General features: G+C 72.3%; 53 protein-coding genes (1 of these 53 cut by a window edge). 21 read left to right on the top strand and 32 right to left on the bottom strand.

The window, feature by feature from the left end; all coding sequences use genetic code 11:
- The 7 genes in view from ACLBX8_RS22595 to ACLBX8_RS22565 are tightly spaced (at most 13 nt apart) and all read right to left on the bottom strand, a layout consistent with a single transcriptional unit that may run on beyond the window.
- Window positions 1-865: the 5' portion of a glycosyltransferase family A protein gene (locus ACLBX8_RS22595; protein ID WP_132368486.1), read on the bottom strand. 104 nt of this gene lie to the left of the window's left edge; 865 of the gene's 969 nt are visible here — the first part of the coding sequence; it begins with the start codon at window positions 863-865; its stop codon lies off the left edge, out of view.
- Window positions 862-1,662 (bottom strand): polysaccharide deacetylase family protein, encoded by an 801-nt coding sequence (locus tag ACLBX8_RS22590; RefSeq protein WP_447682609.1) that lies wholly within the window; start codon window positions 1,660-1,662, stop codon window positions 862-864. The genes ACLBX8_RS22595 and ACLBX8_RS22590 overlap by 4 nt, the downstream gene beginning before the upstream one ends.
- A complete protein-coding gene (locus ACLBX8_RS22585; RefSeq protein ID WP_447699956.1) occupies window positions 1,659-2,795 on the bottom strand; it encodes a DegT/DnrJ/EryC1/StrS family aminotransferase in 1,137 nt (378 codons plus the stop codon). Before ACLBX8_RS22585 ends, ACLBX8_RS22590 begins: the two co-directional genes overlap by 4 nt.
- A complete protein-coding gene (locus ACLBX8_RS22580) occupies window positions 2,792-3,823 on the bottom strand; it encodes an NAD-dependent epimerase/dehydratase family protein (protein WP_056524962.1) in 1,032 nt (343 codons plus the stop codon). The genes ACLBX8_RS22585 and ACLBX8_RS22580 overlap by 4 nt, the downstream gene beginning before the upstream one ends.
- Window positions 3,807-4,922, bottom strand: a complete 1,116-nt coding sequence (locus ACLBX8_RS22575) for a DegT/DnrJ/EryC1/StrS family aminotransferase (RefSeq protein ID WP_020091187.1) — start codon at window positions 4,920-4,922, stop codon at window positions 3,807-3,809. The genes ACLBX8_RS22580 and ACLBX8_RS22575 overlap by 17 nt, the downstream gene beginning before the upstream one ends.
- Window positions 4,919-5,947 (bottom strand): Gfo/Idh/MocA family protein, encoded by a 1,029-nt coding sequence (locus tag ACLBX8_RS22570; protein ID WP_020091188.1) that lies wholly within the window; start codon window positions 5,945-5,947, stop codon window positions 4,919-4,921. The genes ACLBX8_RS22575 and ACLBX8_RS22570 overlap by 4 nt, the downstream gene beginning before the upstream one ends.
- Before the next feature lie 13 nt (window positions 5,948-5,960).
- On the bottom strand, window positions 5,961-6,509 hold the full coding sequence (locus tag ACLBX8_RS22565; RefSeq protein ID WP_026604627.1) for an acyltransferase: 549 nt from the start codon (window positions 6,507-6,509) through the stop codon (window positions 5,961-5,963).
- A 354-nt stretch (window positions 6,510-6,863) separates the two neighbouring features.
- On the opposite strand from ACLBX8_RS22565, the gene ACLBX8_RS22560 reads away from it, so the two are divergent.
- The 4 genes from ACLBX8_RS22560 to ACLBX8_RS22545 all read left to right on the top strand — a co-directional run bounded on the left by ACLBX8_RS22560 (window position 6,864) and on the right by ACLBX8_RS22545 (window position 13,496).
- Window positions 6,864-8,153 carry a polysaccharide biosynthesis/export family protein gene (locus ACLBX8_RS22560; protein WP_020091190.1) on the top strand — a complete coding sequence of 430 codons (1,290 nt, stop codon included), beginning with the start codon at window positions 6,864-6,866 and terminating at the stop codon, window positions 8,151-8,153.
- A gap of 98 nt (window positions 8,154-8,251) precedes the next feature.
- Window positions 8,252-10,624: a GumC family protein gene (locus tag ACLBX8_RS22555; protein WP_447682606.1), complete on the top strand. Its 2,373-nt coding sequence runs from the start codon at window positions 8,252-8,254 to the stop codon at window positions 10,622-10,624.
- Entirely contained in the window at window positions 10,621-11,883 is a 1,263-nt protein-coding gene (locus ACLBX8_RS22550; protein WP_447715766.1) for a glycosyltransferase, read from the top strand. Before ACLBX8_RS22555 ends, ACLBX8_RS22550 begins: the two co-directional genes overlap by 4 nt.
- Before the next feature lie 785 nt (window positions 11,884-12,668).
- On the top strand, window positions 12,669-13,496 hold the full coding sequence (locus ACLBX8_RS22545) for a LuxR C-terminal-related transcriptional regulator (protein ID WP_020091193.1): 828 nt from the start codon (window positions 12,669-12,671) through the stop codon (window positions 13,494-13,496).
- 369 nt (window positions 13,497-13,865) lie between these two features.
- Here the strand turns inward: ACLBX8_RS22545 and ACLBX8_RS22540 are convergent, their stop codons facing one another.
- Window positions 13,866-15,251: a UDP-glucose dehydrogenase family protein gene (locus ACLBX8_RS22540; protein ID WP_447715765.1), complete on the bottom strand. Its 1,386-nt coding sequence runs from the start codon at window positions 15,249-15,251 to the stop codon at window positions 13,866-13,868.
- A gap of 406 nt (window positions 15,252-15,657) precedes the next feature.
- On the opposite strand from ACLBX8_RS22540, the gene ACLBX8_RS22535 reads away from it, so the two are divergent.
- The 4 genes from ACLBX8_RS22535 to ACLBX8_RS22520 all read left to right on the top strand — a co-directional run bounded on the left by ACLBX8_RS22535 (window position 15,658) and on the right by ACLBX8_RS22520 (window position 17,311).
- A complete protein-coding gene (locus ACLBX8_RS22535) occupies window positions 15,658-15,879 on the top strand; it encodes a DUF6894 family protein (RefSeq protein ID WP_020091195.1) in 222 nt (73 codons plus the stop codon).
- Between the two features lie 100 nt (window positions 15,880-15,979).
- Window positions 15,980-16,207, top strand: coding sequence for a hypothetical protein (locus tag ACLBX8_RS22530; RefSeq protein WP_020091196.1), 228 nt, complete (start codon window positions 15,980-15,982; stop codon window positions 16,205-16,207).
- A 317-nt stretch (window positions 16,208-16,524) separates the two neighbouring features.
- Window positions 16,525-16,830, top strand: coding sequence for a hypothetical protein (locus tag ACLBX8_RS22525; RefSeq protein ID WP_020091197.1), 306 nt, complete (start codon window positions 16,525-16,527; stop codon window positions 16,828-16,830).
- Between the two features lie 271 nt (window positions 16,831-17,101).
- Window positions 17,102-17,311, top strand: a complete 210-nt coding sequence (locus tag ACLBX8_RS22520; protein ID WP_447715764.1) for a hypothetical protein — start codon at window positions 17,102-17,104, stop codon at window positions 17,309-17,311.
- A gap of 31 nt (window positions 17,312-17,342) precedes the next feature.
- Here the strand turns inward: ACLBX8_RS22520 and ACLBX8_RS22515 are convergent, their stop codons facing one another.
- On the bottom strand, window positions 17,343-18,368 hold the full coding sequence (locus tag ACLBX8_RS22515; protein ID WP_447699952.1) for a glycosyltransferase family 2 protein: 1,026 nt from the start codon (window positions 18,366-18,368) through the stop codon (window positions 17,343-17,345).
- A gap of 206 nt (window positions 18,369-18,574) precedes the next feature.
- Between ACLBX8_RS22515 and ACLBX8_RS22510 the strand changes: the two genes are divergently transcribed.
- On the top strand, window positions 18,575-19,432 hold the full coding sequence (locus tag ACLBX8_RS22510; RefSeq protein ID WP_447699951.1) for a glycoside hydrolase family 16 protein: 858 nt from the start codon (window positions 18,575-18,577) through the stop codon (window positions 19,430-19,432).
- A gap of 323 nt (window positions 19,433-19,755) precedes the next feature.
- Here ACLBX8_RS22510 and ACLBX8_RS22505 read toward each other — a convergent pair whose 3' ends face one another.
- Together ACLBX8_RS22505 and ACLBX8_RS22500 are read right to left on the bottom strand one after the other, a co-directional pair.
- Complete coding sequence (locus tag ACLBX8_RS22505) at window positions 19,756-19,986, bottom strand: hypothetical protein (protein WP_447699950.1); 231 nt, start codon at window positions 19,984-19,986, stop codon at window positions 19,756-19,758.
- A 54-nt stretch (window positions 19,987-20,040) separates the two neighbouring features.
- Window positions 20,041-20,778, bottom strand: a complete 738-nt coding sequence (locus ACLBX8_RS22500; RefSeq protein WP_427508512.1) for a sugar transferase — start codon at window positions 20,776-20,778, stop codon at window positions 20,041-20,043.
- A 211-nt stretch (window positions 20,779-20,989) separates the two neighbouring features.
- Between ACLBX8_RS22500 and ACLBX8_RS22495 the strand changes: the two genes are divergently transcribed.
- Both ACLBX8_RS22495 and ACLBX8_RS22490 read left to right on the top strand, forming a co-directional pair.
- Window positions 20,990-21,142, top strand: coding sequence for a hypothetical protein (locus tag ACLBX8_RS22495; protein ID WP_020091203.1), 153 nt, complete (start codon window positions 20,990-20,992; stop codon window positions 21,140-21,142).
- A gap of 174 nt (window positions 21,143-21,316) precedes the next feature.
- Entirely contained in the window at window positions 21,317-22,393 is a 1,077-nt protein-coding gene (locus tag ACLBX8_RS22490; RefSeq protein WP_447699949.1) for an acyltransferase family protein, read from the top strand.
- Window positions 22,394-22,413: 20 nt separating this feature from the next.
- On the opposite strand, the gene ACLBX8_RS22485 is transcribed toward ACLBX8_RS22490, so the two are convergent.
- Window positions 22,414-22,635: a DUF6894 family protein gene (locus ACLBX8_RS22485; RefSeq protein ID WP_447681938.1), complete on the bottom strand. Its 222-nt coding sequence runs from the start codon at window positions 22,633-22,635 to the stop codon at window positions 22,414-22,416.
- A 555-nt stretch (window positions 22,636-23,190) separates the two neighbouring features.
- Here ACLBX8_RS22485 and ACLBX8_RS22480 point away from each other — a divergent pair.
- The gene (locus ACLBX8_RS22480; RefSeq protein ID WP_447699948.1) at window positions 23,191-24,210 is read left to right on the top strand and encodes a glycosyltransferase family 2 protein; all 1,020 of its coding nucleotides are present in this window, start codon (window positions 23,191-23,193) and stop codon (window positions 24,208-24,210) included.
- A 4-nt stretch (window positions 24,211-24,214) separates the two neighbouring features.
- Window positions 24,215-25,147 carry a glycosyltransferase family 2 protein gene (locus ACLBX8_RS22475; protein WP_091979562.1) on the top strand — a complete coding sequence of 311 codons (933 nt, stop codon included), beginning with the start codon at window positions 24,215-24,217 and terminating at the stop codon, window positions 25,145-25,147.
- On the opposite strand, the gene ACLBX8_RS22470 is transcribed toward ACLBX8_RS22475, so the two are convergent.
- From ACLBX8_RS22470 to ACLBX8_RS22410, 13 genes are all read right to left on the bottom strand, one after another.
- Window positions 25,144-25,965 carry a heme ABC transporter ATP-binding protein gene (locus ACLBX8_RS22470; RefSeq protein WP_447699947.1) on the bottom strand — a complete coding sequence of 274 codons (822 nt, stop codon included), beginning with the start codon at window positions 25,963-25,965 and terminating at the stop codon, window positions 25,144-25,146. The two genes, ACLBX8_RS22475 and ACLBX8_RS22470, sit on opposite strands and share 4 nt — an antisense overlap.
- Window positions 25,966-25,977: 12 nt before the next feature.
- Window positions 25,978-27,021 (bottom strand): FecCD family ABC transporter permease, encoded by a 1,044-nt coding sequence (locus ACLBX8_RS22465; protein ID WP_447699946.1) that lies wholly within the window; start codon window positions 27,019-27,021, stop codon window positions 25,978-25,980.
- Window positions 27,022-27,045: 24 nt separating this feature from the next.
- Window positions 27,046-27,924, bottom strand: a complete 879-nt coding sequence (locus ACLBX8_RS22460) for a heme/hemin ABC transporter substrate-binding protein (protein WP_447692773.1) — start codon at window positions 27,922-27,924, stop codon at window positions 27,046-27,048.
- A complete protein-coding gene (locus tag ACLBX8_RS22455; RefSeq protein ID WP_447699945.1) occupies window positions 27,921-28,193 on the bottom strand; it encodes a hypothetical protein in 273 nt (90 codons plus the stop codon). The genes ACLBX8_RS22460 and ACLBX8_RS22455 overlap by 4 nt, the downstream gene beginning before the upstream one ends.
- 366 nt (window positions 28,194-28,559) lie before the next feature.
- Window positions 28,560-29,690: an L-talarate/galactarate dehydratase gene (locus ACLBX8_RS22450; RefSeq protein WP_020091212.1), complete on the bottom strand. Its 1,131-nt coding sequence runs from the start codon at window positions 29,688-29,690 to the stop codon at window positions 28,560-28,562.
- 198 nt (window positions 29,691-29,888) lie between these two features.
- On the bottom strand, window positions 29,889-31,697 hold the full coding sequence (locus ACLBX8_RS22445) for a SpoIIE family protein phosphatase (RefSeq protein WP_447699944.1): 1,809 nt from the start codon (window positions 31,695-31,697) through the stop codon (window positions 29,889-29,891).
- A gap of 54 nt (window positions 31,698-31,751) precedes the next feature.
- The gene (locus ACLBX8_RS22440; RefSeq protein WP_447699943.1) at window positions 31,752-32,597 is read right to left on the bottom strand and encodes a GGDEF domain-containing protein; all 846 of its coding nucleotides are present in this window, start codon (window positions 32,595-32,597) and stop codon (window positions 31,752-31,754) included.
- Window positions 32,594-32,983: a DUF1987 domain-containing protein gene (locus tag ACLBX8_RS22435; protein WP_012321503.1), complete on the bottom strand. Its 390-nt coding sequence runs from the start codon at window positions 32,981-32,983 to the stop codon at window positions 32,594-32,596. The genes ACLBX8_RS22440 and ACLBX8_RS22435 overlap by 4 nt, the downstream gene beginning before the upstream one ends.
- Before the next feature lie 13 nt (window positions 32,984-32,996).
- A complete protein-coding gene (locus ACLBX8_RS22430; RefSeq protein ID WP_020091215.1) occupies window positions 32,997-33,551 on the bottom strand; it encodes a SiaB family protein kinase in 555 nt (184 codons plus the stop codon).
- A gap of 200 nt (window positions 33,552-33,751) precedes the next feature.
- Entirely contained in the window at window positions 33,752-35,611 is a 1,860-nt protein-coding gene (locus ACLBX8_RS22425) for an ABC transporter ATP-binding protein (RefSeq protein WP_447715763.1), read from the bottom strand.
- Between the two features lie 2 nt (window positions 35,612-35,613).
- The gene (locus ACLBX8_RS22420) at window positions 35,614-36,546 is read right to left on the bottom strand and encodes an ABC transporter permease (protein WP_091979577.1); all 933 of its coding nucleotides are present in this window, start codon (window positions 36,544-36,546) and stop codon (window positions 35,614-35,616) included.
- On the bottom strand, window positions 36,512-37,471 hold the full coding sequence (locus ACLBX8_RS22415) for an ABC transporter permease (protein ID WP_447699941.1): 960 nt from the start codon (window positions 37,469-37,471) through the stop codon (window positions 36,512-36,514). The genes ACLBX8_RS22420 and ACLBX8_RS22415 overlap by 35 nt, the downstream gene beginning before the upstream one ends.
- A 16-nt stretch (window positions 37,472-37,487) precedes the next feature.
- Window positions 37,488-39,278 (bottom strand): peptide ABC transporter substrate-binding protein, encoded by a 1,791-nt coding sequence (locus ACLBX8_RS22410; protein ID WP_331298048.1) that lies wholly within the window; start codon window positions 39,276-39,278, stop codon window positions 37,488-37,490.
- A gap of 321 nt (window positions 39,279-39,599) precedes the next feature.
- On the opposite strand from ACLBX8_RS22410, the gene ACLBX8_RS22405 reads away from it, so the two are divergent.
- The gene (locus ACLBX8_RS22405) at window positions 39,600-41,021 is read left to right on the top strand and encodes a M20 family metallopeptidase (protein WP_447681950.1); all 1,422 of its coding nucleotides are present in this window, start codon (window positions 39,600-39,602) and stop codon (window positions 41,019-41,021) included.
- A gap of 12 nt (window positions 41,022-41,033) precedes the next feature.
- Here ACLBX8_RS22405 and phnE (ACLBX8_RS22400) read toward each other — a convergent pair whose 3' ends face one another.
- From phnE (ACLBX8_RS22400) to ACLBX8_RS22375, 6 genes are all read right to left on the bottom strand, one after another.
- Window positions 41,034-41,849, bottom strand: a complete 816-nt coding sequence (phnE, locus tag ACLBX8_RS22400) for a phosphonate ABC transporter, permease protein PhnE (RefSeq protein WP_020091220.1) — start codon at window positions 41,847-41,849, stop codon at window positions 41,034-41,036.
- Window positions 41,846-42,664, bottom strand: a complete 819-nt coding sequence (phnE, locus tag ACLBX8_RS22395; RefSeq protein WP_447699940.1) for a phosphonate ABC transporter, permease protein PhnE — start codon at window positions 42,662-42,664, stop codon at window positions 41,846-41,848. The genes phnE (ACLBX8_RS22400) and phnE (ACLBX8_RS22395) overlap by 4 nt, the downstream gene beginning before the upstream one ends.
- Entirely contained in the window at window positions 42,661-43,494 is an 834-nt protein-coding gene (gene phnC, locus ACLBX8_RS22390) for a phosphonate ABC transporter ATP-binding protein (protein ID WP_447715762.1), read from the bottom strand. The genes phnE (ACLBX8_RS22395) and phnC overlap by 4 nt, the downstream gene beginning before the upstream one ends.
- Entirely contained in the window at window positions 43,491-44,513 is a 1,023-nt protein-coding gene (gene phnD / locus ACLBX8_RS22385) for a phosphate/phosphite/phosphonate ABC transporter substrate-binding protein (protein ID WP_427508526.1), read from the bottom strand. Before phnD ends, phnC begins: the two co-directional genes overlap by 4 nt.
- Window positions 44,514-44,715: 202 nt before the next feature.
- Window positions 44,716-45,228, bottom strand: a complete 513-nt coding sequence (locus tag ACLBX8_RS22380; protein WP_447715761.1) for a cytochrome P460 family protein — start codon at window positions 45,226-45,228, stop codon at window positions 44,716-44,718.
- Window positions 45,229-45,293: 65 nt separating this feature from the next.
- Window positions 45,294-46,343, bottom strand: coding sequence for an alpha/beta fold hydrolase (locus ACLBX8_RS22375; protein ID WP_447715760.1), 1,050 nt, complete (start codon window positions 46,341-46,343; stop codon window positions 45,294-45,296).
- Window positions 46,344-46,546: 203 nt separating this feature from the next.
- On the opposite strand from ACLBX8_RS22375, the gene ACLBX8_RS22370 reads away from it, so the two are divergent.
- A complete protein-coding gene (locus tag ACLBX8_RS22370; protein ID WP_447715759.1) occupies window positions 46,547-48,124 on the top strand; it encodes a winged helix-turn-helix domain-containing protein in 1,578 nt (525 codons plus the stop codon).
- A 12-nt stretch (window positions 48,125-48,136) separates the two neighbouring features.
- On the opposite strand, the gene ACLBX8_RS22365 is transcribed toward ACLBX8_RS22370, so the two are convergent.
- Window positions 48,137-49,033, bottom strand: a complete 897-nt coding sequence (locus ACLBX8_RS22365) for a LysR family transcriptional regulator (protein WP_042671102.1) — start codon at window positions 49,031-49,033, stop codon at window positions 48,137-48,139.
- Window positions 49,034-49,150: 117 nt separating this feature from the next.
- Here ACLBX8_RS22365 and ACLBX8_RS22360 point away from each other — a divergent pair, with 117 nt between their 5' ends.
- The 6 genes from ACLBX8_RS22360 (at window position 49,151) to ACLBX8_RS22335 (ending at window position 55,594) form a co-directional block, all read left to right on the top strand.
- The gene (locus ACLBX8_RS22360) at window positions 49,151-50,101 is read left to right on the top strand and encodes an ABC transporter substrate-binding protein (protein ID WP_020091228.1); all 951 of its coding nucleotides are present in this window, start codon (window positions 49,151-49,153) and stop codon (window positions 50,099-50,101) included.
- Window positions 50,098-50,958 (top strand): ABC transporter permease, encoded by an 861-nt coding sequence (locus ACLBX8_RS22355; protein ID WP_447715758.1) that lies wholly within the window; start codon window positions 50,098-50,100, stop codon window positions 50,956-50,958. The genes ACLBX8_RS22360 and ACLBX8_RS22355 overlap by 4 nt, the downstream gene beginning before the upstream one ends.
- The gene (locus ACLBX8_RS22350) at window positions 50,951-51,733 is read left to right on the top strand and encodes an ABC transporter ATP-binding protein (protein ID WP_091979593.1); all 783 of its coding nucleotides are present in this window, start codon (window positions 50,951-50,953) and stop codon (window positions 51,731-51,733) included. Before ACLBX8_RS22355 ends, ACLBX8_RS22350 begins: the two co-directional genes overlap by 8 nt.
- Window positions 51,733-52,647, top strand: a complete 915-nt coding sequence (locus ACLBX8_RS22345) for a polysaccharide deacetylase family protein (protein WP_447699934.1) — start codon at window positions 51,733-51,735, stop codon at window positions 52,645-52,647. The genes ACLBX8_RS22350 and ACLBX8_RS22345 overlap by 1 nt, the downstream gene beginning before the upstream one ends.
- Window positions 52,648-52,662: 15 nt before the next feature.
- Window positions 52,663-54,471, top strand: a complete 1,809-nt coding sequence (atzF, locus tag ACLBX8_RS22340; RefSeq protein ID WP_447699933.1) for an allophanate hydrolase — start codon at window positions 52,663-52,665, stop codon at window positions 54,469-54,471.
- A 115-nt stretch (window positions 54,472-54,586) separates the two neighbouring features.
- Window positions 54,587-55,594 (top strand): dienelactone hydrolase family protein, encoded by a 1,008-nt coding sequence (locus tag ACLBX8_RS22335; protein ID WP_447699932.1) that lies wholly within the window; start codon window positions 54,587-54,589, stop codon window positions 55,592-55,594.
- The last annotated feature ends 648 nt before the right edge of the window (window positions 55,595-56,242 follow it).

The raw sequence follows: 56,242 nt of genomic DNA, 5'->3' as shown, positions 1-56,242 counted from the left end.
CCCGGTGCGGCATCAGGCGGAATGCCGTGAGGAACGCCCCCGCGGCGGCGCGGCGATCGCCGCGGACCATGTGGGCCTCGGTGGCGTCCAGCAGGGCGTCGTAGTAGCCCTGCACGGTCCCGAAATAGAGCCGCAGGGCCGCGAGCCGCGAGACGCCGAGCGCCGGCGCGTGGCGTCGGAAGACCAGGCGGGTGAAGTGGATCCGGCGGGCGATCAGGCGGTCGAAGGTCCCCGCCGGCCGCTGCCGGAAATGCACGCAGGGCGCGGCGACGAAGCCGACGCCGTGGCCGCGGACGGCGCGCAGCTGCCAGTCCCAGTCCTGATCGCCGAGCAGGGCCTCGTCGAACAGGCCGATCGCGTCCACGACGGTCCGGCGCACCACCGTCGCCCCGATCTGCGGGAAGTAGCCGCTCAGCATGCGGCGCAGCAGCGCGCCCTTGTCGGACGGAAGTTCCGGCGGCCAGGGGCCGTAGGTCGGCACGAGGTCGTGGTCGGCGGTGACGATCTGCCCGAACACGACCCCGAGCTCCGGATCGGCCTCGAACAGGCGCAGATGCTCCCGGATATGCGCCGGCTGCCAGACGTCGTCGTCGTCGAGGAACGCCACGTAGGGCGCGCTCGCCCGGGTCAGGCCGGCATTGCGGGCCGCGCCGGCGCCGGGCCTGTCGACGGGGACGTGGATCGCGCCGAACGCGGCGGCGACCTCGGCGGCGGGGCCCGCCGCGCCGTTGTCGCCGACGATGATCTCGAAGGCGAGGTCGGGGCCCTCCAGCGCGCGGATGCTCGCCAGGGCCTCGCGCAGGAAGGCGGGCCGGTTGCAGGTGGGCACCACGACGGAGACGCGGCGCTGCGCGGGTCGGTTCATACCCACTCCTCCCAGGCGTCGTAGGCGCCCCGGAGCAGGGCACCGAAGACGAGATCGTTGTCGAACTGCGTGACGAAGCTGCGCGCCACCGTTCCGGCGGGACGGGTCTCCACCGCCTGCGCGTAGACGATCCGGTAGCCCGCCTCCCGGGCCGCGTGAGCGGCCGCCCGCGTCCAGTTCGCCGACTGCCCCAGGGGGATCGCGAAGGAGTCGGGCAGGACGCCGAGGCGGGCCCCGATGGCGCGCCGGGATTCCTCCAGCTCCTCGGCCGCCTCTTCCGCGCTGAGGCGCCCGAAATCCGGGTGGGTCACGGAGTGGCTGCCGATCTCGACCCCGTTGGCGGCCAGCGCCTCGATGGCGCCCCAGCCGAGGACACCCGGCGGCGCGCTCTCGGGCCGGTCGAGCCAGCCCGACACGACGAACAGGGTCCAGGGGATCCCGAGATCGCTGAGGACCGGCGCCGCCCCGCTGAGGACGCTGCGCCAGCCGTCGTCGAAGGTGATGGCGAGGTCCCGCGCGCCGCCGCGCCCGTCGGCGATCGTGGCCGCCGGCACGAAGCGGTAGCCGAGGCTGAGGGCGCGCTCAAGCTGGTGGCGGAAGCGCGCGGGAGAGACGTCGTTGACGCCGCATTCCGACTGGCCCACCGAGTGGTAGCAGAGGATGCGGCCGCCCGGCGCCGGGCGCCGGATCCGGGCGAGGGCGAGCGTCGTGCGCTCGCAGGCCATCCGGGCGGCGGCGACGCGCGGGCGCGTCAGGCCGACCGTCCGGGCGAGGCTCTTGACCGGTGCGGGGATCATCGCAGGGCGTCGCGCAGGCCGTCGACGACCTGATCCTGCTCCGCCTCCGTCATCGCCGCGTAGAGCGGCAGCAGGATCGCGTGGTCGCGCGCCCGCTCGGATTCGGGCAGCGCGAACCGCCGCGGCGCCTCCGCGTAGGGCGGCTCCAGATGCGCGCACATGATGCCCCGGCGGGTGGCGATGCCCCGGTCGAGCATCGCCTGCATGACCGCCTGCTGGTCCGCGTCGTCCGGGAGGCGGACGCAGTAGCTCTGCCAGTTGCTGCGCAGCCCCATCGGCTCGGGCGGCGGCGTCACCCCGGGGAGATCGGCGAGCCGCGCGCGGTAGCCGTCGGCGAGGGCGCGGCGCCGGGCGATCAGGTCGGGCAGCCGCTTCAGCTGCTCCCGGCCGATGGCCGCCTGCACGTCCGTCATCCGGTAGTTGAAGCCCGCGATGGCGTACGCCTCGACCACCACCTTGGCGCTGCCGTGGCGGGCAATGTCGGAGACGCTCATCCCGTGCTGGCGCAGCAGCCGGAAGGTCCGGTCCCACGCGGCGTTGGCGGTGGTGATCATGCCGCCGTCGCCGGTGGTCAGCACCTTGCGCGGGTGGAACGAGAAGCAGGCGATGTCGCCCGCCGGGCTGCCGATCGGCCGCCAGACGTCGCCCTGGAGCCGCTCGGAGCCGATGGCGCAGGCGGCGTCCTCGATCACCGGGATGCCGGAGCGGCGCCCGATCGCGGCGATCGCCTCCAGGTCGCAGGGCATGCCCATCTGGTGGACGCAGACGATCGCCTTCGTCTTCTCGGTGATCGCCGCCGCGGCGGCGTCCGGGGCCATGTTGTAGGTCGCCGGGTCGATGTCGACGAAGATCGGCGTCGCCCCGCACTGGGCGATGGCGTTGGCGGTGGCGATGAAGCTGTGGCTCACCGTCACCACCTCGTCGCCGGGGCCGACCCCGACGGCGAGCAGGGCGAGATGCAGCGCGGTGGTGCAGTTCGAGACCGCGCAGGCGTGGGGCGCGCCGACGATCGCGGCGAACTCCGTCTCGAAGGCCGCGACCTGCGGCCCCTGGGTCAGCCATCCGGAGCGGACGACGGCGGCGGCGGCCTCGGCCTCGGGGGCGCCGACTTCGGGCTTGGCGATCGGGATCATGCGAGCGCCCGCCGCAGGTGATCCGAGCGGGACTCGTCCTGCCACCAAGCGACGAGGTCGGCGAGGCCCTCGGCCGCCCCGATCTTCGCCTCGAAGCCGATCAGCTCCTTGGCGAGGCTCGTGTCGCAGAGGCGCCGGGGCACCGGGTTCACGGCCCGCTCGGCCTCGTGGACCAGCGGCGTGCCGTCCCGGCCCATGATCCGGGTGAGGTGGCCGGCGAGGTCGACCAGCGAGGTCTCGACGCCGGTGCCGACGTTGAGCACCACGTCGGTGGCGGGCGAGATCGCCGACAGGATGTTGGCCCGGGCGATGTCGCGGACATGGACGAGGTCCATGGTCTGCAGGCCGTCGCCGAACACGATCGGCGACTGCCCCTCGGCCAGGCGCTGCATCCAGCGGACCATGACCTCGGTGTAGCGGCCGGTCAGGTCCATCCGCGGGCCGTAGGCGTTGAAGTACCGGAGCGCCACGTAGTCGAGCCCGTGCATGTCGTTGAACGAGCGCAGGAGGCCCTCGCCGAAGGACTTGGCGGCGCCGTACAGGGTCCGGTTGTCGTAGGGGTGGTGCTTCTCGGTCGTCGGGAAGACCTCCGCCATCCCGTAGACCGAGGCCGAGGAGGCCATCACGACCTTGGCGACGCCGGCCTCGACGCAGCTCTCCAGCAGGTTGAAGGTCGCGGCGGCCATCACCTCGAAGGCGTGGCGGGGCTCCGCGGCGCACTGCGTGATCCGCAGGGCCGCCTGGTGGAACACCACGTCGGTGCCCTTGACCAGCGTGTCCATCAGGGCGCGGTCGCGGATGTCGCCCTGGACGAGGCGGACGCGGCCGGAGCCGAGGGCGTCCCCGAGATTCTCGGGGCGGCCGCGGATCATGTTGTCGATGGCCACGATCTCGTCGCAGCCGGCCTCGACCAGCAGGTCGATGATGTGGGAGCCGATGAAGCCCGATCCGCCCGTGACCAGGATCCGGGTCCCGCGCAGGTCGCCGCTGAACCGGCTTCCCTTGGTGACCTCACGCAGCTTGGGCATCGGCGACCTCGCAGTAGCTGGCGACGGCCCGGCAGACGGTGTCGATCTGCGCGGACGTCATCTCGGGGAACATCGGGAGGGACAGGGTCCGGGCGGCCAGCCGCTCGGTGACCGGCAGGCGGCCGGCACCGTCGTCGAGGTGGCTGTAGGCGGGCTGCCGGTGGACCGGGACGGGATAGTGGATGCCGGTGGCGATGCCGGCCGCGTTGAGGTACTGGCGCAGCCCCTCGCGGTCCGCCGTCGACACGGCGTAGACGTGGAACACGTGGTCGAGGCCGGCGGGGGCCGGAAGCTCCAGGCCGAGGCCCGCGAGCCGCGCCCCGTACTCCGCCGCCACCGCCTGGCGGGCGCGGGTCCAGCCCTCCAGGTGCGGGAGCTTGACCCCCAGCACCGCGCCCTGGACGCCGTCCATGCGCAGGTTGAAGCCGTGGCGGACGTGGTTGTACTTGCCCTGCTGGCCCCAGTCGCGCAGGCAGCGGGCCGCCTCGGCGAGGTCGTCCCGGTCCGTGACGATGGCGCCGCCCTCGCCGTAGGCCCCGAGATTCTTGCCGGGATAGAAGCTGAAGCAGCCGAGATCCCCGATCGTGCCGGCCTTGCGGCCGCCGCGCTCGGCGAGATGCGCCTGGGCGGCGTCCTCGACGAGGGCGATCCCGTGGCGCCGGGCGATGGCGCCGAGCGCGTCGAGATCGGCCATCCGGCCGTGCAGGTGCACCGGCAGGATCGCCTTGGTGCGGGGCGTGATCGCCGCCTCGACCAGGGCCGGGTCCATGGTCCAGTCGACCGGGTCGATGTCGACGAGGACCGGGGTGGCGCCGGCGTACAGCACCGCCGCGACCGTCGCCACGAAGGTCGACGAGACCGTGATCACCTCGTCGCCCGGACCGATGTCGAGGGCGAGGAGGGCGAGGTGCAGGGCCGCGGTGCCGCTGCTGACGGCGACCGCGTGGCGGGCGCCGCAGGCTTCGGCGAAGGCCGCCTCGAAGGCGCTGACCGCCGGGCCGAGGACGAAGTCGCCGCTGCGCAGGACGTTGAGGACCGCGGTCTCGACGTCGCCGCCGATCGCCGCGTACTGCGCCTTGAGGTCGAGGAAGGGGATCACGAGGCCCTCGCAAGTGGCATGAGGTCGATGGGGGTGCCGTTCTGGCGCAGGGAGCGCATGGCGGCTTCGAGCATCTCGACGACGCGCAGGCCGCTGTGGCCGTCGGTCATGGGCGCGGTGCCGTTCTCGATGGAGTCGGCGAAGTGCTCGATCTCGACGATCAGCGCCTCGCGGAAGGACAGGTGCGGCGACCACATGTCGCCGGTCCGGTAGGAGACCATCAGCTCGGTGATGTCGTCCGAGCCGCCGCCGACCGTGACGCCGCGGTCGTAGACCTTGACCTTCTCGATCGGGTCGAGGTCGTTGTAGACGATCATCTTCTTGCTGCCGCCGATCAGCGTCTGCCGCACCTTCACGGGCGCGAGCCAGTTGACGTTGATCTGCGCGACGACGCCACGCGGGTAGAAGACGGTCAGGTGGGCCATGTTCTCGGGGCGGCCGCTGAAATGGCCGGTGCCGCTCGCCGAGATCGCCACCGGGGCAAGGTCCAGGATGTGGTCGAGGATGGCGAGGTCGTGGACCGCTAGGTCCCAGATCACGTTCACGTCGCGCTGGAACAGGCCGAGGTTCACCCGGGTCGAGTCGTAGTAGAACACGTCGCCGATGGCGTCGGTCGTGATGAGTTCGTGGATCTTCTCGACCGCGCCCGTGTAGACGAAGGTGTGGTCGACCATCAGCCGCAGGTTGCGCTTGGCCGCCTCCTCGATCAGCAGCCGGGCCTCGAAGGCCGAGGGCGTGATCGGCTTCTCGATGAAGACGTGCTTGCCGGCCCGCAGCGCGTTGATGGCGATCTCGAAGTGCGAGCTCACCGGCGTCGCCACCATGACGGCGTCGATCGCGGGATCGGCCACGAGGTCGCGCCAGTCCTGATGGAGCTGGACGGCGGGGTAGCGCTTGCCGGCCCGGCCGAGCGCGGCGGGCGACTGGTCGGCGATGGCCACCAGCTGGCAGCGCTCGCTCTCCGAGGTACACCGGGCGAGGTTCGGCCCCCAGTAGCCGTATCCGACGATACCGATCGAGATCATGACTGCATTCCCCTCAAGCAACCTGCAGAGGCTCGGCCGGCTCGGGCCGCGGCGACTGGACGGAACGGGCGCGCGCGGCGCTCTCGGCGCGCTTGGTGCGGGTGTCGCCGACGACCCGCGCGGGGCATCCGGCGACGATGGCGAAGGCCGGGACGTCCCGGGTGACGACGGCACCGGCGCCGACCAGGGCGCCCTCGCCGATGGTGATCCCCGCCACGATGGTGGCGTTGGAGCCGATGGAGGCGCGGGCCTCGACCACGGTCTCGACGAGCTCCCACTCGCCGTCCCGCTTCAGGCTCCCGTCCGCGTTGGTGGCTTCCGGGTAGAGCTCGTTGGTGAAGACCACGCCGTGGCCGACGAACACCTCGGCCCCGATCGAGACGCCCGCGCAGATGAAGCTGTGCGAGGAGATCTTGCAGCGCGGGCCGATCCGGCTGCCGCGCTGGATCTCCACGAAGGGGCCGATGCGCGAACCGCTTTCGATTCGACATCCATAAATATTGACTAGATCCGGGTAGAAGATCCCCACATCCGCCCCAATATCCGCATCGGTAATCGGCATACCCGCCGCTCCTTCCGCCGAACTTCTGTGCGTCAAAACTGCACAGAGCTGCGGACGGCCGGGAACCCAGGCTTTCGATGCGGTTCGTCCGTCGAAAGGCGAACGGCGCCCATCCGGTGTGACCCCTCCCCGGCCCGGCGCACCGTTCGGGCCAGGGGGCCTACGTCGAAAGGCGAAGCCCCCGCCCCGGCAAGGATGCCCGCGCCCGCCATTTGGAGGAGTCCCGGCTGGCTCGGCCGTTACGCATCATGCCGTCTCAGCCCTCATGAGCCCGTGAGGCCGGCGCGGTCCTGCCGCTCGACCGCCGCGCCCGGGTTCCGAGGGCGAGCCTTAAGGGGACGATGCGTGTCGAAGATGTCGACGAAGACCGCGGCAACCCGCGCCACCGCCCGCGCCGGCCGCGCCGGTCTCGCGGCGTGCCTGCTCGCCCTGTCGGCGCTGCCGGCGGCCGCGGAGTACCGCATCGGGCCCGGCGACACGATCGAGGTCACGGCCCTCAGCATCCCGACCTTCAAGCAGGAGGCGACGGTCTCCACCGACGGCACCGTCATGGTCCCGCTGCTCGGGGACGTCCCGGCCGCCGGGCTCACCGTCGCGGAGCTGCGCCAGAGCCTGCAGAAGTCGCTGCCCGCCAAGGCGGTGCGGCAGCGCAACTCCGAGGGCAAGGAATCGATCGCCGTGCTCGAGCCCGACGAGATCGGGGTGCGGATCTCGAAGTACCAGCCGGTCTACCTGAGCGGCGACGTGACCAAGCAGGGCGAGCACCCGTTCCATCCGGGCATGACCGTGCGGCAGGCCATCGCCCTGGCGGGCGGCTACAACCTCCTGCGGTTCAGGATGGAGAACCCCGTCGTCGAGACGGCGAACCTGCGCGCCGAGTACGACAGCACCTGGGCGAGCATCCAGCGGGAATCCGCCACGATCTGGCGCCTGAAGGCGGTCGTCGCCGCGTCGCGGGGCGACAAGTCCCCGCCGCCGGCGGACGTCGCCCCGGGCAGCCGCGCGACCCCGGCGCAGAAGCTCGCCGAGCAGCAGCTCCGGGTGCAGATGACCGACATCGCCAAGGAGAAGGACCATCTGCAGCGCTCCCTCAACCGGACGCAGACGCAGTTCACCAGCCTCAGCGATCAGCAGGTCAAGGAGAAGGAGGGCGTCACCGCCGACGCCGAGGATTACGACACCGTGCGGGCGCTCTTCCAGCGCGGCGCCGTGGTCACGACCCGGCTGACCGACGCGCGGCGCGCCGTCCTGCTCTCCTCGACCCGCGCGCTGCAGACGACGGTCCAGCTCACCCAGCTCGAGCGCGACAAGAGCGACGTCGCCCGCAAGCTCGAGCGGGTCGACGACGTGCAGGCCATGGACGCCCTGGAGAAGCTCCAGGTCGCGGAGAACAACCTGGCGACGTACCGGTCGCGCCTGAACAGCATCAACGACAAGCTGGTCTATACCGGCGCCCTCCGGGCGCAGCTCCTGTCCGGAAGCCGCGCGCAGGCGGCGATCGCGGTCTTCCGGCAGAGCGGACCGGCCAAGACGCAGATCGACGCCGCCGAGGACACGGAGCTCCTGCCGGGCGACGTCGTGGAGATCGCGCTCAAGCCGGATCCCGCCATGCGGGGCGTCGGCGACGGGGCCGGCCAGAACTGACCCACCCGCCCCGGCTCGACGCGCCCATCGGGCCGAGCCGGCGTCCCCTTTGACGGATAGCGCCCCGAGGCGGTGACCGCCGCGGTGAGGAGAGATCCATGAACCGACACTCGACCAGCGCGTCCTTCCTACCGATCGGTGCGACCCGCCCCGGTGGGACCGGAGCCTGGCGCGGCCAGCCCTTCTCGCCCGAGACGGAGTCCCAGGTCTCGATCCTGACCATCGCGCGGCAGAACTGGCGGTCGATCCTGGCCTTCGCCGCCGTCGGGCTGGTCTGCGCCGGGATCTACGTCGCGACGGCGCCGGCCATCTTCACGGCCCGGGCCCGCGTCTACATCGAGAGCCGCTCCAGCCCGGTGACGGCCCGCGACACGCCCAATGCCGGGACGCCGCTCGAGATCGCCGAGGTCGAGAGCCAGGTCGAGTACATCCGCTCGGAGAAGATCGCGCTCGCCGCCGTGCACCGGCTCGACGAGTCGGCCCTGAAGGATCTAGCGGCGCCGACGCATCCGCTCGTCGCGAAGGTCCGGGAGTTCGTGAAGGCCGCCAAGGCGCTCCCCCTCCGGCTGATCGGGGCCGAGCGGCCGGTCCAGGAACCCGCCCCCGTCAGCCCGGACCTGCGCCAAGCACGGACGCTGCGCGAGAACGTCGAGGCCAGCCGCATCGGCGCCGCCTACGTGATCGAGGTCGGCTACAGCGCGGACAATCCTGCCACGGCGGCCGCCGTCGCGAACGCGGTGGCCGGGGCCTATGTCAGCACCGAGCTGGAGAACCGGGCCCAGGTCTGGAAGGTCGCCGGCGAGTGGATGCTGCCGCGCCTGAAGGAACTCCAGCAGCGCGCCAGCCAGGCCTCGCGCGAGGCCCAGACCTACAAGGCCGAGCACACCATCATCGACCTGGGCAAGCGCGGCCTCGTGGGCGAGCAGCAGGTCGAGGAGCTCAACACCGCGGTGGCCGCAGCCCGGTCCAAGACCGTCGACGCCCGCGCGGTGCGCGATCAGATCCGCGGGCTCCTCGATTCCGACATCGCCGATCCGGGGATCACCGAGGCGTTCAAGGACAGCGTCATCATCCAGCTGCGCCGGCAGTACGTCGACCTCGTGCAGCGCGCCGACGACCTGAAGCGCCGACTCGGCCCCGACCACGAGGCGGTCCAGGCGATCCAGCGGGACATCCTGGCGGCCAAGCAGTCGCTGCGCACCGAACTCGAGCGCCTCGCCGTGTCCCTCGACCACGATTACGAGGTCGCCAAGGCGCGCGAGGACAGCATGACGGCGGCCTTCGACGCGCTGATCTCGAAGACGCTGATCATGAGCAACGCCCGCGTCAAGGCGCGGGAGCTCGACCGCACCGCCGAGACCTACGACCAGATCTACACCAACCTGCTCCAGCGCTACATCGACGCCGTCAACCAGCAATCCTATCCGCAGCCCTCCGCCCACGTGATCACGCCCGCGACCGTGCCGGAATCCCCGAGCGCGCCCCGCGGCAGCCTGATCATGCTGCTCGGCCTCCTGGTCGGCACCGGGTTCGGCGTGAGCGGCGCCTTCGCGCGGCACTGGTTCGACCGGACGATCCGCACGCCCCGGCAGCTGACCGGCCACGGCCTGACCTGCCTCGCCGCCCTCCCCGAGCTGCGGCGCGAGCCCGGCTTCCGGGCGGCGCTGGCCCTGGCGCAGGCCCACGCCAACGAGGCGCAGCGTCCGGCCAGCATCGAGGCGTTCCGGGCGAGCGCCGTGCGGTTCATGCCGCAATCGGTGTTCGTCGAGCGCCTGCACAGCCTCAAGGCCCACGTCCTGGGCAGCGACCGCCGCGGCCCCGTCTTCGCGATCGGCGTCACGTCCGTGGGGGCCGGCGCGGGCAAGACCCTGTTCGCGAGCAATCTCGGCCAGCTCCTCGCCCGCGCCCGCGCGAGCTCCGGGCGGGTGCTGATGATCGACGCCGACGTCCGGCAGGGGACGCTCTCGCGGCTCAGCCAGGCCACCGAGCAGCGCGGCCTCCTCGACGTGCTCGCCGGCCGCTGCGGCGCCACCGAGGCGGTCCGCCCCCAGCCCGGCGAGGTCCGCCTGCTCGCCTGCGGCAACCGCCACCCGAACGATCCCCATTTCAGCGATCTGATGACCCCGGAGGGCGTCGCCGCGGTGCTGGGGGACGGACGCCCCGCCCTCGACCGCCCCGCCCTCGACCGCGTCGTCGTCGACCTGCCCCCGGTGGACGAGCTCCCCACGCTCCGGCCGCTCCTCGACACGCTCGACGGCCTGATCATCGTGGTGGAGGCGGGCCGGACCAGCATCGACGACGTCGCCGCCGCCGTGCACGATCTCGAGTCGAGCGGCAGCACCGTCCTGGGCGTCGTGCTCAACAAGACCAACGACGGCCAGACGGTCCGGCGCGGCGGATTCCGCGGCGCGCTGAGCCGCTGGACCGCGGCCCGGCGCAGCGCCCGCGGCGCGACCCAGGCAGCCTCGTGACCGGCCCGCGCGCCGAAGGCCTCGACCGGGTGGCGGCCTTCGCGCCGGCCCGGGCCGCCCCGACCCCGGCCTTCGCGGTTTCCGCGACGGCCTCCGTCACGGCCTCCGAGACCCCGCGCGGCCGCCGCGTCGCCTTCTTCGGGCACGACCGGGCCGAGCCCACGGTCCGGAAGCGGGTCGACGCCATCCGGGACGCCGGGTGGTCGGTCATCGTGTACGCCTTCGAGCGGGACCGCCCCGGCGCGGTGCCGGCCGAGGCCCCGGTGGCCGACGACATCGTCCCCCTCGGCCTGACCGTCGACCGCAACTACGCCCGCCGCCTGCCGCGCCTCGCCGTCGGCATCGCCCGGGCGCTGCGCCGCCGGCGCGACCTGCGCGCGGCGGACGTGATCTACGTGCGCAACCTCGACATGGCCCTCGTGGCCTGGACCGCGGCGCGCCTCGCCGGGAGCCGCGCGCGCCTCGTCTACGAGGTGCTCGACATCCAGCGGCTGATGGTGCGGCCGGACGCGCCGGGACGGATCGCCCGCGCGGTCGAGCGCTGGATCCTCGGCCGCAGCGACCTCCTCGTCGTCAGTGCCCCGGATTTCATCGACCGGTACTTCCGGCCGGTCCAGGGCTTCGCCGGCAAGTGGCACCTCCTCGAGAACAAGGTCATGGGCCACCGCCTCGGCGAGGTGACGACCCGGCTCGACCGCACCCGGACGGCGGAACCGCCCTGGGTGATCGGCTGGTTCGGGACGCTGCGCTGCCGCCGGAGCCTGACGATCCTCGCCGCCATCGCGGACGCCCTCGGCGACTCGGTGCGGATCGTCCTGGCCGGGCGCCTCTCCGAGGAGGACATCGCCCCGCGCACCCTGGCGGACACGCTGGACGGCCGGCCGAACATGTCGTTCCGCGGCCCCTACGCCAATCCTCGCGACCTTCCGGAGATCTACAGCGGGATCCACTTCAGTTGGGCCGTCGATTACCTCGATGATGGACTGAATTCGGACTGGCTACTGCCGAACCGGCTCTACGAGGGCGGCCTGTGCGGCGCCCTGACGCTGGCGCGCGCCGCGACGGCGACCGGACGCTACGCGGTGTCGGAGCGCCTGGGCTGGGCGTTTCCCGAGCCGCTCGCCGATTCGGTGACGGCGTTCCTGCGGACGCTCACGCCGGAGGCCTACGCGGAGCGACATGCCGGCCTGCTCGGCCGCGACCTCGGCACGTTCGTCGATGTCGGCGGCATGCGCGATCTCCTGGTCCGGCTGGACTAGAGCCGTGCCCGATCGCGTTGCGATCGGGCACGGCTCTAGTCCTTTGTCTCGACGCGCTCTCTCACGCCGAACCGGTATCCACCTCGGCGAAGAGCGTTCTCGATCGCCGCCGCGGCGATTCCGGATCCCGGCAGGGATCCGCCAGTGATTCGCCCGTCGCGTCGGACGGCGCGCGGGGCGGCCTCTCCTCCCGCGGAGCGTGCCGTTTGGTACAGCGCCGCACCGATGAAATCAGTACTCGGACCCCAACAGGGTAAACAACCGAGTACGCATGTTGCCTTTTAGCCTCAGTCAGGTACAGCGGCCCCTCATCCCTCGAATACTCCCGTCACGAATACCTACATCGCACCGAGATCATTGAATTGCCCTCAAAGTCCCACCGATACGACCACGCAACAAGTAGTTCCGAATAAGACAAAGTTTCGATATTCTTAAAACCCACATCTGAGCGACTACATTCGAAAAGATCTTGAATCGGACCACCACAGACGGCGAATGATCTTGCGAATGCATCTCTCCACCAGCACCGTCGTGCGCAATCAAACAAATCACTATGTACGTACGTAGTGCGCGATGATTGTATTTAGCCCTGCAATTTAAGGGTTAAGATTCAAATAGGGTATTTACAGACGATTTTACGAAAGCTAGCATTGTATCCGTGGTCATCGGCAATCGCCCCAAGGCGACCGGCGCCACCGCGTATCTCAGTGTCACGCCGTCGGCGAGCGCATTGGGTATCCCGTCATCGCTGACATTCGGCTTCCTTCGAAAGGAGGTAATTTTCTATGGCCAGTCTTGGTACTCGAGACGCGCTCACCCTCGTTGAGCGGGACACGGCCGAAAGCCGCCGCGGCTTTTCGGGTGCACATGCCGGTGACAACCCGGTCGTCGTCGAGCAACGGGACCAGTCCCGGGGCCGCGCCAGCCGCATCGTCATCATCGATCGACGCCAGCTCGTCGGCCGATGCCTCGCCGCCTCGCTCAGCGAGGCCGACCGGCAGACGTCGTTCGAAGTCTTCGCGGACATCGAATCGTGGAAGCGGCAGACGCCGTTCGTCGCCGCGAGCGTGGTCGTTCTCTGCCGGCCCGACGGCAACCTGACCGAGACCGAATGGACCGAGATCACGCGGGAACTGGCGTTCCTGCAGGGCGAGGCCGGCGCTCCGCCGGTGGCCGTCATCTCGGACGGCGAGAACCTCGACCAGATCGTGCGGATCATCAAGCTCGGCGTCAAAGGCTACATCCCGACGACGACCTCCGTGGACATCGCCCTGCAGGCGCTCCAGCTCGTGCAGGCCGGCGGCGTCTACATCCCGGCCGAATGCCTCCTCCCCCTGCTGGCCAACATCAAGGTGGACGAGCCGGTCGAGGCCGGGGACGACGACATCTTCTCGCCGCGGCAGCTCTGCGTGGCGCGGGCGCTCCGGAAGGGGACGCCGAACAAGATCATCGCGTACGAACTCAACATGTGCGAGAGCACCGTGAAGGTTCACGTCCGCAACATCATGAAGAAGCTCAAGGCCAAGAACCGGACCGAGGTCGCCTACCTGACCAACAAGTACTTCCTCCGGGAAGATTCCAGCCTGGCGAGCGTGAAGGCCCCGGCGGCCTGATCGCTCGGGCGCCGGCCCCGCCGCGGCGGGGCCGCCCTGGCAGAAATTCGGTCCGGCGCGGCCGGACGGAGCTTCGGGGTCTCCTCGTGGATCGCCTGCCCGGGCGGCCCGCGAGGGGACCCGTTTCGCGTCCGACCGTCCCGCCAAGCGGTCGGCGGATCGGCGCGGCGCCACCGGCCCGGTCCCGACGCCGCGGATCGGCCTCCCCGTCCTCTCGCCCCGCGCGCCGGCGCAATCACCGCGGCCGGAGCGGCCGCATGCCGGGTCGCTCGTGCGGGGGATCGTCCAGCGGATCGGCGGGGCTCCCGTCCGCCGCCCTCATCGGCGCCGGGCGACGACGGGCCCGCGTTCCGCGGGCCCGGCCGCGCCTCACGCGGTCCCGGCGACGGCGTCGGCGGGGGGCAGAGCCGGCGGGATCTCGGACTCGTCGCCGGGCTGGTCACCGGGTTCGTCAGGCCGGCCCACGCTGCTGTAGGCGAAGCCGTGCGCCCGGACGTCGGCGGCCCGGTAGACGTTGCGGAGATCCACGAGGACCGGTCGCTGCATCGCCGCCCGCAGCCGGTCGAGGTCAAGGGCCCGGAACGCGTCCCACTCGGTGACGAGGACCAGCGCGTCTGCGCCCTCGGCACAGTGGTAGGCGTCCTCCGCGAAGGCGACGCCGGGCAGGAGCGGGCGCGCCTGCTCCATGCCCTCGGGATCGTAGGCGCGGATTACGGCGCCGGCGTCCTGCAGGCCCGCCACGATCGCCAGCGCGGGCGCGTCGCGCATGTCGTCGGTGTTCGGCTTGAAGGTCAGACCGAGGAGGGCGATCGTCTTGCCCCGCACCGACCCGCCGCAGGCCTTGATCACCTTGCGCGCCATCGCGCGCTTGCGCTGGTCGTTGACCGCCACCACCGTCTCGACCAGCCGCAGCGGCGTGCCCGCGTCCTGCGCGGTCTTGACCAGGGCCAGCGTGTCCTTGGGGAAGCACGAGCCGCCGTAGCCCGGCCCGGCATGCAGGAACTTCGACCCGATCCGGTTGTCCAGGCCGATGCCCCGCGCCACCGCCTGCACGTCCGCGCCCACCGCCTCGCACAGGTCCGCCACCTCGTTGATGAACGTGATCTTCGCCGCGAGGAACGCGTTCGCCGCGTACTTGGTCAGCTCGGCCGTCCGGCGGCTCATCGCGACGATCGGCGCGGCGTTGAGGTAGAGCGGGCGGTAGATCTGCTCCATGACCGCCACGGCCCGCGGCTCGTCGGTGCCGACGACGATGCGGTCGGGGCGCTTGAAGTCGGCGATGGCCGCGCCCTCGCGCAGGAACTCGGGGTTCGAGACGACCGCGAACTGCGCCTCGGGGTTGGTCTCGCGGATGATGCGCTCGACCTCGTCGCCGGTGCCCACCGGCACGGTCGACTTGGTCACCACCACCGTGAAGTCGCGCAGCGCGCGCGCGATGCTGCGGGCGGCCGCGTAGACGTAGCTCAGGTCGGCGAAGCCGTCGCCGCGGCGGGAGGGCGTGCCCACCGCGATGAAGACCGCGTCGGCCTGACCGACCGCCGTCTCCAGGTCGGTGATGAAGGACAGGCGGTCCTGGCGGACGTTCTCGGCGACCAGGGCCTCGAGGCCCGGCTCGTAGATCGGCATCCGGCCGGCATTCAGCGCGTCGATCCGGCCGCGATTGCTGTCGACGCACACGACCGTGTGGCCGAAATCCGCAAAGCACGCGCCAGAGACCAGACCGACATAGCCCGACCCGACCATCGTGATGTTCATGGAATCCTCGCCGCGATCGCACCGACGCTCGGGTCTACGGCGGCCCGACAGGGCCACCAACATCATATCTTAGGCGTACGCGGCTCTGCCGATCGGGCGTAGCGGCGACGATTCGGCCCGACCGGCCCCACCCGGCCGCGGTCCGTCCCGAACCGGCAGCCGGGCCGCCCTGAACCGCGCCTTACATCGCCATCCGGCCATGGCGGCGGCCGGGCGGCTACGCCATTCGGCTGATCCGGCGGCGCCGGTCGACGATCGCGCGAACATTTTCCCGGCGCATCCCCCGAATTGTCAAAGACAGGCTGCTTTTTCCCGACCGCTTTGTCCGGGAGCGCGAACGGCTAAGATGCTAACACCGGTCTATAGAACTGAACTCCCCGAAGAGTTCCGGCGGAGGAGAACCCTGTTGGCGGCGCGTTTCTACTTCGAGATCGCAAATGCCGAGGAGACGATCCACGACCACGTGGGGGTCGAGGCCGCTGGCCTCGAGGAAGCCCTGATCGAGGCGCGTAGCGTGATCGCCGAGATGGCCGACGAGATTACGGGAAACGGCCGGGAGCCGCCCTGGACCCTCCTCGTGCGCAACGAGGAGGGCTGGCTGGTCGGCCGCCTGCCCATCCGGAAGTGACGGCCCGCGCCGCTCGGACGGCGCGGGGGTGCGGCCATTAAGATATCGTTAACGGATCGTCCGGAGGATCGGCTGAGCCCTCGAACCGTGGCCATCCGGAATGCCCCTCTCCCAGAACGTCCCGCACGCCGCCCGCCAGGCGGACGCGATGGCTGCCCAGATGGCGCTGGCCGCCCACGCGCTGCGGATGCGCGGCGATGTCGGGACCGCCGAGTCGCTCCTCGCGATGGCGCGACACAACCGGATCCTCGCGCTCAAGCTGCGGATCGCGCAGGATCTGGCGCCGGGCCAAGACCGCGCCGAGCGCCGGGCTACCGCCGGCCGTTAACGCCGCGCGCGATCGGCCCGGGACGGTCACGGAGCCCGCGCCGCACGCGACGGGACGCGTCTCACCACCCGAGCCGGGCTCACCCGGACCGGCCTGCCGGCGGTCCGTTGATCACTGTGGCGAGGGTTGCTGGCGGGCGCGGCGCCCGCGCGCGTCGTGTCGGCGCTCCGACCGGGCGCCGACCGCCCCGCCGGGGACCGGCCCACGGTCGACGGGAATCAATGCAGGATCCACATCACCGATCATCGGCGCGGTTGGCGCCGAATAAAGTCCGTGATAGTGTAAAAAACTAACATCCGACAGGAAATTCAGTCGTCGTGTCGCCCCCGGACGCCGGACATTCTGAGGTCAGCACGACCCTGGCGCTGGACATGGTGGGGCGCGCCTACCTGGCCCTGGCGCTCCTCTACGAGACGGCCCATCCGGGAGAGTTCGTCGACGTTCAGCAGAAGATCCGCGCGTTCGTCGAGGACAATTTCCGCATCATCCAGGAGACGAGCCGCGACGAGAGCCTGACAACCGGTACAGTTGACGGCGCCCTTCACCTTGTGAACAGCGTTTTGGTCGAGGTCGAGACCAAGATCGCCACAATGATCCGGCCGACGCGGCAGCTCCGCGGCTAGACGAGACCTTGAATTGCCCCCCGCTATTCAGTGACTGTTGCAGTCGAGCCATGGCGCGCGGATAAACGGCCCCGCGCCATAGGGGATCGAAGATTGCAATGGCTCCCGACGTCGACAGTCTTAGGTGAGCATGTTACCCGGCGGACGGGGCAGCAATAAATTATCAAGCACGATGATGGGCAGCGATGATTGCGATCGGGGGGCGCGCAGCGCGGATGTCGCGCTCGAGGTTCTCGTCCGAGCCTATCACGCTCTCGCGGTCGTCTACGAGTTGTCCAGTCCCGGTGCCTACACGGCGCTCCACGGCAAGATGATGCCCTACCTGCTGGACGGCTTCCGTCACGGCACGGCGCCGGACGCCGTCGATCCGGACCTGGACGCGACGGTCTCGACGGCCCTGGAGCGGGTCCGCAGCGCGCTGGACGAGGTCCGGTCCGACGTGGCGGCCGTGCGGGCGCGCAGGGAGGAGCGCGACCGCTGACGCGCCGCTGCCGGCCCGACCCAGCGCCGGCTCAGCGCGCCGGCTCGAGGCGGCGCTCTGGTCCGAGGAGCAGGCGCGGACCGGTCTCCCGCTCCGGCACGGACGCGGGCACGAGGCGCGCGAGCTTGGCCGCCAGGGTCACCGACAGGATGTGGCGCCACGCCAGGGGCGTGCCGAGCAACTCCCGCAGGGCCGCCGCGTAGCCCTGGGCGCGCCGCCGGTCGAGGACGCGCCGGTGCTGCCAGCGCCGCGCCGTGGCGGCGCGGTGGGCCCGGAGGGCCGCCCGCGCCTCCGGGGCGAGACCCGGCCGGCCCAGCATGGCGTCGTCGAAGGCCAGCATCGCCCCGAGGTCGTCCGTCCGGTGCTGCGCGCTCAGCGAGTTCGAGCGCTCGACCGCGACGTAGCCGCAGGGCGCGGTCACGGCGAACACCGCCCCGGCCGCCAGCGCCTCGACGTAGAGGGCGTAATCCTCCCCGAGCCGCAGCCGCGCGTCGTAGCGCAGCCCCTGCCGGTCCAGGAAACCCCGCCGCATGATCGGCTTCAGGAAGCCGAGCTCGCGCCGGCTCGCGCCGGGACGGGGGATGTTGCCGGTCACGAAGGCCGCGAGGGTGAGCCGCTGCGGCCGCCCCGGTCCGGTGACGAGGCCGGCGGCGGAGGCCGCCTCGCGGCCGCGGACCATGACGATGTCGTCGGCGATCAGATCCCAGGTCCGGGGCGCGGAGAGGAGCCGGCCGAGCCGGCCCTCGAGGAAGTAGTCGTCGGCGTCGAGGATGCAGAGCAGCGGGGCGCGGGCGGCCGCGATGGCGCGGTTCCGGGCCTCGGCGGGTCCGACATTCTCGGTGAGCCGGATAATCCGCAGGCGGCCGGTACCGTCGTCGGCCGCCGCGGCGGCCGCGCCGGTCGGGTCCGCGGAGGCGTCGTCCACCACGATGACCTCGGCGACCTCCGGCTGCCGGAGCGCCGAGGCGACGGCGGTCGCGATCGTGTCCGCGGCGTCCCGGGCCGCGATGATGACGCAGACCTCCGGGACGGGGGACGAGGCCTCTAAGCTGCGCACCGGACGACTCCGCGACTCTCCGGCCGGTCCGCGCCGCGGCCGGTCCGCCGGCACGGTAGGGCGATCCCGGCGCGGCGCGCGAGATCGTCCGAAAGGAGGGGGCCGGCCCCGGGCCGGATCGTCCGAATGATCCCCGGCCGGAGCCGCCCCCGCCGCTACGATGCGCGCCGCCGCGATCCTGCGGCGACTGGTTTGAGGACGTGCGCATGACGATCTGCTCCGGCCCGGGCCGCCGCCTCTGCGTGGCGGCGACGCTTCTCCTGCAGGCCTATCCCGCGAGCGCGGGCGAGACCGCCACGCCGCCGGCCGCGGCCCAGGCCGCCTCTCCCGCCGCGGCCCAGGCTGCCCAGGGCGGCGCATCCTTCGTGGAGTTGTTCAGCACCCTGAACGAACGCCGCTGGTACGTCTCGGACGGCTGGGTCAACGGCGACTGGCAGGGCTGCACGTGGTCGAAGCACCGCGCCCGGATCGCGACGCCCGGCGAACTCTCGCTGTCCCTGACGGACATCACCTACAAGGAGCGCCCCTTCAGCTGCGCCGAGATCCAGACCCGCGAGCGCTACGGCTACGGCACCTACGAGGTCCGGATGCGGGCCGGCACCGGGTCCGGCATGGTCTCGGCGTTCTTCACCTATAACGGCCCCGACAACGGCGACCGGCGGACGAACGACGAGATCGATTTCGAGTGGCTCGGCAAGGACACGAGCAAGGTCCAGCTCAACTACTTCGTCGGCGGCGTCGGCGAGCACGTCAGCCTCGACGCCCTCGGCTTCGACGCCGCGACCACCACCGCGGACTACGCCTTCGAGTGGCTGCCCGACCGCCTGCGCTGGTACGTCAACGGACGCCTGCTGCGCGAGGTCGTCGGCACGCCCGACCGGCCGCTTCCCTCCCATCCGAGCAAGATCATGCTCAGCGTCTGGTCGGGACAGGGCCCGGACTTCGCGTCGTGGCTCGGACCGACGGAGTATTCGGGACAGCCGGTCACCGCGCTGTTCGAGCGGGTCGCGTTCACCCGGATGGGCGATCCGTGCGGCTTCAAGGAATCGATCGTCTGCCGCTAGCCGCACCGGCGGGCGGACGCCGCACCGGCGACCGCCCCGGGCATCGGACCACACATGACACCGCACCGGGCTCCGGACACCGGAACCGGGCTCCGGACACCGGACCCGACACCGGACCCGACTAAATCTTAACGTCTCCGCGCCAGGCTGGGCCCTCGAACGCGCCCGGAGCCACGCGATGCATTGGTCGAGCCTCGTCATCGCCGCGTACGCCGCCGGCTTCGTGGAGTTCTGGCGGCTCTGCCTTCAGGCGCCGGCCGCCGAGGAGGATCCGGCCTGACGTGTCCGCTTCGCCGCGCCGGGCCGCACCGGGCCCGGACGGCTCACCGCTCGTTGGCGATGGGCCGCAGCAGGGCGCCGAGCAGGAAGGCCAGTTGCCCGCAGACCAGCAGCGCCGCCCCGCGCCGCAGGCACGCGCCGGCGCTCAGGTTGTAGACGAGGAGGCCGTAGCCGACCTCGGCCGCGACGATCGGGACGAAGACCAGCAGCCGCCAGACCGAGCCGAAGCGGCCCAGCATCACGCCCAGCAGGGCGTTGAGCATCATGCCCTTCATCGGCGCGCTCCGCGGCGGGCGCGGCGGGCGCGGCGCGGCCGACCGGTCATGGCCCTAGCGGCTGCCGCGCTGGCTCAGCACGGCCGGAACCGTCTTGAGCAGGATGGCGAGGTCGCGGCGGAGGCTCCACTGGCTGGCATAGGCGCAATCGAGGGCGACGCGCTCGGCGTAGCCCGTGTCGCTGCGCCCGGAGACCTGCCAGAGGCCGGTCAGGCCCGGCGGGACGGAGAAGCAGGCGGTGAAGTCGGCGCCGTAGCGCACGACCTCGGCCTGGACGATCGGCCGCGGCCCCACGAGGCTCATCTCGCCGCGCAGCACGTTCCAGAGCTGCGGCAGCTCGTCGAGGGACGTCTTGCGCAGGACATGGCCCAGCGCCGTGACGCGGGGATCGTGGGTGAGCTTGAAGGACGCCTCCCACTCCGCCCGGGCCTCGGGATTCTCGGCGAAATGCCGCGCCAGCACCGCGTCGCCGTCCGCGACCATGGACCGGAACTTCAGGCATCCGAAGGGGCGCCCGTGCCGGCCGAGGCGCTTGTGTCGGAAGATCGGCGACCGGCCGTCGCTGCCCCAGATCAGCAGGGCGATGAACAGCAGCAGGGGCAGAAGCAGGAAGAGCGCCGTCAGCGCGATCGTCGCGTCGAGGACGCGCTTCATCGCCCAGCTCGCCCGGAGGCCGGGGCCGGCCTGCCGCGGGGCCGGCAATGTCTTGACCAACGCCTCGTTCAGCGTCTCGACCATATCCTGCGGCGTCGACGACTCGATCGGCGTCGGGGTCCCAGCCGGGCGCAACATGTCGGCTCCTTGACTCGGGGTGAGACGGGATCGGAACTTGCGGAGCGACGCGCGCAGCCGGCCGGTTCGGCCAGCCTCGCCGCAGCCGGCTTCGGCGGCGCTCGGCCGGTCCGAAGGGGCGTCGATCGCAGGCGGAACCCTTGCGACAACACTGGGCCCACGACCGGTTCGGCAACAAGACGGCCGCCGATCCATCAATGGAGGTAAGGCGTTGCTGGTCGTGCTGGTGTTCGCTGCACTGATTGGAGGAGCGATCGGTTTCGCGGTTGTTCTACCGAAGGGGTTCCTGCTCGCGCTGCTGGCCGCCCAGGCCGGGGCGGCCGTCGCCGTCGGCCTCGTCGTCCTGCTCATCCGCCGCCGCTGACGGCCCTACCGGGCGGCGGGACCGCTTTCGGGGAGGTCCCGTCCGCCGATCGAGGTAAGGGCCCCCGCGCGGGGGCCGGTCTAAACCGGGCTGCCCGGCCCTCCCGGCCGGACCCGGCCGCGCGGGCGCGTTCTGCCCCGGCGCGGCGCGGTCGATCACCGGACAGGACGCGCCGTGGCCCCTTCAGAGCGCCGCATCAACGGGTTCGACGGCCTGCGGGCCCTGGCGTTCCTGATGGTCTTCGTCAGCCACAAGGCGCCGAGCCCGAGGACCGAGGCCCTCGGCACGGCCGGCGTGTGGCTGTTCTTCGTCCTGAGCGGCTTCCTGATCGTCCGGATCCTCGCCGCGGCCCGCACGGCCGTGGAGGCGGGCGCGTCGACCCCGCTCGGCAGCCTCGGGCTGTTCTACCGGAATCGAGTCGCCCGGATCGTGCCGGTCTACTACGTCTTCCTGTTCGTGCTCTACACGGTCCGGCCCGGCGACCCGGCCAGTCTCGGCAACGACGCGTTCAAGCTCGCGACGTGGTTCTACGTCACCAACATCTACATCGAGCTGAACGGCTGGGGCACCGAGCTCGGCCATCTCTGGAGCCTCGCGGTCGAGCAGCAATTCTACCTGCTGTTCGCGCCGGCGGCCCTGTTCCTGCCGCGGCGCCACCTCGGCACGCTGTGCTGGCTCCTGGTCGGGATCAGCGTCCTGGCGCACGGTGCCCTGTGGCGGGCGGGCGCCGCGCCGCGGTGCTTCGACGTCGACACCCTGGCCAATGTCGGACTGATCGCGCTGGGCGGCCTCGCCGGCCTGCGCACCCGGCCGCTCCCGGCCTGGCTCGCCCGCGACGCCGCCCTGGCCGGCGTGCTGGCCCTGTTCGTGGCCCTGCCGCTCCTGATCGCGCCGACCGGCTGGTGGCTCGTTCTCGGCCGCCTCAGCGGCGTCCTGGCGGCGCTGCTGCTACTGCAGGTGGTCGAGGCGTGGGAGGGCCGCGCGGTCGCCCTCCTGGAGATCCCGTGGCTGCGCCGGATCGGCGTGATCAGCTACGCCGCCTACCTGTTCCACGTGCCGCTCCACGCGGAGCGCGTGCTGGCCCTCGTCGGCCTCGACGTCGCCGGACCGCGCTCGGTCTCCATGGCGCTCGACCTGATGCTGACGCTGCTGCTGGCCGAACTGTCGTGGCGGCTCCTGGAGCGGCCCGCACGCCGGCTGCTGCGGGCCCCGCGCCGGCGAGTCGGCGCCTCCGCGCTGGTCGGCCCGTAATCCGCTCGCGCGTCCCCGGCTCAGCCCTTGATCGGCACCCGGCCGACCTCCGCGCCGGTGGCGTCGCGCACGACAAGCGTCCACGCGCCGGCCGGTCCCGCGACCTCCAGTTCACCCGCCATTTCGTCGATCACGCTGCGGGCCTCCGCGAGCGCCTCGGCCACGTCCGCGGCTTCCACGCCCTGCGCGTCGCGGATCGTCTCCTCGCCGTTCTCGATGTCGAAATAGAAGCGACTGGGCACTCATCTCCTCCCTGATTTTCGCCCTCGGGAGGGCCCTCGGATACTACCTACGTAGTTCGCCCACGTCCGACAATGCTCAGTAGGAGACATAAACCTTAACAAACATCAAAACTGTTTTCGTTGGTTGCGTTGCAATAATGTCGAGATTCCAGCCAAATAATCCATTATAGGTATCGCCGATCACCCTTGCGGCCGCTTCGGCGATGGCGGCGCGCGGTGACGGGCCTCAGGGGCGTTCGACATGGCAGCCTCCGGCGATTCGAGCCTCAAAAAAGATTCTCCTGCCTCGGCGGAGAGAAAACAAAAATTGCGCGCCCACGTCCGGACGATTCTGGCGAAGGGCCTCAGCGTCCGGAATTCCCGCCCCGCGGGCGACACAGCCCCCGACACGCACTGACCTGTTCCGGCCGTCGGGGCCATCCCCCGCAATGGGAGGGGATGGCGGCCGCCCTACGCCCTTTGAGCGTCGTGCGCGCCGATCGCTTCCGGCCAAAGTCGGGGGCGGTCTCGGAGGCCGCGCCCGGCGGCCCAGGAAGCGCGATGGCGGATCAACTCTTGTCCGATGCTCGGGGCACCTTCGTGGACGTCTCGTTCATCATGGCCGCGCACGACGCGGCGCCCTGGATCGAGACGGCCATCCGCTCCGCCCTCGCCCAGACCGGCGTCGCCGTGGAGGTGGTGGCGGTCGATGACGGCTCGCGGGACGGGACCGCCTCCGTGCTGGCGCGCCTGGCGGAAGCCGATCCGCGGGTCCGCGTCATTCCCCTCGCCGATGCCGGACCGGGCACGCCCCGGGGCCCGTCGAGCGCCCGGAACGCGGCGCTGAACGCCGCCCGGGGCCGGTGGATCGCGATCCTCGACGCCGACGACCTGATCCTGCCCGACCGCACCCGGACCCTGCTCGATCTCGCGCTCGCGGCGGATGCCGACCTCGTCGCCGACAACCCGATCCCGTTCACCGACATGTTCGACCCGCAGGGGCCCGGCATGCTGGAGGGCGGCCGGGAGCCGTATCTGTTCGAGATCGACCTCGCCAAGTACATCGCCAGCAACCAGCTGCTCAGCCGGGTGACCAAGCTCGGCTACCTCAAGCCCATGATGCGCGCCGAGATCCTGCGCCGGCACGGCATCCGGTACGACGAGGGCGTCCGGATCGGGGAAGATTTCCTGCTGTGCCTGGAAGCCCTCGCGGCGGGGGCGCGGTTCGTGGTCACCACCTACGCGGGCTACGGCTACCGGCGCGGACCCACCTCGCTGTCGCACCGGCTGCGCCAGGCCGACATCGCGCGCCTCGACGCGGCCTTCGCGGCCCGGGCCGAGCACGGCCGCCTCGCCGAGGCGCGGTCGCGCTCCGCCGAGATCCGCCACGGCAGCCGCGCCTACCGCGACGGCCTCGCGGTGACGCGGCTGATCGCCCAGGTCATCGAGGCGGCCCAGGCCGGCCGCTGGCGCGCGGGCGCGACCCTGGCGCTCCGGCATCCCCGGATCTGGCGGTTCCTGGCCGCGACGCTGCTGGCGGCGGCGGGCAAGCGCCTGCGGCCGCGGCCGCACGCCCACCCGATCGGACAGAGGTAAGACGATGCGCCTGTGCATCTGCATCTGCACCTGCGAGCGGCCCGTGGGGCTGGCGCGCCTGCTCAAGGCCCTGGACCAGCAGCGGCTCGGCAGCCTCGCCGAGACCGCCCTGCGCATCCTGATCATCGACAACGGACGCAGCCGCGCCGCCGTCCCGGTGGTGGAGGCCTACCGGGCGACCGGCCGCTTCCCCGTCACCTATGCCCGGGAGGAGACCCGCGGCCTCGCCGCGGTCCGCAACCGCAGCCTCGCGGAGGCCTCCGCGGCCGGCGCGGATTGGGTCGCTCTGATCGACGACGACGAGTTTCCCGACCGCGACTGGCTTCACAACCTGCTCGAGACCGCCCTCGCCGCGGGCGTCGCGGCCTGCGTCGGGCCGGTCGTGCCGTTCTTCGACCGGGTTCCGCCCGCCTGGGCGGCCGCCGGGGGCTTCTTCGCCAAGCGCCTGCCGGTCCGCGACGGCTACGTGGAGGACGGCTACACCGCCAACGCGCTCCTGGACCTGCGGGTGATCCGGGCGCTGGGCCTGTCCTTCGACATGCGCTTCAACACGATGGGCGGCGAGGACACGTTCTTCTTCCGGGCCCTGATGCTCGCCGGGCACCGGATCGCCTGGGCCGAGACGGCCGTGGTCTACGACAGCATCCCGACGCACCGGATGCGGGTGCGCTGGCTGCTGGCGCGCTGGTACCGCAGCGGCAGCGTCGAGGCCTATCTCGGCCGGCTCCGCCCGGAAACGGTGGGCGGCCGTCTCGCCAACGCGGGCCGCGGCTTCGTGCGCCTCGGCGGCGGCCTTCTGCGGCTCGGGATCGCCGGCCTGTCCCTCAGGCCGGCGACCCTGATCGGCGGCGGCTACACGCTGTGCCGCGGGGCCGGGCTGCTCGCGGCCGTGATCGGCGTGAGCTACCGGGAATACCACCCGTCGCGCTATCGCTAGCCGCGCCGACCGGGCGCGTTCCGGTGCGGTAGCAGGAAGGGCTGGCCGCCCGGCGGCACCCGCCCGACCGGCCAGCGGACGCCGAAGACCCCGGCGATGAGGTCGTCGGTCAGGACCTCGGCCGGCCGCCCGCCGGCGACCAGCCGGCCCCCGTCCAGCACCAGCAGCCGGTCGGCGTAGGCGGCCGCGAGGTTGAGGTCGTGGAGGATCGCCACCACGGCGACGCCGGTCGCCGCCAGCCCGGCAGCGGCGTCGAGCAGCGCGCCCTGGTGCCGGAGGTCGAGGCTCGCGGTCGGCTCGTCCAGGAACAGCACCTGCCGGTCCGCCACCGTGCGGCCGGCCTCCAGCTGGCAGAGCACGCGGGCGAATTGCACCCGCGCCTGCTCCCCGCCCGAGAGGGTCGGGTAGGCCCGGTCGGCGAGATGCGCCACGTCGGCCCGCGCGAGGGCCCGGGCCAGGATCGCCGCCCGGTCGCGGGCCCCGAGGCCCCGGCCGATGCCGTCGAGGCCGATCCGGGCGACCTCGGCCGCCGCGAACGGGAAGGCGAGGCGCGCCGCCTGCGGCAGCACCGCCCGCGTCGCGGCGAGGCGCCAGGGCGGGATCGTCGCCACGGGCGCACCCTCATAGGCGACGCTGCCCCGGGTCGGGCGCAGGGCGCCGCTGAGCAGGCGGACGAGGGTCGACTTGCCGGCCCCGTTGGGGCCGACGATCACCTGCAGGGTGCCGCCCGCCACCGCCAGGGATACGTCGCGCACGAGGTCGCGCCCCGCCACCGTGACGGTCAGGTCGCGCGCCGTGAGCAGGGCCGGATCAGACATTGTCAGACATCGTCAGATATCGTCCGGTCGCACCCGGCCGAGAAGCAGCCACAGGAAGACCGGCGCGCCGACCAGCGCGGTGACGATCCCGATCGGCAGCTCGGCGGGCGCGGCGACGCGGCGCGCCACCACGTCGGCGAGGACCAGGAAGGCGCCGCCGAGGAGCGCCGAGGCCGGCAGCAGCAGCCGGTGCCCCGGGCCGATCAGCAGCCGCAGGGCGTGCGGCACCACGAGGCCGACGAAGCCGATCACCCCCGCCGCCGCCACGCTGGCGCCGACCGCGACCGCCACCAGCACGATGCAGGCGCGCTTCAGCCGCTCCACCGGGACGCCGAGATGGAACGCCTCGGCCTCGCCGAGGACGAGGGCGTTCAGGCCGCGGCCGAGGAGCGGGACCGCGGCCAGCACCGGCAGGATCAGCGGCGCCGAGGCCGCGACCTTGGACCAGGTGGCGCCGCCGAGGCTGCCCAGGGACCAGAAGGCGAGATCGCGCAGTTGCCGGTCGTCGCTGACGAAGGTCAGCAGGCCGGTCAGCGCGCCGCTCAGCGCCCCCAGCGCGATCCCCGCGAGCAGCATCGTCGCCACCGCGGTGCGCCCGGACCGGGTGGCGAGGGCGTAGAGGATGAGGGTCGCGCACAGGCCGCCGAGGAAGGCTCCGGCCGGCAGCGCGGCGTAGGGCAGCGGCCCGGGAAGCCCCAGCCCGGCGAGGATCCGGTCGCCCAGGACGATGATCACCGCGGCCGCGAGCCCCGCCCCCGACGAGACCCCGACCAGCGCCGGATCGGCCAGGGGGTTGCGGAACAGCCCCTGCATCAGCGCCCCCGAGACCGCCAGCCCGGCCCCGACCAGCAGCCCCAGCAGGGTGCGGGGCAGGCGGATCGAGAGGATCACCAGCCCGTCGCGGGCGCGGGCCGGATCGCTCCCCTCCCCGATCAGGACCGCGAGGACCCGGTCCGGCGGGATGGGGATCGCCCCGAGGCTCACCGAGAGCAGGGCGGCGGCGAGCACCACGGCCGCCAGGACACCCAGCACCCAGGGCGCCGCGCGGCGGCTCACGCGCCCCGCCCGCCGCCGCGCGGCTCAGTCACGCGGCAGGTCCGGGTAGAGCGCCCGCATCAGGTCGGTGGCGGCCTCGGGCGTGCGCGGCCCGAACCCGAGGAGGTAGAGGCCGTCCATGGCCACCAGCCGCCCCCGCGCCGCCGCCGGCGTCTGGCCGAGGGCCGTGCCGGGGGCGAAGATGCTCTCGGGCTTCGGCGGCTCGGGACCGTTCTGCATCATCACCACCGCGTCGGGGGCGGCGGCCACGATGGCCTCGTCGGTCATCGGCTTGAAGCCCTCCAGGCCCGCGGCCGCGTTGCCGATGCCCGCCAGGGCCAGGATGCCGTCCGCCGAGGAGCCGGTGCCGCCGACGACGGTCCGGCCGCCCTGGACCGACAGGACGACGAGGGCCCGGGCCGCCCGGGCGATCCGGGCGCGCCGGGTCGCGAGGTCGGCGAAGCGCGCGCGGACCTCGGTCTCGAGGGCCTCGGCCTCGCGCTCCAGGCCGGCGAGGCGCCCGACCGTCTCGATCTTGTCCAGCACGCCCTCGGGATTCGGCGGCTCTGTCACCGTCTCGACGCGCAGCCCGGCCTCGCGCAGCTGCGCCAGGACGGCCGGCGGCCCGGCCCCCTCGGCGGCGATGATCAGGTCGGGCTGCTGCGCCAGAAGGCCCTCGGCCGAGAGCGCCCGCAGGTAGCCGACACTCGGCTTCTCGCGCAGCGCCTCGGGCGGGTAGAGGCTGGTCGTGTCGACCGCGACGATCCGGCCGCCGGCGCCGAGGCGGTAGAGGATCTCGGTGACGGCCCCGCCCAGGGCGGCGATGCGGGTGGCCGCCTGCGCGGCGGCGGCGCGCGGGGCGAGCGCCCCGGCCGCCGCGGCGGCCAGGAGCGCGCGGCGCGACAGAAGGCCGGGGGCGCTCATCGGGCCAGCATCGGCGCGGCGCCGGCGGTCAGCCGCAGGCGACAGGCGTGATCGCCGTGGCGGTTGACGATCTTGCCCGCCGCCTCGGAACGCGCGACCAGCCGCGTCGCGCCGGGCCCCGCGCGCGTGCCGCCCGGGACGCGGCGATGACCTTCTCCTTCGACACACGACATGGACCGGTCACTCCAGATCTGTTCTTTATAAATTTTCAAATGAGAGGATCGCGACGACAGAAACGCAGCGTATCGGCAATCGATCGCGGACGCCACCCCGCGAAAAATTCACGGTTTTACTTCGCTGACCGGCTTGAAAAAGCGGCCTATGTCATTTTCCAGGTCAGGATATCGTCGCGCGCGCACCGGCGGCCGATTCCGGGCGGCGGACACTGGTACAGGCGGCTTCGGTCCACGGCTCCGGTGGGCCGCCCGACGGCGTAATTGGGACGGAACGGGCCTTCGCTGTGCCCGCTCGGGCGGAGCGCGGCACGACGAGGTCCGACCCTCGTCCTGAGGTGACGCGTCGCGGCCCCGGCGGAGAGCTCCTTCGAGGCGGCCGCCGCGCGACCGCACCGCGGGATGGGGGGAGGATCGGACGATCCGGGTCGGCGGGCCTCGGAGCGCCCCCTCCCCGTGCGCTCAGCCGAGGCTACCGAACCCGGCGGTCTCGCGCGTCCAGGCCAGCGCCTGCTCGCTCAGGGAGAGGCCGAGGCCCGGCCGGGTCGGCACGCGCATGCGGCCGTCCTCCAGCTCCAGCCGCTCGTTGAACAGCGGCTCCAGCCACTCGAAATGCTCGACCCAGGGCTCCCGCTGCAGCGCGGCGGCGAGGTGGATGTGGAGCTCCATCGAGAAGTGCGGCGCGATCGTCAGCCCGGCGAACTCGGCGAGCGCCGCCACCTTGAGGAAGGGCGTGATGCCGCCGACCCGCGGCGCGTCGGGCATCAGGAAGTCGGCGCCGCCCTGGCGGATGAAGTCCCAGTGCTCGGCGACGCTCGTCAGCATCTCGCCGGTGGCGACCGGCGTGTCGAGGGCGGCGGCCAGGGCCGCGTGCCCGGCGGCGTCCAGGCAGTCGAGGGGCTCCTCGATCCAGATCAGGTTGAAGCGCTCGAAGGTCCGGCCCATCCGCATCGCGGTCGGCCGATCCCATTGCTGGTTGGCGTCGACCATGAGCGGGAAGGCGTCGCCCAGATGCTCGCGCACCCGCGAGACCCGGCGGATATCCTCGGCCCAGTCCGGCTGGCCGACCTTCAGCTTGATGCCGCCGATGCCCTTCGCCCGGGCGCGGTCGGTGTTGACGAGCAGCTCCTCCAGCGGCGTGTGCAGGAAGCCGCCCGAGGTGTTGTAGCAGCGCACCGAGTCGCGCTGCGCCCCGAGGAGCTTGGCGAGCGACAGGCCGGCCCGCCGCGCCTTGAGATCCCACAGGGCCACGTCGAAGGCGCCGATCGCCTGGACGGCGAGGCCGCTGCGGCCGGCCGAGGCGCCGGCCCAGGCGAGCGTGTCCCAGGCCTTGGCGATGTCGCTCGGATCCGCCCCGAGCAGCGCCGGAGCGATCTCGCGGGCATGGGCGAACTGGCCCGGCCCGCCGGCGCGCTTGGAATAGCTGATCCCGAGGCCGCGATGGCCCTCCCGGCTCTCGACCTCGCAGAACAGGATCGCGATCTCGGTCATCGGCTTCTGGCGGCCGGTGAGCACCTTGGCGTCGCTGATCGGGGTCCTCAGCGGCAGGGCGACGGACCGCAGGCGGATCCCGGTGACGGCGTCCTCAGCCATGGCTTCCTCCAGGTCTTGTCCGCGGGGGCGCGCTGGAAGCCCCGGAGGCGGTTCTTGGCGGTGCCTCTCGGCGGCGACCGCGACGGCTCTCCCGGGGCCGGGCCCAGGAGTGGCGCAGGCCGGACGGCCTGTCCAACGTCATTGTTGGATCGATCGATGCGCACCTGGCATCGATGGCCCCGAGGGGGACGGCCGGTCTCAGCCGGCGACGGTCGCCGGAGGAAGCCGGAACGCCACCAGGGTCATGTCGTCCCGCCGGGCCTCGGTCCCGCGATAGGCGTCGAGATCGGCCTCGAGGGCCACGGTCTGGGCGGCGAGGGGCAGGTCGGCGTGGCGCAGGAGGCTGTCGGCCACGCCGCGCCGGCCGAGGAGCCGCGGCGCCCGGTCGGGCGCCGCGCGGCCCATCTGGTCGATGATGCCGTCCGTCATCAGGTAGAAGGTGGCGCCCGCCACCGGAACGGCGATGTCCGCGACGACGTCCTCCGGCTGCCCGTCACGGGCGGGGCGCGGGTAGCCGAGCCCCCGGCGGCCGCCGCGGACGCGCTCGGCCACGCCGTCCCGGACCACCGTGAGCGACAGGCCGGCGCCGGCGAAGTGCAGCGTCCCGGCCGCGCGGTCCCAGACGCACAGGCCGCAATCGAGCCCGTCATCCGATTCGGCGCCGCGGCCGTCCTGGCGGAGCTGCGTGCGGACCATCGCGTCGAGCCCGGCCAGGATCGCCGCCGGCGCGCGCAGGCCGCGCTCGTGCAGCAGCCGGTCGAGGGCGGTCGCGACGATCAGGGTCAGGAACGCGCCGGGCACGCCGTGGCCGGTGCAGTCGGCCACCGCGATCACGCAGAGGCCGTCGATCTCCTCCAGCCAGAAATAGTCGCCGCCGACGACGTGGAGCGGCTCCCACAGCACCGCGACCTCGACCCCCGCGCCCGCCAGGGCGTTGCGGTCCGGCAGCACCGAATCCTGGATGCGCCGAGCGTAGCCGATGCTCTCGACCACCTGGCGGTTGGCGCGCTCCAGCCTGTCGTGGGCCTGCTCCAGCTCGACGAGGAGCTGCTTGGCGGCGTCGCCGCTCCGCAGGCCCTCGACCATGCGGTTGAAGGCCTGGCTGATGACGTCGATCTCATTGCTCGGCCGGTAGGCGCCCCCGAGCTCCACGGTCGTCCAGCGCTTGTGCTCGATCTCCCGCATGGCGAGCAGCAGCCGCATCAGCGGCGCCATGACGTGGCGGCGCACGGTGGCGTGCAGGGTGATCACGAAGGCGATCATCAGCCCGACGCTGGCGCCGAGGGCGAGCATCACCTGCCACGCCGCGTTGTCCCGCAGCGCCTTGGTGGAGACCGTGACGGTCAGGCTGCCCGCCGGGCCGGCGCGGCCGGGCACCGACAGGTCGGCCTGGGCCGAGAGGGTGGACCAGCCCCGCGCGGGGGGCGCCGCGCCCGCCGTCCCGACGACGTGGCCCGCGGCGTCGCGCAGGACGGCGTGGGCGAAATCGGGCTCGGCGGCCAGGGCCTTGAGCGGGCCGTCGTAGGCGTCCGGGTCGCGCGCCCAGTCGGGCCGCGCGATCGCCGCGGCGGTGAGCCGGGCGAGGAGATGCGCCCGGTCGCCGTACAGCCGGAGCTGGTCGGTGTAGGTCACCCAGGCGATCCCGAGCTGGGTCAGCAGCAGGAGGGCGCCGATCACCGGGTAGATGCGCAGGAACAGGGTGTGGGACAGGCTGTCGAGGTCGCGGCCTCGGGCCGCCCCGCGCAGGGCGCCGGGCTTCATCAGCTCGTCCGCGGGCGCGCCCGCGGCCAGCACGTCGGCGAAGCCGCGCTTCGACAGGGGATCGCCCCGGCGGATCGGGCCGGCCCCGCGCAGGCCGCCCGCGCGCCCGGCGCCGCCGGCGGCCGGGACCGGATCGATGTCGGCGAAGCCGAGCCGCGCCAGGGCATCCCCGGTCCGGAGCGGTCGCGCGCCGCGGATCCCCCCGGCGGGACGCGGGCTGTCCAGGGCCGTGTCAGGTCCGCTCACGCGACGTCACTCCGTGTCACAGCGGTTCCGCTCCGAGGCCGGGCGCGCGGCGCCTCAGGTCAGGGACGCGCCCGGTTCGGCCGCGCAGCGCACGCAGTCGCGGCCGGCATGCTTGGCGGCGTAGAGCGCCGCGTCGGCCCGCCGGAGGGTCGCCGACATCGACTCGCTCGGGCCGAACGCCGCGAGGCCGATGCTCACCGAGATCGGCAGCGGCCCGTGCTCCAGGCGCACCGGCCGCTGCGCCACCGCGCGACGAAGCGCCTCGGCGATGACTTGCGCCTCGGCCATCACAGTGCCGGTGACGAGGATGGCGAATTCCTCACCACCCATGCGGCCGATCACGTCGACCGCGCGCAGGTTGTCGCGGCAGGTCTCGACGAAGGCCTTGAGGACCGTGTCGCCCGCGCTGTGGCCGTAGCGGTCGTTGATCAGCTTGAAGCGGTCGAGGTCGAGCATCAGCACGCTGGAGGGCGTGTCGCCCGACTGGGTCCGGGCCCAGACCTCCTCGCAGATCTGCAGGAAGCGGCGGCGCGACAGGGCGTCGGTGAGGTGGTCGGTGTCGGCGAGGCGGCGGAGCTCGGCCTCGAGGCGCGACCGGTGCTCGATCTCCGCCGAGAGGGCGTCGTTGAGGTGGCGCAGGGCGCGCTGCTGCTCGGCCATCCGCTGGTTGGCGCGGTGCAGGTCGAGCTGCATCCGGTCGCTCAGCCGCACCAGCCGGCGCTGCTCGTGGTAGCTGCGCCGGTAGGCGCCGGCGAGCTCCCGCACCCCGTCGCCGACCTCGGCGAGGCGGGCCAGCATCACCTCGGATCGGCCGAGAACGGCCTCCTCGGTGTCGAACAGGCTGAAGGCGTCCGCCGGCTCGGACAGGAGATCGTGGGCCGGCGCCCGGTGCGCGCTCACGCGGGGACGCTCGCGATCATCTCGAACCGGGCATGCGCGAAGTCGGCCGCGAAATCCTCGCCGGCCTCCTGGATCACGTCGTCGTCGGCGCCGAACATCCAGCGGATCGTCACCGGGCGCCCCTCGGCGGCGGCGTCCTCCAGGGGCATGAACAGGTTCATCAGCGCCTTGGCGCTCGACGAGTTGAAGTAGGCGAGCGCGACGTCGAAGGTGATCGGGCTCGCCTCGGTCGCCGCGAGGTGGCCGCGCAGGGCCTGCAGCAGCGGGCCGAAGAACGCGGCGGCGTCCTCCGGGTAGGATTCGCCGCGCAGGACGAGCCGCCCCGACGCGAAGTCGAAATCGACCTCGGGCGAGCGCTCGGTCCGGGGCAGCGTGATGCGGTCCATGTCCGTGCGATCCTCAGATGAAGGCTTTGAGGCAGAACAGGCTGCGCTCCGCGCCCAGATCCTGGAAGTCGTACTCGACTGGGGCGCTCGACCGGCGGGCGATCTCGATCAGTCCGATGCTGCCGCCGAGGCTGCCCTCGTCCGGCGGCTGGCGCAGCTTCTCGCGGTAGACCTTCCTGAGCTCGTCGCTCGACAGGGTGGCGATCTCGTCGAGCCGCTCGCGCAGCCGCGGCACCTCGGTCCTGCCGACCTCGTTGCCGCAGACCACGAAGAACCGCCCCTCCTCGGTGCCGACGGCGATCATGCCGGCGCTGACCCGGGCGGGGCCCGGCGGCTCGGCGGGCGCGACCTTGTCGGCCGAGTAGCGGATCACGTTCTGGGCCTGCTCGACGAAGATCGAGAAGACGCGCTTGGCGACCGCGGCGTCGGTCTCCTCGTGCCGCATGCGCAGCTTCAGCACTTCCCCGAGCGAGAACAGGATGTTCTCCGAGAGATCTCCGCCGAACGACAGGATCACGCCGCTGCGCTTCGACGCCTCGTGGAAGGATCGGAAATCGCTCGCGCGCAAGGAAGCCTCTCGACCGCTTCATCGCGGCAACACACCGCGTGTGTAGGGCCGACATTAATGCGGAAATAATCAAAGATTTCTTACCGGTACTGATCGCTTTCTGAGCAACATTGCCCGTATTGCGAGCAGCGCCGCAAGCTTTACGCTGGATCCTGTCGCGGACCGCGCGGCATCGCGCGCGAGGGTCCGGGCCGCCGGCTTCAGGCGGCCGCGCCCTGGCGGGCGCCCGTGTCCCACTCGGTGCCCCAGTCCTGCACGACGTGGCCGGGCGCGACCTCCCGGTAGAGGCGCTCCGGCGGCACGTAGTCGGGGGTCCGGATCGGGCTGCGGATCTCGTCGTCCGGCAGCGCGTGCCGCTCGCCCCGCCGGCCCGGATCCGGCACGGGCACCGCGGCGAGCAGCTTCTTCGTGTAGGGGTGCCGCGGATCGCCGAAGATCGCGGCTCGGGGACCGATCTCCACGATCTCGCCGAGATACATCACCGCCACCCGGTGGCTGACCCGCTCGACCACCGCCATGTCGTGCGAGATGAACAGGTAGGCGAGGCCGAGCTCCGCCTGCAGGTCGAGCATCAGGTTCACGACCTGCGCCTTCACCGAGACGTCGAGCGCCGAGACCGCCTCGTCGGCGACGATCAGGCGGGGGTTCAGGGCGAGCGCGCGGGCGATGCAGATGCGCTGGCGCTGGCCGCCGGAGAACTCGTGCGGGAAGCGCGCGGCGGCCTCGGGCGGAAGCCCGACCCGGGTGAGCAGGTCCTCCGCCCGCCGCCGGGCCTCGCGGGGCGCGGAGAGGCGGTTGATCAGCAGCGGCTCCGCCACCGCCGCACCGACGCTCAGGCGCGGGTCGAGGCTGGCGAACGGGTCCTGGAAGATCATCTGCATGCGCTGGCGGCGGGCGCGGAGGGTGCCGGCATCGAGGCCCGTGATGTCCTCGCCGTCGAGCAGGACCGAGCCCGAGAGCGGCTCGACGAGGCGCAGGATCGAGCGCCCGGTGGTGGACTTGCCGCAGCCGGATTCGCCGACGAGCGCCAGGGTCTCGCCGGCCGCGAGGCTGAACGAGACCCGCTCCACCGCGTGGACGCGCCCAGTCACGCGGCCGAGCAGCCCGGAGCGGATGTCGAACCGGGTCGTCAGGTCGCGCACCTCCAGAACCGGGCGCTCGGCGGCCCTGACGGTGTCGGGGGTCTCGGGCGTCGGTGCCGCGAGGCCGGTCGCCCGGTCGACCACCGGGAACCGCATCGGGCGGGCCCGGCCCGCCATGGTCCCGAGGCGCGGGACCGCGGCCAGCAGCGCCCGCGTATAAGGCTCGGTGGGTTCGGAAAAAATGCGCGCGGTCGGGCCGGCCTCCACGGCGCGGCCCCGGTACATCACCACGGTGCGGTCGGCGATCTCGGCGACCACACCCATGTCGTGGGTGATGAACAGGACCGACATGCCCTCCTCGTCCTGCAGGCTCTTGATGAGGTCGAGGATCTGGGCCTGGATCGTGACGTCGAGCGCCGTGGTCGGCTCGTCGGCGATCAGGAGCTTCGGCCGGCAGGCGAGCGCCATGGCGATCATCACCCGCTGGCGCATGCCGCCGGAGAAGCGGTGCGGGTACTCGTGCAGGCGCGAGCGGGCGGCCGGGATCCGGACCTTGTCGAGGAGCCGGAGCGCCTCCGCCTCGGCGGCGGACCGCGACAGGCCCCGGTGCCGGATCAGCGCCTCGGCGATCTGGAAGCCGATGGTCAGGACCGGGTTCAGGGAGGTCATCGGCTCTTGGAAGATCATGGCGATGGAATCGCCGCGCACCCGCCGCATCTCGGCCTCGGGGGCGGCGAGCAGCTCGCGGCTCTCGAAGCGCACGCGCCCGCCGATACGGCTCGCGTCCCGCGGCAGGAGGCGCAGGATCGAGAGGGCGCTGACGCTCTTGCCCGAGCCGGATTCGCCGACGAGGGCCACGGTCTCGCGCGGGCCCACGTCGAACGAGACGCCGTGCACGACTTCGCGCCAGCGCCCGTTCGAGCGGAAGGAGACGGTGAGGTCTGAGACCGAGAGGATCGGGTCCACTGGATCCGCCATCGCTAAAGAACCCGTCGCGGGTCGAGGGCGTCGCGCAGGCCGTCGCCGATGAAGTTGATCGACAGCACGGTCAGGAAGATCGCGCCTCCCGGGAACAGCGCCCAGTGCGGGGCGACGTCGAGATGGTCCTTGGCGTCGAACAGGAGCCGCCCCCAGGTCGGGATGTCGGGCGGGAAGCCGAGCCCCAGGAAGGACAGGGTCGATTCCGCGATGATCGCGGACGAGACCTCGATCGAGGCCGCCACGATCACCGGCCCGAGCGCGTTCGGCAGGATGTGGCGGCGCACGAGGTGCCCGGTCGTCGCCCCCTGCGAGCGGGCCGCCTCCACGAACTCCTTCTCGCGCAGGGACAGGAACTGCGCCCGCACCAGCCGGGCCACCGGCATCCAGCGCAGGCCCCCGATCACCGCGACGATCATCAGGAACACGCCGCCCTGGCTGCCGAACACGGCCTTCAGGCTGTCGCGGAACAGGTAGATCACGAGGAGCAGCAGCGGCAGCTGCGGCAGCGACAGGAACAGGTCGGTCAGCCACATGAGCACCGGGTCGAGGAACCGGCGCGACATCCCGGCGAGCGCGCCGACCAGCACGCCGATCAGGCTCGCCACCGCCATGGCGGCGAAGCCGACCGCGAGCGAGATCCGCCCGCCGTAGATCATCCGGGCCAGCAGGTCCTGGCCGAGATCGTCGGTGCCGAACGGGTGGTCCCAGGACGGACCCTGGAGCTGGGCCGCGAAGTCGATGTCGTCGATGGCGACCGGCCAGAGCAGGCCGCCGAACACCACGCCGGCGACGAGCAGCGCCAGCACGCCGACGCTGGCGAGCGCCAGCCGGTGCCGCCGGAAGCGCCGCCACGTCTCCCGCCCCGGCGAGGCCGGCGCGCGGGCGAGGGCAGGCGCCTCATCGGAGGGCGATGCGAGGGTCGAGCCAGCCATAGAGCAGGTCCGCGACGAGGTTGAACAGGATGACGAGGCCGGCGAACACGAAGGTCACCGCCATCACCACCGGCGTGTCGTTGGCCAGCATCGCGTCGATCAGCAGCGAGCCGATGCCGGGGATCCGGAAGATCTGCTCGGTGACGATGGCGCCGCCGAACACCGCCGGGATCTGGAGGGCGACGAGCGTCACCACCGGGATCAGGGCGTTGCGGGCGATGTGCCGGCGGGTCACCGTGCCCTCGGTCAGGCCCTTGGCCCGGGCCGTGGTGACGTAGTCGAGGCGGGCGACGTCCAGCGCCGAGGCGCGCACGTAGCGGGTGTAGGAGGCGGCCTGGAAGAAGCCCAGCACCGCCACCGGCATGATCGCCTGCCGGACATTCGCCCAGAGCCAAGGCAGGCCGGAGCCCGGCAGGTCGGCCTGATAGACGAAGGGCAGCCAGCCGAGCTTGATCGAGAACAGCAGGATGAACAGCAGGCCGGTGAAGAAAGTCGGCAGCGAGAAGCCCACGAAGGCCAGCGTGTTGGCGACCTGGTCGGCAAGCGAGTAGGGCCGGCGCGCCGCGTAGAGGCCCACCGGTACGGCGATCAGCAGCGCCAGGATCTGCGAGGAGCCGACCACGAACAGGGTCGTGGGCAGCCGCTGCAGGATCAGGGTGTCGACGTTCACCCGGCTGGCGAAGGAGAAGCCCCAATCCCCCTGCAGCATGGCGGTGAGCCAGTGCAGGTAGCGGGTGAGGATCGGGTCATCGAGGCCGAACTTGACGCGCAGAGCCGCCCGCACCTCCGGCGGCACGTTCGGGTTGCTGGCGAGTTCGCCGAACGGGTCGCCCGGCGCGAGCGCCAGGACGGTGAACAGGATCAGGCTGATGCCGAGGAGGCTCGGAATCGCGATCAGGAGGCGTCGCAGGATGTAGGCGCCCATGGCGCGACGCTCCCGCTCAGGCCTCCCTGTACCAGTCGGGCAGGAACGACAGGTCGTTGTCCCAGCCGCTGCGGGGCGCCGTCAGCGTCGCGCCCACCGCCGAGACCTCGGCGCGGTGGATCAGCGGCAGCACGTTCTCGGAGACCGCGAGGTCGTTGCAGGTGATCAGCAGCGCCGCGCGCTTGACCGGGTCGAGCTCGCTCTGGGCGGCGTTGTAGGCCTTGTCGTAGGCGTCGTTGCGCCAGCGCACGACGTTGCGGCCCTGCCACTTGTTGGCCTTCTGGGCCACCTCCCAGGAGGCGTACATGAGCAGCCAGATCGCCGGATCGGCCTGGGTCATGCTGTAGGCGTACATCTCCATGTCGGCGTAGAAATGCGTGCAGGTGTCGGGGTTGGCCGGGTCGGAGGAGAAGAACACCGAGCCGGTCACCGATTTCAGCTCGATCTCGATGCCGGCCTTGGCGGCCGCCTGCTTGATGATCGCCTGCGTCTTCTGGCGCGGCGCGTTGATCGAGGTCTGGAAGACCAGCTTGAGCTTCTTGCCGTCCTTGGCGCGGATGCCGTCGGAACCCTTCTTCCAGCCGGCCTCGTCGAGGAGCGCGTTGGCCTTAGCCGGGTCGAAGGCGAAGCTCGTGTTCTTGGAGACGAAGCGCTCCGGGCCGTTGACCGTGTTGGCGGTGGGCTTGCCGGTGCGGCCGTAGATGTAGGTCTGGATCGACTTGCGGTCGACCAAGAGGTTCATCGCCTGGCACACCTTCGGGTCGGAGAAGGCGGGGTGCTTGGTGGTGATCGAGGCGCGCTCGCCGTCGACCTCGACGTTCGGGTCGGCGGCGTTGAGGAGCAGGAACTCGAGCTTGCCGCCGTAGACCACGTCGACCCGGCCCTTGCCGCCGGTCTCCAGGCGCTTCAGCACCTCGTCCTCGATCAGCATGTTCCAGGCGTAGTCGTACTCGCCGGTCTGGAGCACGGCTCGGGCGGCCGAGACCGCGTCGCCGCCGCCCTTCATCTCGACCGTGTCGAAGTACGGGCGGTTCGGCAGGTGGTAGTCGGGATTGCGCTCGCCGCGGACGATGTCGCCGGGCCGGAACTCCACGAACCGGTACGGGCCGGTGCCCACCGGGGCGAGGTTCTGGGGCGCGTCCCGGGACTTGGCGCCGCTGTAGGGTCCGAACAGGTGCTTCGGCAGCACCATCCCGACGATGCCCACGTAGGCGTCGCACCAGTAGGGCGTGGGCTTGTCGAACAGAACCCGGACGCTGAGGTCGTCGACTTTCTCGACCTTGCAATCCTTGTAGGACCCGGCCGTCACCGCCGCGGTGGCGGGGTCGCGGGCGTATTCCCAGGTGAAGACGAGGTCGTCGGCGGTGAGCGGCTTGCCGTCGTGCCACTTCACGCCGGGCTTGAGCGTCCAGACCACCGAGCGGCCGTCGGCGGCGAGCGCCCCGTTCTCCTTCGAGGGGATCGAGGCGGCGAGCACCGGCACGAGGTTGCCGTCCGCGTCCCAGGCGGCGAGCGGCTCGTAGAAGATCCGCGAGGCGTCCTGGTCCTTGGTGCCGACGGCGAAATGCGGGTTGATCAGCGTCGGCGCCTGCCACCAGAGCAGCTTGAGCGCGCCGCCGCCGCCGGCCTTGGTCGGCTTGTAGCCGGCCCGGATATCGGCCGCCATCGCGACCCCGTTCCCGGCCAGCATCAGCCCGGCCATGGGCGCGGTGAGGCCCACAGCCACCATCCGCTGCACGAAAGCGCGCCGCGACAGGCGGCCGTCCTTCACCTGCCCGATGAGGCCGCGCAGATCCCGTTCGTCCATGTACGCTTTCCCGTTTACCGCCGTGACAGGCACAGCAACATTCCGGCAGCGGCCTTGGCAAGGGGCGGGCCAGTGACGGTTCAATCGGAACGTGTTGACGGACGCTTGGTTCGGGCAGGAGCATGGCCTGAGCGGTGCATGCGGTCAGGCAGCAGCAGGGCTCGCGCCGTGTCCGTCCTTGCGAGCGGAGCGAAGCAATCCAGCGGCGCCACGCTTCCCGAGGGCGCGCAACCCTGGGTCGCTTCGCTGCGCTCGCGAAGACGGCGCGGAGCCCGCTATGGTGGCGCGACCTCGACGCGCAGCTTTCCCGGAGTGGACCCGATGGACAACCGCAACGCCGTGTGGCGCCATGTCGACGCGCAATCGGAACGGCTGATCGCCCTGTCCGAGCGGGTCTGGGGCATGCCGGAGGTCTGCTACACGGAGAGCCGCTCCTGCGCCGAGCACGTCGCCGAGCTGCGCCACCAGGGCTTCCGCGTGACCGAGGCGGTCGCCGGCATCCCGACCGCCGTGATGGGCGAGGCCGGGGACGGCGGGCCGGTCATCGCGTTCCTCGGCGAGTACGACGCCCTGCCGGGCCTGTCGCAGGAGGCCGGCGTCGCCGAGCACCGGCCGGTGGAGGCGGGCGGGCACGGCCACGGCTGCGGCCACAACCTCCTCGGCTCGGCGGCTCTGCTCGCCGCCACCGCGCTGAAGGACTGGCTCGCCGAGACCGGGACGCCCGGCCGCGTGCGCTACTACGGCTGCCCGGCGGAGGAAGGCGGCGCCGCCAAGGCCTTCATGGTCCGCGCCGGCGCCTTCGCGGACGCCGACATCGCGATCACCTGGCATCCGGGCAGCTTCTGGGAGGTGGCACCGCCGGTCGCCCTCGCCAACACCCGGGCCGACTTCGTCTTCACCGGCCGCACCGCCCACGCGGCGGCCGCGCCCCATCTCGGGCGGTCGGCGCTCGACGCCGTCGAGCTGATGAGCGTCGGCGTGAACTACATGCGCGAGCACATGCCGTCCGACGCGCGGGTCCACTACGCCTATCTCGACGCCGGCGGCATCGCCCCGAACGTCGTCCAGGCCGGCGCGACGGTGCGCTACTCGATCCGGGCCCGCGACCTCCCCGGCATGCTGGCGCTGGTCGAGCGGGTGAAGAAGATCGCGCAGGGCGCCGCCCTGATGACCGAGACCGCCGTCGAGGTGCGGATCGTCAGCGCGGTGTCGAACCTGCTGGGCAACGATCCCCTGGAGCGGGCGCTGCACGGCGTCATGGAGGAGCTCGGGCCGCCGCATTTCGACGAGGCCGACCGGGACTTCGCCGGCAAGATCCGGGCGACGCTCACCGACGGCGACATCGACGCTGTGTTCCGCGCCATCGGGATGCCGCGCACCGAGGCGCCGCTCGCCGACTTCCTCGTGCCCCTCGACGCGCCGCGCAACCCGGCGGTGGGGTCCACCGACGTCGGCGACGTCAGCTGGGTGGTGCCGACCGTCCAGGCCCACGCGCCCACGGTGGCCATCGGCACGCCGTTCCACACCTGGCAGGTGGTGGCGCAGGGCAAGACCCCGGCGGCCCACAAGGCGATGGTGCAGGTCGCCAAGGCGATGGCCGCCACCGGGGCCCGGGCGGTGACCGACGCGGCCCTCCGCGACGCCGCCAAGGCGGACCTCGCCCGCCGGGTCGGCGCGGCGGGCTACGTCTCGCCGCTGCCGCCGGAAGTCGAGCCGCCGCTCGGCATGTCGCTGGGGCGCTGACCGGGGCCCGTCTCAGAGCGTCCGGGCGCGGAGCGCCGTCACGACGATCTCGGCCAGGATGACGACGCCGAAGATCGCGGCGAGCACCACGGCGACCTGGTCCCAGTAGAGCAGGTTCAGGGCGGTATCGAGCGCGACGCCGATGCCGCCCGCGCCGACCAGCCCCAGCACGGCGGATTCGCGGATGTTGATGTCCCAGCGGAACAGCGCGATCGACCAGAAGGCCGGTTTCACCTGCGGCCAGTAGCCGAGCAGCAAAGTCGACATCCGGCCGGCACCCGCGGCCTGCAGGGCCTCGATCGAGCCGCGATTGGCCTCCTCCAGCGCCTCGGCGAACAGCTTGCCGGTGAAGCCGACGGAGCGGAGCGCGATCGCCAGGGTCCCGGCCAGCGGCCCCGGGCCGAACACCGCCACGAACAGCAGCGCCCAGACCAGGGAGTTCACCGAGCGCGAGGTCACGAACACGAACTTGGCGAAGAGATTCAGCGCGCGGTTGGGCGTGACGTTGCGGGCCGCCATCAGCCCGATCGGCACCGCGATCGCGATGGCGATCAGGGTGCCGAGCGTCGCGATGTGGAGCGTCTCCACCAGCGCCCGCAGGGTCGGCCCGACATAGCCGGCATCCATCGGCCACATCCGGCCGAACAGGTCGGCCAGCTGGTCGGGGGCGTCGTAGAGGAATTCCGGGATCACCTCGATGGTGCGCAGGCTCGCCACGAAGGCCGCCACCGCGCACAGCGTGAAGGCGAGCCGCGCCAGCCGCTTCCACAGGGGGAAGCGCTGCCAGCGGCGCGGGTCGGCGGACGCGGGCGCGAGGGCGACGCTCACTGGAACACCTTGCGGGCCCAGCCGGAGACGATCTCGGCCACCATGATCAGGGCGACGATGACGATCAGGATCGCCAGCACCACGTCGAAGTCGAAGCGCTGGTAGGCGGTGAACAGCGTCGCGCCGATGCCGCCGCCGCCGACGATGCCCACCATGGTCGAGTTCCGCAGGTTGGAATCGAGCTGGTAGGTGGCGAAGCCGATGAAGCGCGGCAGCACCTGCGGCTGCACGCCCATGATCAGGGTCGACAAGAAGCCGGCGCCGGTCGCCCGCACGGCCTCGACCTGCTTCAGGGAGATCTCCTCGATCGCCTCGGCGAACAGCTTGGCGATGAAGCCCACCGAGGCGACGATCAGCGCCATGACGCCGGCGAGCGCCCCGAAGCCGATCGCCTTCACGAACAGGATCGCCACGATGATCGGGTGGAACGACCGGCAGAGCGCGATCAGGATCCGGGTCGGCCACGTCACCCAGGGCGGCATCAGGTTGCGGGCCGCCAGGAATCCGATCGGCAGGGCGACCGCGATGCCGACCACCGTCGCGATCACGGCGATCTGCAGGCTCTCGACGATCCCCGACTGGATCAGCTCCCAGCGGGAGAAGTTCGGCGGGAACATCCGGGCCAGGAACTGCTGCCCATGGGCGAGGCCGCCGGCGAAGCGCTCGGGCGAGAAGCCGAGCTGGGTCGCCGCGTAGACCGCGTAGACGGCGAGGAGCGCCCAGCCGGCGCGGGCGGTCCAGTTGGGCCGGAACGCGACGCGGTCGGCGGCGTCTGGGGAGGCGTCGGAGGAAGCGGGGCGGGCGGGCGCGCTCATTCGAGCCAGTTCTCGCCGCCGTAGATGCCGCGCAGGTCGGCCTCGCTCAGCCGGTCCGGCGGCCCGTCATAGACCACGTGCCCGCCCGACATGCCGACGATCCGCGCGGCGAAGCGCTGGGCGAGCGCCACGTTGTGGATGTTGACCACCACCGGCACGCCGCGCTCGGCCGCGAGCCGGGACAGGATCTCCATGATCTCGACGGAACTCTTCGGGTCGAGGGACGAGGTCGGCTCGTCGGCGAGCACGATCTCGGGCTCCTGCATGATCGCCCGGGCGATGCCGACGCGCTGGCGCTGCCCGCCCGACAGGGCGTCGGCCCGGCGGGTGGCGAAGCCCGACAGGCCGACCGCGTCGAGGAGGTCGAAGGCGCGGGCGATGTCCGCCTCGGGGAAGCGTCGCAGCCACGCGCGCCAGGCCGGCACGTAGCCGAGGCGGCCGCAGAGCAGGTTCTCCATCACCGAGAGGCGCTCGACCAGGTTGTACTCCTGGAACACCATCCCGATCCGGCGCCGCGCCCGGCGCAGGGCGGGGCCGGAGAGCCGGGCGAGGTCCTCGCCCCGGAACAGGATCTCCCCCGAGGTCGGCTGGACCAGCCGGTTGATGCAGCGGATCAGGGTGCTCTTGCCGGTACCGGACGGCCCGATGATCGCCGTGAGCCCGGTGCCCGGCACCACGAGGTCGATGCCCTTCAGGACCGGCTGGCCGGCCCGGTACGCCTTGGTCAGCCCGCGAATCACCAGCGCGCGCGGATCCTCCGCCCGGGGATCGCCCTCGGCTCCGGCCGCCACCGCGCGCGCCGCGCTCCCCGCCGTCACGGCCTGCGTCACGGCTTGGGCGCGCCCGCGGCCTTCTTGCGCGCCGCCTCGGCCTCCCGGGCGGCCTCGCGCTCGTAGGCGACCTTGTTGTACGGCGTGCCCGATTCCTCCGCGACCTTGCGGACGATCGCCCAGTCCTTGAGGTAGGTGATCGGCGCGAACCGGTCGTCGCCCTCGAAATCCTTCACCATGTCGGGCGGGAAGCGGAAATCGTAGAAGCACTGCTTCAGCTTCTCGGCGAGTTCCGGCTTGAGATCGTGGGCGTAGGCGAAACCCGAGGTCGGGAACTTCTCGCTCGTGTAGATCACCCGGTAATCGTCGCCCTTGATCGTCCCGCGGGCGACCATCCGGTAGAACACGTCCGAGGCCACCGGGGCGGCGTCGTAGTCGCCGGTGCCGACGCCCAGCGCCGACTTGTCGTGGCCGCCCGAGTAGATGAGCTTGTAGTCCTCGCCGGGCTTCAGTCCCTGCTCGGGGAACAGCGCCTTGGGCGCGAGGTTGCCGGAATTCGACGACGGCGCCGTGTGGGCCACGCGCTTGCCCTTGAGGTCGGCCAGCGTCTTGTACGGGCTGCTCGCCTTCACCACGACGATCAGGTTGTAGCCCTCGGCGCCCTTCTCGGTGCCCTTGGCGGCGAACGGGATCGCGCCGGCCATGTTCACCGCGAAGCCGAGGGGCCCGGTCGAGAAGCCCGCCACCGTGAGCCGGCCGGATCGCATCGCCTCGATCTCGGCGGAGTTCGACTGGACCGGGTAGTAGACGACGCGCTTGCCCGTGCACTGGCTCAGGTAGGTCGTGAACGGCTTGAACGAGTTCTCGTAGACCGCGGGATCCTCCACCGGCGTGTAGGCGAAGACGATCACACTCGGGTCGCGGGTCTTGGACGGGACGTCGGCGACGAGGTCCTTGTTGGCGTCGCAGTAGGCGTCGTCGAGTTGGCCGCGGTTGGGGCACTCGTCGGCCCTGAGGGGCGAGAGGGAACCGAAGCCGCAGAGCAGCGCCAGGGCTGCGCCGTATCGGGCGATCGTCACGCGCTATCCTCCCTGCGGGGCCGTGCCTCGGGCCGGCGCCGTCATGTCTCGCCCGGTCCGGGCCGAGCTTGAGCCGGCAAAGGTGTAGGCGCCGGCTGACGGGAGACGCAAGGCGCGACAGCGAGCGGACGTTGAGGGAAGCCGCGCGCTGACAGGGGCGTCGTGGCGTCCGTCCGGGCGTCCGTACGGGCGGCGGCCGGCCTCAGGGCGCGAGCCGCGTGAACACGTAGTCGTGGTCCCGGACATTCGCGCTGTGGCAGGCGAAGCAGGTCTCGTGCTGGGCCGCGTCCGCGGGCTTGCCGTCGACGAAGCGCCCGAACCCCCAGCCCCCCGTCGCCGCGTAGCGCCGCGAATCCTTCACCATGACCTGAACCGTCGTGGCGCCGCCGGGCACGAAGGCCGGGGCGAACTCCGCGGACGGCACCCGCGTCCAGGCGCGCTTCACCAGCACCGTCCCGTCCGGGAACGGCAGGGTGCCCGACCGGTAGGCGTCCAGCGCCCGCGCGTTGCCGACCACGGCGCGCAGCTCGTCGAGGGCCCCGGTCTCCTGCGCGACGCCGACGAGCTGCCAGTCGCGGTACCCGTCCGGGACGGTGACGCCGTAGATCGGCGAGGCCGCCGGGGAAGTCCCGGCATCCACGGCGCGCACCGCAGAGCCTCCCAAAATCAGGCCCGCAGCGAGCAGGGCCGGCAGCGCGACAGCCAGGAACCGCATGGCAACCTCCGTCATCGTCTCGGGATGATCGTGTGTCCGGGGATGATCCGGCCGCGCCGGCGCGGTCAGGCCGCGGCCGCGTCGATCACGGCCTGCGCGAAGGCGCGCGGGGCCTCCTGCGGGAGGTTGTGGCCGATCCCGCCGGTGATCAGCCGGTGCGCGTAGCGTCCGGTGAACTTGGCCGCGTAGCTGGCGGGGTCGGGATGCGGGGCGCCGTTCGCGTCGCCCTCCAGGGTGATGGTCGGCACGCCGATCGTGGGCGCCTGCGCGAGGCGGCTCTCCAGCGCGTCGTACCGGCGCTCGCCATCGGCGAGGCCCATCCGCCAGCGGTAATTGTGGATGACGATGCTGACGTGATCCGGGTTGTCGAGGGCCGGGGCGCTCCGCGCGAAGGTTGCGTCGTCGAAGCGCCAGCGCGGCGAGGCGGTCTGCCAGATCAGCTTGGCGAAGTCGGCACGGTAGGCCTCGTAGCCGGCCCGCCCCCGGCTGGTGGCGAAGTAGAACTGGTACCACCAGGACAGCTCGGCCCGCGGCGGCAGCGGCTTCTTGCCGGCCTCCTGGTTGCCGATCAGGTAGCCGCTGACCGCCACCAGCGCCCGGCACCGCTCCGGCCACAGCGCCGCGACGATGTCGGCCGTCCGCGCGCCCCAGTCGAAGCCGCCCAGGACGGCCTGGGGGATCTTCAGGGCGTCCATCAGGGCGATGACGTCCACCGCGAGTGCCGCCTGCTCGCCGTTCCGGACCGTGTCCGACGCCAGGAAACGGGTGGTGCCGTAGCCGCGCAGGTACGGCACGATCACCCGGTGCCCGGCCGCCGTGAGGATCGGAACGACCTCCGCGAAGGCGTGGATGTCGTAGGGCCAGCCGTGCAGCAGGATGACCGCCGGCCCGTCGGCGGGACCGGCCTCGACGTAGCCGACGTCGAGCACGCCGGCCTCGACCTGCTTCAGGACGCCCGGCACGGCGCCGGGGACCGGGGCGCCGGGGGCCGAGCCGCCCTGCGCCCGCGCGGTCCGGCCGAGGCCGAGCTCGGCGAGGGCGGCGGTGGCTACCGCGCTCTTCAGGAGGCGGCGGCGGCTCCAGGCGGATGTGTCGGGATCGGTCTCGCGGGCCATGGACAGCTCCCTCGTCGGAAAGTCTTCGATGGAGCGAAATCTATCCCGATGCTCGACACCGCGCTTTGAGAGGACCTTGAGGACACCTTCAGAGGCCCATGATTTATGCCCGCCCGGGCCCGTGCTAGAGCGCCCTCCGCCGCGGAGACCGGTTCGGTGAGCAGGGCGCGGAACGCGGACATGGCCCCGCCCAGGAACGCCCCGTGATCTACCGGTTCGGATCCTTCACCCTCGATTCTGCCCGGCGGGAGCTCAGCCGGGACGGCGCCGAGATCGCCGTCGAGCCGCAGGTCTTCGACCTCCTGCGGGTGCTGATCGAGCGGCGCGACCGGGTGGTGAGCCGCGACGACCTGCTGGGGGCGGTCTGGAACGGGCGCATCGTCTCCGAGGCGACCCTCGGCAGCCGGATCAACGCGGCCCGGACCGCGATCGGCGACACCGGAACCGAGCAGCGCTGGATCCGGACGCTCCCGCGCAAGGGCGTGCGCTTCGTCGGCGCCGTGCGGGAGGCCGCATCGGAGGTCTCGCCCGGGATCGCTCCGGAAGACGCGGCGGAGGCGAGCGTCACGTGGCGCACCGGGCCGCGCCTGCCCGCGGTGGCGGTCCTGCCCTTCACCAACATGAGCGCGGATCCGGATCAGGACTACTTTGCCGACGGGATCACCGAGGAGATCATCACGGCGCTGTCCCGCGTCAGCGGCCTGTTCGTGATCGCGCGCAACTCGACCTTCACCTACCGGGGCGCGGCGATCGACGTGCGCCGGGTCGGGCAGGAGCTCGGCGTCGGCTACGTGGTCGCCGGCAGCGTGCGCCGCGGCGGGTCGCGCCTGAGGATCACCGGCCAGCTGGTCGATGCCGGGACCGGCGCCCATCTCTGGGCCGACAGCTTCGACGGCGGGCTCGACGACGTCTTCGCCCTGCAGGAGCGGGTCGCCGCGCGCGCCGCCGCCGCGATCGAGCCCACCCTCCAGCTGGCGGAGATCGGCCGGCTCGGCCGCGACGCGCCGGCCCATCCGGACGCCTACGACCGGCTGCTCCGGGCCAATGCCCGGCTCGCCGACTTCACCGCCGCCGGCATGGCGGCGGCGCTCGATCACCTGGACGAGGCCCTGGCGCTCGACCCGGGCTACGCACCGGCGATGGCCGCCGCGGCCTATTGCCGAGCGCAGTGCCATTTCCAGGGCTGGATCGCGCAGGGCGACGCGGAGCGCGCGGCGGCCGTGCGGCTGGCCTGGGGCGCGGTCGAGCGCGCGCCCGGGGACGCGCAGGTGCTGTGGATGGCGGCCTTCGCGGTCTGGAACATGTCGGAGACCGGGCGGGACCGGGCACGCGACCTGTTCGGCCGCGCGCTGCTCGTCAACCCGAACTCCGCCCTGGCGCTCACCCTCGCGGGCTGGATCGAGACCATGTGCGGCCGCGCGGAGGCGGGACGCGCCATGGTCGAGCGGGCGCTGCAGCTCAACCCGCGGGATCCGCGCGGCTGGCTGATGTCGGGCGTGATGGCGGTCGCGGCGGTCAGCGAGGCCGACTATCCCGAGGCGATCCGGTGGGCCGAGCGGGCGCTGGCGCAGAACCGACGCTTCGCCGTCGCCCTGCGGGCGCTCGCCGTGGCCCATGTCGGGCTCGGCCAGCCGGAGCGCGCCCGGCAGGCGGTCGCCGAGCTCCTGGCGATCGAGCCCGGATTGACGGTCTCGGGCTTCCTGGCGCGGATCCCCTTCCCGGTCGCCGCCCTGGGGCAGCGATACGCCGAGGCCCTGGCCGAAGCCGGCCTGCCCGCCTGAGCGGGACGCCGGTCAGGCCCCTTCCCGGTTCAGCCGGACGACGAGCTGATCGGCGAACTTGGCGGCGGCCACCGACAGCGAGCGCCCGCGCAGCTGCGCCAGGACCAGCGTCATCGGGGTGAGGTCGCGGGTGTCGATCGGCCGGCTGTGCAGGCGCGGATCCTCCGGGATGCCGCTGGGCACCTGCAGGCTCACCACGTCCTCCCGCAGGGTGAGGTTGCGCAGGAACTCCAGCGAGCCCGACTCCACGACCGGCCGCAGCTCGACGCCCCGCCGGGCCAGCGCGTGCTCGATGTGGTGGCGGATGGCGAGCGATCGGTCGGGCAGCGCCAGGGCGTGCGCGAGACAGTCGCGCAGCCGCACCGGCCCGCTCTCCGCCGCCAGCGCGTGGCCTCTGCGCATCAGCGCGCACAGGGTCTGATGGCCGGAATAGAGCGGGTGCAGCTCCGCCGAGGGCGGCGGCTGCAGGATCAGGGCGAGGTCGGCCTCGAATTCCGCCAGGGCTGTCACCGCCTGGGCGTGGTCGCGGACCTGCACGGTGAAGCCGACCTGCGGAAAGCGGGCGCGGTAGGCCTCGACCTCCTCGGGCACCACCTGGGTGACGAAGGCCTGGCTGCAGGCGAGCGCCACGTGCCCCCGCCGCACGCCCGACAGGTCGGCGATCTGCGAGCGGACCCGGTCGAGATCGGCGGCCTGGTCGCGGATGTGCCGGGCGAAGAGCTCGCCGGCCGCGTTGAGCCGCATCCCCTGCGGCAGGCGCTCGAAGATCGGCGTGCCGAGCTCGTATTCGAGATCCTGGATCTGCCGGGTCAGGGCCGAGGGCGTGAGGTTCAAGCGCTCCGCGGCGCGCCGGATCGAGCCGGCGCGGGCGACCTCGGCGACGTAGGTGACGGTGCGCAGGTGCTTCACGCCCCTACCCTGCCGGGCTGTTGCGTTTATGGCAACGGCACGCTCAGAAAATAGCACTTCCTCGCAACAGGTGGCGCCCGTAGCGTCGGCACATCGGGACCCTTCAGGAGCCGTTCGATGATCCGCCGCCGCACCCTCCTGGCCGGTCTCGGGGCCGGCCTCGCCCTCGGACCCCTGGCCCGGGCCCGCGCCCAGGGCGCGCCCGTCACGATCCGGATGGGCTCCCTCAAGCTGATCCACTCGATCGCGCCGAGCTTCTACGCGCGCTTCACCCCGCCCGGGGTGAATGTGGAGGTTGTGCCCTTCGAGAGCCCGACCGAGTGCAAGAACGCCGTGGTCACCAAGTCGGTGGATTTCGGCACCTTCGGGATCGCCGCCGCGACGCTGGGCGCCGCCGCCGGCGAGCCGCTCGTGGTCATCGCCTCCACCTGCAACCGCGGGATGGCGGTGATCGCCAAGAAGGGCTCCGACATCCACGCCATCAAGGACCTGCGCGGCAAGCGCGTCGCGATCTGGCCCGGCAGCACCCAGGAGGTCTTCGTCCTGGAGCGGATGCGCATGGAGGGGCTCTCGGTGAAGGACATCACCCCCGTGCGCGTCTCCTTCTCGGAGATGCACATCGCCCTCGCCCGCGGCGACGTCGACGCCTATGTCGGCGCCGAGCCGGGCCCCGGCGTCAGCCTCGCCTCGGGCGTCGGCCAGCTCGTCGAGTACCCCTACGGCACCGAGATGGGCGCGCTGAACATGGTGTTCGGCGCCCACCGCGACACGCTGGCCGAGCGGCCGGACCTCGTCCGGACCATGCTGGAGATCCACCGCAAGGCGACGGACTTCGCGGCCGGCGACCGCGACGCGATGATCGCCATGGCGGTGGCGAAGCTCGGCCAGAAGCGCGAGGCGCTCGAGCTCTCGGCCCCGAACGTCGAGCTGACCTGGCGCCTCGGGCCGAACGAGATCCGGCAGGCCGACGCCTACGCGCAGCACATGCTCGCGCTCAAGCAGATCAAGCGGCTGCCGGAGCCCGGCTTCATCGATACCCGCTTCGTCGACGCGCTGGGGCGGGCGTGAGCACCGGGATCGAGGCCGGCGCCCTGCCGGCGGCGGTGACGCCGGCCCCCGCCCGCCGGGCCGGATCCGGACCCGGGCCCGCCCACCTGCGCCGGCTGGCGCTCGCCTGCGTGGTGCCGGCCGCGCTCGTCGCGGTCTGGCAGGTCACCACCGCGGGCCGGCCCTACAGCCTGATCCCGCCGCCCGCGGAGGTCTGGGCCGAGATGCGGGACCTCGCCATCGGCGGCGTCAACGACGACGCCTTCAGCGGCACGCTCTGGACCCATCTCGCGGCCTCGCTGAGCCGGGTCTACGGCGGCTTCGCGCTGGCGGCCGCTGCCGCCCTGCCGCTCGGCCTGCTGATCGGCCGCGTGCCCCTGATCCGGGCGCTGCTCGATCCCGTCCTGCAGGTGCTGCGGCCGGTTCCGGTCACCGCGTGGCTGCCCTTGGCGATGATCCTGTTCGGCCTCGGGCCGCGCTCGGCCTTCTTCCTCGTGTTCCTCGGGGCGTTCTACCCGATCCTGGTCAACACCGTGTTCGGGGTCCGCTCCGTTGAGCCGCGCCTGTTCGAGGCGGCAGCGATGCTGGGCTGCACCGGGCCGGCCCAGTTCGTCCGCGTGGTGCTGCCGGCGGCGCTGCCGTCGATCTTCACCGGCCTGCGGCTGGGGCTGGGCTTCGCCTGGGTGGTGATCGTGGTCGGCGAGATGACCGGCGTCCAGACCGGCCTCGGGGCGATCATCATGGAGGCGCGCCAGCTCTCGCGCACCGAGATCGTGATCTGCGGCATGGCGGTGATCGGGGTCGCGGGCTTCGTCTCCGACTGGCTGGTCATGCAGCTCGGCCGCCGGCTGCTCGCCTGGAGCCCCAATCATGGCTGATCCGACGATCCCGATCCTCGACATGCGGGCGGTCTCCAAGACCTACGCGGCGGGCGGCCGCCGGACCGAGGCCCTGCGCGAGGCGAACCTCACGGTGTCCCGCGGCGAGTTCGTCTGCCTGCTCGGCGCCTCGGGCTGCGGGAAGTCGACGCTGCTGCGGGTCGCCGCCGGCTTCGAGGCCCCGACCGCCGGGCAGGCCCTGATGTGGGGCAAGCCGATCGCCGGGCCGGGGCCGAGCCGCGGCATGGTCTTCCAGGATTACGGCCTGTTCCCGTGGCTCACGGTGCGGGACAATATCGGCTTCGGCCCGAAGGCCCGCGGGCGGCCCGCCGCCGAGGTGCGCGACACCGCCGAGCGCTACATCGCCCTCGTCGGCCTCCAGGCCTTCGCCGACGCTTACCCGCACCAGCTCTCGGGCGGGATGAAGCAGCGGGTCGCCATCGCCCGGGTGCTCGCCAACGAGGCCGAGGTGGTGCTGATGGACGAGCCCTTCGGGGCGCTCGACGCCATGACCCGCGAGCGACTGCAGGACGAGCTGCTCGACCTGTGGTCGCGGACGGGGCTGACGATCCTGTTCGTCACCCACGCCATCGAGGAGGCGATCTTCCTCGCGGACCGCATCGTGATGATGTCGCCCGGCCCCGGCCGGATCGAGGCGATCCACCCGGTCGAGTTGCCGCGGCGGCGCGACGTGTCGAGCCCGGCCTTCAACGACCTGCGCCGGATGCTGGCGGCCCAGCTCCACAGCCACCACGCCCCGCGGGCCGCCGCCTGATGGACACCGCGCCCGACGATCCCCGCCGGCCCGAGAACCGCCTCGCCTACCGCGCCGCCGTCGACCGGCCGCGCCTGACGCTGCCGGGCGGCAAGCACGTCGCGGTCTGGCCGGTGGTCAACGTCGAGCACTGGCTGATCGACAACCCGATGCCGCGCCAGATCCTGGTGCCGCCGACCGCCGCGAGCCTGCTTCCGGATATCCCCAACTGGGCGTGGCACGAGTACGGGATGCGGGTCGGCTTCTGGCGCTTCCTCGAGGCCTTCGCCAACCGCGGAATCCGCCCGACGCTCTCGATCAACGGCTCGGTCTGCACGGCCTATCCCCGCGTGGCCGAGGCCGCTCACGCGGCCGGCTGGGAGTTCATGGCCCACGGCTTCCACCAGGTCCCGACGCACCGGATCCCGGACCAGCCGGCGATGATCGCCCGCACCGTCGCGGCGATCACCCAGACCACGGGGCGCCCGCCGCGCGGCTGGCTGGGACCGGGCCTCACCGAGACCCTCGACACGCCCGACCACCTGCGCGCGGCCGGCCTCGAGTACGTCGGCGACTTCGTGGTCGACGACCGCCCCTGCCGGGTGGCGACGTGCACGGGCGACCTCGTCGCCCTCCCCTACTCCGTCGAGCTCAACGACATCCCGCTGCTGGCCATCCAGCACCACCGGGCCGACGAGTTCGTGGAGCGGGCGCTCGCCCATCTCGACCGGCTCGCGGCCGAGGCCGCCGGCTCCGGCCCCCTCGGCGGGGCCAAGGTGATGGGCTTCGCGATCCACCCCTACATCACCGGCGTGCCGCACCGGATCGGCCTGCTGGAGCGGCTGCTCGACGCCGTCCTGGCGCGCAGTGACGCGGTGTTCATGCAGGGGGGCGAGATCCTCGACTGGTACCGCGCCACCGGCGACGAATCCTGAGCCTCGCTGCGAGGAATGACCGTGCCCCCCTTCCCGACCATCCCGCTCCTGCACGCGGCCTACGCCGAAGGCCTCGACCCGCGCGCCGTCGTGGCCGAGGCCTACCGGCGGCTCGCCGCGGTGGACGATCCCGGCATCTTCCTCGCGCTCGTCCCGGAGGCGGATGCTCGCGAAGCCGCGGCGGCGCTCCCGCCCTTCGACCCCGCGGCGATGCCGCTCTGGGGCGTGCCCTTCGCCGTCAAGGACAACATCGACGTCGCCGGGCTGCCGACCACTGCCGCCTGCCCGGACTTCGCCCATACCCCCGCCGAGACCGCGCCCGCGGTGGCGCGTCTCCTCGCGGCCGGCGCGATCCTGATCGGCAAGACCAACCTCGACCAGTTCGCCACCGGGCTCGTCGGCCTGCGCACCCCCTACCCGGCCCCGCGCAACGCGATCGATCCGGCCTACGTGCCCGGCGGGTCCAGCAGCGGCTCGGCCGTGGCGGTGGCCCACGGGATCGTCGCCTTCGCGCTCGGCACCGACACGGCGGGGTCGGGCCGGGTGCCGGCGGCGCTCAACAACGTCGTCGGGCTGAAGCCCTCCCTCGGGGCGATCTCCAGCCGCGGGATGCTGCCGGCCTGCCGGACCCTCGACACGCTCTCGGTCTTCGCCGGCACCGTGGCCGACGCCGACGCGGCCTTCCGGGTCATGCTGGGTACGGATGCCGCCGATCCCTGGTCGCGGGCCCTGCCGGTGCCGGCCGCCCCCGCCGCCCTCCCGCCGGGCCTGCGCCTCGGGCTCCCGGACGCGGCGAGCCTCCGCTTCGGCGGCGACGGGCTCTCGGAGGCGGCCTTCGCGGCGACGGTCGCCGATCTCGAAGCCCTCGCCGGGGCGGCGCCGGTCGATCTCGCGCCGATGTTCGCCGTCGCGGCCCTGCTCTACGACGGCCCGTGGGTCGCCGAGCGCTACGCGGCGATCCGCCCGGTGATGGAGACGCGCCCCGACATCCTCCACCCGACGACGCGGGCGGTCATCGCCTCCGCCGAGCGCCACAGCGCGGCCGACGCCTTCGCGGGCCTCTACCGCCTCGCGGCGCTGCGCCGGGCCGCGGACGCGGTCTGGGACCGGATCGACGTCCTCGCCGTGCCGACCTACCCCCGCCCGCAGACCTGCGCGGCGGTCGCGGCCGACCCGATCGGGCCGAACAGCGAGCTCGGCACCTACACCAACTTCGTCAACCTGCTGGACTGGTGCGCCCTGGCGGTGCCGGGCCGGCCCCGCGCCGACGGCTTCCCCGCCGGGATCACCCTGCTGGCGCCGCGCGGCTCGGACGGGCTCCTCGCCGCCCTCGGGGCACGCCTGCACGCGGCCTCGGCGCCGCGGATCGGCGCGGGCACGATGCCGGTGCCGGTCGTGGAGCCGGGGCCGGCCACGGCCGGACCGGACGCGATCGAGCTGGCGGTCGTCGGGGCGCATCTCTCGGGATTGCCGCTGAACCGCGAGCTGGCCGGCTGCGGCGGGCGCTTCCTGCGCGCCGTGCCGACAGCCCGGGACTATCGCCTCTACGCCCTGCCGGGCGGCCCGCCGCAGCGCCCGGGGCTGCTCCGGGTGGCGGCCGGGGACGGCGCCCCCATCGAAACCGAGGTGTGGGCCCTGCCGCCCGCCGCGTTCGGACGCTTCGTCGGCGCCATCCCGGCACCGCTCGGCATCGGCACGCTGCGACTCGCCGACGGCACGGCGCCCAAGGGCTTCCTGGTCGAGCAAGCCGGCCTCGACGGGGCGGCCGACATCACGCGCTTCGGCGGCTGGCGCGCCTACCTGGCCGACCGCGCGGCCGCGTAGCCCTCGCCCCCGGGGCCTGACATCGGGCAGCGAGAGGAAACCGGTTCCGCTCCCTCCCGCGGCGACAGGCCACCCGCGCCGCTGCTAGGCTGCCGCCCGGTGGCGGAGCGTTCCGATGCGGCGATCGATCCTGTTCCTGGCGGCCTGTCTGCTGGCCGGCATCACGCCGGCGGCCTCCGCCGGGCCCGCAGCGGACGGCGTCGCCGATCTCGGCAGCTACGCCGCCCGCGTGGAGGTTCACCCGTTCGAGAGCCTGACGCTGACCGACCGGCAGTTCCTCACCGGCACGTCCGCGGGAGCGAAGCCGGTCACGGTCGCGGGGATCCTGCGCATCGCCAAGGCGGGGACCGAGCGCCTGCCGACCGTGATCCTGATGCACGGCTCCGGGGGCCTGGGCGGCAACATCGAGTTCTGGCAGCGGGCGCTGGCGGCGCGCGGGATCTCGACCTTCGCGATCGACGGCTTCACCGGGCGCGGCCTGACCAGCGTCAACACCGACCAGAGCCTCCTGGCGCGCACGAACCTGATCCTCGACATCTACCGGGCGCTGGGCGTGCTGGCGAAGCATCCGCGGGTCGACCCGGCGCGGATCGCCGTAATGGGCTTCTCGCGCGGCGGGCAGGCCGCGCTCTACGCCAGCCTCAAGCGCTTCGACGCGGCCTGGAACCGCTCCGGCGTGATCCCCGCGCTCTACCTGCCGGTCTACCCGGACTGCTCCATCCGCTTCCGGGACGACACGACCGTGGCGGATCGGCCGATCCGGATCTTCGGTGGCGGCGGCGACGACTACAATCCCGCCGCCACCTGCGCGGCCTACGCGGAGCGGCTGAGGGCGGCCGGCGCCGATGTCGACCTGACCGTCTTTCCCGGAGCGCAGCACGTCTTCGACAACCCGACCGGGCCGACCCAGCCCGTGGTGGCCCGGGGCGCGCAGACCGTCCGCGCCTGCGCGATAAGCGAGGCGGCGGACGGCGCCCTCGTGGCGGGCCCGGACGCCACGCCGTTCACCTACGCGGACCCGTGCGTGCAGCGCGACCCGCATATCGGCTCCGACGCCGCCGCCCGCGCCGGGATCCTGGCGCGTGTCTCGCACGCGCTGGACGCCGCGTTCCGGGGACGGTGACCGACGGAGCGCGGTGCGGATCTGCGCGGCCCCTGCCTGCCCGCCGCGCGCTCGCGCGGCGGCCGACTCGGTCAATTGACGTCGTCGGCTTGCCCCGCACCGCCCGGGCCGCCCCCAACCTGCGTGTCGCGTGGCGTTCTACCTCCAGGCAGCGTCATGAATGCTCACAGATCGAACGTGCTCGGCCGAACTGTGGCGATCTCGTGCCCAACTGGGCCAGTAGGCGCAGCCTCTTCGACGGCGAGGACAATCTATCGGGGCTCTCTTTAACTGCCCGGAGACCCGCGACCCCGCTCTCGCGGGCACGGACACCTTCCGACCCTAACACCGCAACCAACCTCGCATTAAGAACAGGGACAACCGAGAGCGTAGCTGTGCGCTTCAATCGACAAATCTACTGCGTTAGATACATCATCGAAATTCGATTTGTCTTAGATGCACGGAAATCGAAGCTGTTCATATCAGGGCCGAAAGTCACTTGTCGCGAGACGGAGCCCATCGCCGAGATCCGCCGGCAAGAAGTACGCCTCCGGTGAGAGCCGCCTTGTGAGACGGGGCCTCGTGCCCGACGTCTGACCTTAATGCTGGCGTTAAAGTCATCGGATCAAGGCGATGCGGGTCGAGGTTCTTGCCGGGGTCGAGCGCCGG

Source organism: Methylobacterium sp. D48H, assembly GCF_053345715.1.
This window is presented reverse-complemented; position numbering and strand designations above follow the sequence as displayed.

What these genes read in the sequence shown, in the direction of transcription:
- ACLBX8_RS22590 (WP_447682609.1), bottom strand. Translation starts at nt 1,662, where the DNA reads ATGATCCCCGCACCGGTCAAGAGCCTCGCCCGGACGGTCGGCCTGACG.
- ACLBX8_RS22585 (WP_447699956.1), bottom strand. Translation starts at nt 2,795, where the DNA reads ATGATCCCGATCGCCAAGCCCGAAGTCGGCGCCCCCGAGGCCGAGGCC.
- ACLBX8_RS22580 (WP_056524962.1), bottom strand. Translation starts at nt 3,823, where the DNA reads ATGCCCAAGCTGCGTGAGGTCACCAAGGGAAGCCGGTTCAGCGGCGAC.
- ACLBX8_RS22570 (WP_020091188.1), bottom strand. Translation starts at nt 5,947, where the DNA reads ATGATCTCGATCGGTATCGTCGGATACGGCTACTGGGGGCCGAACCTC.
- ACLBX8_RS22565 (WP_026604627.1), bottom strand. Translation starts at nt 6,509, where the DNA reads ATGCCGATTACCGATGCGGATATTGGGGCGGATGTGGGGATCTTCTAC.
- ACLBX8_RS22560 (WP_020091190.1), top strand. Translation starts at nt 6,864, where the DNA reads ATGTCGACGAAGACCGCGGCAACCCGCGCCACCGCCCGCGCCGGCCGC.
- ACLBX8_RS22555 (WP_447682606.1), top strand. Translation starts at nt 8,252, where the DNA reads ATGAACCGACACTCGACCAGCGCGTCCTTCCTACCGATCGGTGCGACC.
- ACLBX8_RS22545 (WP_020091193.1), top strand. Translation starts at nt 12,669, where the DNA reads ATGGCCAGTCTTGGTACTCGAGACGCGCTCACCCTCGTTGAGCGGGAC.
- ACLBX8_RS22540 (WP_447715765.1), bottom strand. Translation starts at nt 15,251, where the DNA reads ATGAACATCACGATGGTCGGGTCGGGCTATGTCGGTCTGGTCTCTGGC.
- ACLBX8_RS22530 (WP_020091196.1), top strand. Translation starts at nt 15,980, where the DNA reads ATGCCCCTCTCCCAGAACGTCCCGCACGCCGCCCGCCAGGCGGACGCG.
- ACLBX8_RS22510 (WP_447699951.1), top strand. Translation starts at nt 18,575, where the DNA reads ATGACGATCTGCTCCGGCCCGGGCCGCCGCCTCTGCGTGGCGGCGACG.
- ACLBX8_RS22505 (WP_447699950.1), bottom strand. Translation starts at nt 19,986, where the DNA reads ATGAAGGGCATGATGCTCAACGCCCTGCTGGGCGTGATGCTGGGCCGC.
- ACLBX8_RS22500 (WP_427508512.1), bottom strand. Translation starts at nt 20,778, where the DNA reads ATGTTGCGCCCGGCTGGGACCCCGACGCCGATCGAGTCGTCGACGCCG.
- ACLBX8_RS22475 (WP_091979562.1), top strand. Translation starts at nt 24,215, where the DNA reads ATGCGCCTGTGCATCTGCATCTGCACCTGCGAGCGGCCCGTGGGGCTG.
- ACLBX8_RS22470 (WP_447699947.1), bottom strand. Translation starts at nt 25,965, where the DNA reads ATGTCTGATCCGGCCCTGCTCACGGCGCGCGACCTGACCGTCACGGTG.
- ACLBX8_RS22460 (WP_447692773.1), bottom strand. Translation starts at nt 27,924, where the DNA reads ATGAGCGCCCCCGGCCTTCTGTCGCGCCGCGCGCTCCTGGCCGCCGCG.
- ACLBX8_RS22450 (WP_020091212.1), bottom strand. Translation starts at nt 29,690, where the DNA reads ATGGCTGAGGACGCCGTCACCGGGATCCGCCTGCGGTCCGTCGCCCTG.
- ACLBX8_RS22435 (WP_012321503.1), bottom strand. Translation starts at nt 32,983, where the DNA reads ATGGACCGCATCACGCTGCCCCGGACCGAGCGCTCGCCCGAGGTCGAT.
- ACLBX8_RS22425 (WP_447715763.1), bottom strand. Translation starts at nt 35,611, where the DNA reads ATGGCGGATCCAGTGGACCCGATCCTCTCGGTCTCAGACCTCACCGTC.
- ACLBX8_RS22420 (WP_091979577.1), bottom strand. Translation starts at nt 36,546, where the DNA reads ATGGCTGGCTCGACCCTCGCATCGCCCTCCGATGAGGCGCCTGCCCTC.
- ACLBX8_RS22415 (WP_447699941.1), bottom strand. Translation starts at nt 37,471, where the DNA reads ATGGGCGCCTACATCCTGCGACGCCTCCTGATCGCGATTCCGAGCCTC.
- ACLBX8_RS22410 (WP_331298048.1), bottom strand. Translation starts at nt 39,278, where the DNA reads ATGGACGAACGGGATCTGCGCGGCCTCATCGGGCAGGTGAAGGACGGC.
- ACLBX8_RS22405 (WP_447681950.1), top strand. Translation starts at nt 39,600, where the DNA reads ATGGACAACCGCAACGCCGTGTGGCGCCATGTCGACGCGCAATCGGAA.
- phnE (WP_447699940.1), bottom strand. Translation starts at nt 42,664, where the DNA reads ATGAGCGCGCCCGCCCGCCCCGCTTCCTCCGACGCCTCCCCAGACGCC.
- ACLBX8_RS22380 (WP_447715761.1), bottom strand. Translation starts at nt 45,228, where the DNA reads ATGCGGTTCCTGGCTGTCGCGCTGCCGGCCCTGCTCGCTGCGGGCCTG.
- ACLBX8_RS22375 (WP_447715760.1), bottom strand. Translation starts at nt 46,343, where the DNA reads ATGGCCCGCGAGACCGATCCCGACACATCCGCCTGGAGCCGCCGCCGC.
- ACLBX8_RS22360 (WP_020091228.1), top strand. Translation starts at nt 49,151, where the DNA reads ATGATCCGCCGCCGCACCCTCCTGGCCGGTCTCGGGGCCGGCCTCGCC.
- ACLBX8_RS22350 (WP_091979593.1), top strand. Translation starts at nt 50,951, where the DNA reads ATGGCTGATCCGACGATCCCGATCCTCGACATGCGGGCGGTCTCCAAG.
- ACLBX8_RS22345 (WP_447699934.1), top strand. Translation starts at nt 51,733, where the DNA reads ATGGACACCGCGCCCGACGATCCCCGCCGGCCCGAGAACCGCCTCGCC.
- atzF (WP_447699933.1), top strand. Translation starts at nt 52,663, where the DNA reads ATGACCGTGCCCCCCTTCCCGACCATCCCGCTCCTGCACGCGGCCTAC.
- ACLBX8_RS22335 (WP_447699932.1), top strand. Translation starts at nt 54,587, where the DNA reads ATGCGGCGATCGATCCTGTTCCTGGCGGCCTGTCTGCTGGCCGGCATC.